Origin of the sequence: Streptococcus sp. 544, assembly GCF_013277385.1 — a bacterium.
GTDB classification, from domain to species: domain Bacteria; phylum Bacillota; class Bacilli; order Lactobacillales; family Streptococcaceae; genus Streptococcus; species Streptococcus mitis_BA.
Genome location: NZ_VMMU01000019.1, coordinates 1 through 57,671, shown reverse-complemented (window position 1 = coordinate 57,671; position 57,671 = coordinate 1). Strand labels below are relative to the sequence as shown.

58 protein-coding genes, 1 pseudogene and 1 riboswitch (1 of these 60 running past the window's edge) are annotated in these 57,671 nt (G+C 39.8%); of the genes and pseudogenes, 49 read left to right on the top strand and 10 right to left on the bottom strand.

The annotated features are described in order from the left end of the window. From tsaB to HT728_RS08120, 17 genes and pseudogenes are all read left to right on the top strand, one after another. Nucleotides 1-72 carry the 3' end of a tRNA (adenosine(37)-N6)-threonylcarbamoyltransferase complex dimerization subunit type 1 TsaB gene (gene tsaB / locus HT728_RS08200; protein WP_173219460.1) on the top strand. The gene continues 612 nt to the left of window position 1, outside the view, so only the last 72 of its 684 coding nucleotides appear in the window; its start codon lies off the left edge, out of view; the stop codon is at nt 70-72. Then, nucleotides 69-506 carry a ribosomal protein S18-alanine N-acetyltransferase gene (gene rimI / locus HT728_RS08195; RefSeq protein ID WP_112444512.1) on the top strand — a complete coding sequence of 146 codons (438 nt, stop codon included), beginning with the start codon at nt 69-71 and terminating at the stop codon, nt 504-506. Before tsaB ends, rimI begins: the two co-directional genes overlap by 4 nt. Further along, nucleotides 496-1,506 carry a tRNA (adenosine(37)-N6)-threonylcarbamoyltransferase complex transferase subunit TsaD gene (gene tsaD, locus HT728_RS08190; RefSeq protein WP_173219463.1) on the top strand — a complete coding sequence of 337 codons (1,011 nt, stop codon included), beginning with the start codon at nt 496-498 and terminating at the stop codon, nt 1,504-1,506. Before rimI ends, tsaD begins: the two co-directional genes overlap by 11 nt. Before the next feature lie 106 nt (nt 1,507-1,612). After that, nucleotides 1,613-2,476: an XRE/MutR family transcriptional regulator gene (locus HT728_RS08185; protein WP_050271615.1), complete on the top strand. Its 864-nt coding sequence runs from the start codon at nt 1,613-1,615 to the stop codon at nt 2,474-2,476. Between the two features lie 719 nt (nt 2,477-3,195). After that, nucleotides 3,196-4,158 (top strand): ThiF family adenylyltransferase, encoded by a 963-nt coding sequence (locus tag HT728_RS08180; protein ID WP_050271616.1) that lies wholly within the window; start codon nt 3,196-3,198, stop codon nt 4,156-4,158. Continuing rightward, complete coding sequence (locus HT728_RS08175) at nt 4,139-5,362, top strand: hypothetical protein (RefSeq protein WP_000603362.1); 1,224 nt, start codon at nt 4,139-4,141, stop codon at nt 5,360-5,362. The genes HT728_RS08180 and HT728_RS08175 overlap by 20 nt, the downstream gene beginning before the upstream one ends. Before the next feature lie 201 nt (nt 5,363-5,563). Further along, a complete protein-coding gene (locus tag HT728_RS08170) occupies nt 5,564-5,848 on the top strand; it encodes a hypothetical protein (protein WP_000415011.1) in 285 nt (94 codons plus the stop codon). Between the two features lie 226 nt (nt 5,849-6,074). Continuing rightward, the gene (locus HT728_RS08165) at nt 6,075-6,770 is read left to right on the top strand and encodes an AzlC family ABC transporter permease (RefSeq protein WP_000659737.1); all 696 of its coding nucleotides are present in this window, start codon (nt 6,075-6,077) and stop codon (nt 6,768-6,770) included. Continuing rightward, nucleotides 6,760-7,083, top strand: coding sequence for an AzlD domain-containing protein (locus tag HT728_RS08160; RefSeq protein WP_000253947.1), 324 nt, complete (start codon nt 6,760-6,762; stop codon nt 7,081-7,083). Before HT728_RS08165 ends, HT728_RS08160 begins: the two co-directional genes overlap by 11 nt. A 103-nt stretch (nt 7,084-7,186) precedes the next feature. Then, a complete protein-coding gene (locus tag HT728_RS08155) occupies nt 7,187-8,017 on the top strand; it encodes an amino acid ABC transporter substrate-binding protein (RefSeq protein ID WP_049513066.1) in 831 nt (276 codons plus the stop codon). A 153-nt stretch (nt 8,018-8,170) separates the two neighbouring features. Beyond that, a complete protein-coding gene (locus HT728_RS08150) occupies nt 8,171-9,025 on the top strand; it encodes a MetQ/NlpA family ABC transporter substrate-binding protein (RefSeq protein WP_173234732.1) in 855 nt (284 codons plus the stop codon). A 99-nt stretch (nt 9,026-9,124) separates the two neighbouring features. Further along, complete coding sequence (locus tag HT728_RS08145; RefSeq protein WP_172929902.1) at nt 9,125-10,498, top strand: M20/M25/M40 family metallo-hydrolase; 1,374 nt, start codon at nt 9,125-9,127, stop codon at nt 10,496-10,498. Then, nucleotides 10,491-11,552 (top strand): methionine ABC transporter ATP-binding protein, encoded by a 1,062-nt coding sequence (locus HT728_RS08140; RefSeq protein WP_000085666.1) that lies wholly within the window; start codon nt 10,491-10,493, stop codon nt 11,550-11,552. Before HT728_RS08145 ends, HT728_RS08140 begins: the two co-directional genes overlap by 8 nt. Nucleotide 11,553: 1 nt before the next feature. Next, complete coding sequence (locus tag HT728_RS08135; RefSeq protein WP_000444652.1) at nt 11,554-12,246, top strand: methionine ABC transporter permease; 693 nt, start codon at nt 11,554-11,556, stop codon at nt 12,244-12,246. Between the two features lie 130 nt (nt 12,247-12,376). Beyond that, nucleotides 12,377-13,246: an Rgg/GadR/MutR family transcriptional regulator gene (locus HT728_RS08130; protein ID WP_172929901.1), complete on the top strand. Its 870-nt coding sequence runs from the start codon at nt 12,377-12,379 to the stop codon at nt 13,244-13,246. Between the two features lie 185 nt (nt 13,247-13,431). Next, entirely contained in the window at nt 13,432-14,676 is a 1,245-nt protein-coding gene (locus HT728_RS08125; protein WP_173234730.1) for a transporter, read from the top strand. A 22-nt stretch (nt 14,677-14,698) separates the two neighbouring features. Beyond that, a pseudogene (locus tag HT728_RS08120) lies at nt 14,699-14,920 on the top strand (ABC transporter permease); the annotation flags it as partial. Nucleotides 14,921-15,020: 100 nt separating this feature from the next. On the opposite strand, the gene HT728_RS08115 reads toward HT728_RS08120, so the two are convergent. Beyond that, entirely contained in the window at nt 15,021-15,590 is a 570-nt protein-coding gene (locus tag HT728_RS08115) for an MptD family putative ECF transporter S component (protein WP_173234728.1), read from the bottom strand. A gap of 134 nt (nt 15,591-15,724) precedes the next feature. Here HT728_RS08115 and HT728_RS08110 point away from each other — a divergent pair, with 134 nt between their 5' ends. The 5 genes from HT728_RS08110 (at nt 15,725) to nrdI (ending at nt 20,427) form a co-directional block, all read left to right on the top strand. After that, a complete protein-coding gene (locus HT728_RS08110; protein ID WP_023932469.1) occupies nt 15,725-16,339 on the top strand; it encodes a YesL family protein in 615 nt (204 codons plus the stop codon). Further along, nucleotides 16,317-17,987, top strand: coding sequence for a sensor histidine kinase (locus HT728_RS08105; RefSeq protein ID WP_345890043.1), 1,671 nt, complete (start codon nt 16,317-16,319; stop codon nt 17,985-17,987). Before HT728_RS08110 ends, HT728_RS08105 begins: the two co-directional genes overlap by 23 nt. An 11-nt stretch (nt 17,988-17,998) precedes the next feature. Then, on the top strand, nt 17,999-19,285 hold the full coding sequence (locus tag HT728_RS08100) for a response regulator transcription factor (protein ID WP_173234725.1): 1,287 nt from the start codon (nt 17,999-18,001) through the stop codon (nt 19,283-19,285). 60 nt (nt 19,286-19,345) lie between these two features. Further along, on the top strand, nt 19,346-19,879 hold the full coding sequence (locus HT728_RS08095; RefSeq protein ID WP_023935558.1) for a hypothetical protein: 534 nt from the start codon (nt 19,346-19,348) through the stop codon (nt 19,877-19,879). A 77-nt stretch (nt 19,880-19,956) separates the two neighbouring features. Continuing rightward, entirely contained in the window at nt 19,957-20,427 is a 471-nt protein-coding gene (gene nrdI / locus HT728_RS08090) for a class Ib ribonucleoside-diphosphate reductase assembly flavoprotein NrdI (RefSeq protein ID WP_050209058.1), read from the top strand. Between the two features lie 292 nt (nt 20,428-20,719). Here the strand turns inward: nrdI and HT728_RS08085 are convergent, their stop codons facing one another. The 3 genes from HT728_RS08085 to HT728_RS08075 form a co-directional block, all read right to left on the bottom strand. After that, the gene (locus tag HT728_RS08085; RefSeq protein WP_000075789.1) at nt 20,720-21,982 is read right to left on the bottom strand and encodes an NRAMP family divalent metal transporter; all 1,263 of its coding nucleotides are present in this window, start codon (nt 21,980-21,982) and stop codon (nt 20,720-20,722) included. A gap of 309 nt (nt 21,983-22,291) precedes the next feature. Beyond that, nucleotides 22,292-22,750, bottom strand: coding sequence for a DUF3021 domain-containing protein (locus HT728_RS08080; RefSeq protein WP_023939708.1), 459 nt, complete (start codon nt 22,748-22,750; stop codon nt 22,292-22,294). Then, entirely contained in the window at nt 22,747-23,187 is a 441-nt protein-coding gene (locus tag HT728_RS08075) for a LytTR family DNA-binding domain-containing protein (RefSeq protein ID WP_000861956.1), read from the bottom strand. Before HT728_RS08075 ends, HT728_RS08080 begins: the two co-directional genes overlap by 4 nt. Before the next feature lie 185 nt (nt 23,188-23,372). Here HT728_RS08075 and mutL point away from each other — a divergent pair, with 185 nt between their 5' ends. Further along, nucleotides 23,373-25,322, top strand: a complete 1,950-nt coding sequence (gene mutL, locus HT728_RS08070) for a DNA mismatch repair endonuclease MutL (protein WP_173234723.1) — start codon at nt 23,373-23,375, stop codon at nt 25,320-25,322. 137 nt (nt 25,323-25,459) lie between these two features. Here the strand turns inward: mutL and HT728_RS08065 are convergent, their stop codons facing one another. Both HT728_RS08065 and HT728_RS08060 read right to left on the bottom strand, forming a co-directional pair. After that, nucleotides 25,460-26,575 (bottom strand): SPASM domain-containing protein, encoded by a 1,116-nt coding sequence (locus tag HT728_RS08065; protein WP_173234721.1) that lies wholly within the window; start codon nt 26,573-26,575, stop codon nt 25,460-25,462. Between the two features lie 20 nt (nt 26,576-26,595). Beyond that, nucleotides 26,596-27,366 carry a DeoR/GlpR family DNA-binding transcription regulator gene (locus HT728_RS08060; protein WP_049513092.1) on the bottom strand — a complete coding sequence of 257 codons (771 nt, stop codon included), beginning with the start codon at nt 27,364-27,366 and terminating at the stop codon, nt 26,596-26,598. Nucleotides 27,367-27,599: 233 nt separating this feature from the next. On the opposite strand from HT728_RS08060, the gene HT728_RS08055 reads away from it, so the two are divergent. The 9 genes from HT728_RS08055 (at nt 27,600) to HT728_RS08015 (ending at nt 34,882) form a co-directional block, all read left to right on the top strand. After that, on the top strand, nt 27,600-28,022 hold the full coding sequence (locus tag HT728_RS08055) for a PTS sugar transporter subunit IIA (RefSeq protein ID WP_050242633.1): 423 nt from the start codon (nt 27,600-27,602) through the stop codon (nt 28,020-28,022). A gap of 14 nt (nt 28,023-28,036) precedes the next feature. Beyond that, nucleotides 28,037-28,507 (top strand): PTS sugar transporter subunit IIB, encoded by a 471-nt coding sequence (locus HT728_RS08050; RefSeq protein ID WP_049513096.1) that lies wholly within the window; start codon nt 28,037-28,039, stop codon nt 28,505-28,507. Between the two features lie 56 nt (nt 28,508-28,563). Next, a complete protein-coding gene (locus tag HT728_RS08045; protein WP_049513099.1) occupies nt 28,564-29,361 on the top strand; it encodes a PTS sugar transporter subunit IIC in 798 nt (265 codons plus the stop codon). Next, nucleotides 29,358-30,173: a PTS system mannose/fructose/sorbose family transporter subunit IID gene (locus HT728_RS08040; protein WP_049513102.1), complete on the top strand. Its 816-nt coding sequence runs from the start codon at nt 29,358-29,360 to the stop codon at nt 30,171-30,173. Before HT728_RS08045 ends, HT728_RS08040 begins: the two co-directional genes overlap by 4 nt. 18 nt (nt 30,174-30,191) lie before the next feature. Next, nucleotides 30,192-31,679, top strand: coding sequence for a sulfatase (locus HT728_RS08035; RefSeq protein ID WP_173234720.1), 1,488 nt, complete (start codon nt 30,192-30,194; stop codon nt 31,677-31,679). 16 nt (nt 31,680-31,695) lie between these two features. After that, nucleotides 31,696-32,553, top strand: a complete 858-nt coding sequence (locus HT728_RS08030) for a formylglycine-generating enzyme family protein (RefSeq protein ID WP_050242631.1) — start codon at nt 31,696-31,698, stop codon at nt 32,551-32,553. Nucleotides 32,554-32,574: 21 nt separating this feature from the next. After that, on the top strand, nt 32,575-33,357 hold the full coding sequence (locus tag HT728_RS08025) for a sulfite exporter TauE/SafE family protein (protein ID WP_050242630.1): 783 nt from the start codon (nt 32,575-32,577) through the stop codon (nt 33,355-33,357). Between the two features lie 358 nt (nt 33,358-33,715). After that, complete coding sequence (gene ruvA / locus HT728_RS08020; protein WP_000273417.1) at nt 33,716-34,309, top strand: Holliday junction branch migration protein RuvA; 594 nt, start codon at nt 33,716-33,718, stop codon at nt 34,307-34,309. A 9-nt stretch (nt 34,310-34,318) separates the two neighbouring features. Continuing rightward, the gene (locus tag HT728_RS08015) at nt 34,319-34,882 is read left to right on the top strand and encodes a DNA-3-methyladenine glycosylase I (protein ID WP_173234719.1); all 564 of its coding nucleotides are present in this window, start codon (nt 34,319-34,321) and stop codon (nt 34,880-34,882) included. Between the two features lie 84 nt (nt 34,883-34,966). Here the strand turns inward: HT728_RS08015 and HT728_RS08010 are convergent, their stop codons facing one another. The 4 genes from HT728_RS08010 to HT728_RS07995 form a co-directional block, all read right to left on the bottom strand. Beyond that, nucleotides 34,967-35,230, bottom strand: coding sequence for a SemiSWEET family transporter (locus HT728_RS08010; RefSeq protein ID WP_000166114.1), 264 nt, complete (start codon nt 35,228-35,230; stop codon nt 34,967-34,969). 105 nt (nt 35,231-35,335) lie between these two features. Continuing rightward, a complete protein-coding gene (locus tag HT728_RS08005; protein WP_173234717.1) occupies nt 35,336-36,370 on the bottom strand; it encodes a S66 peptidase family protein in 1,035 nt (344 codons plus the stop codon). A gap of 250 nt (nt 36,371-36,620) precedes the next feature. Continuing rightward, nucleotides 36,621-37,298 carry a DUF1129 domain-containing protein gene (locus HT728_RS08000; protein WP_069289084.1) on the bottom strand — a complete coding sequence of 226 codons (678 nt, stop codon included), beginning with the start codon at nt 37,296-37,298 and terminating at the stop codon, nt 36,621-36,623. A gap of 11 nt (nt 37,299-37,309) precedes the next feature. Further along, nucleotides 37,310-38,254 carry a magnesium transporter CorA family protein gene (locus HT728_RS07995; RefSeq protein ID WP_000815623.1) on the bottom strand — a complete coding sequence of 315 codons (945 nt, stop codon included), beginning with the start codon at nt 38,252-38,254 and terminating at the stop codon, nt 37,310-37,312. A 131-nt stretch (nt 38,255-38,385) separates the two neighbouring features. On the opposite strand from HT728_RS07995, the gene uvrA reads away from it, so the two are divergent. The 17 genes from uvrA (at nt 38,386) to HT728_RS07910 (ending at nt 57,601) form a co-directional block, all read left to right on the top strand. Further along, a complete protein-coding gene (gene uvrA / locus HT728_RS07990; RefSeq protein WP_173234714.1) occupies nt 38,386-41,217 on the top strand; it encodes an excinuclease ABC subunit UvrA in 2,832 nt (943 codons plus the stop codon). Continuing rightward, complete coding sequence (locus HT728_RS07985) at nt 41,210-42,271, top strand: Xaa-Pro peptidase family protein (RefSeq protein WP_061758925.1); 1,062 nt, start codon at nt 41,210-41,212, stop codon at nt 42,269-42,271. Before uvrA ends, HT728_RS07985 begins: the two co-directional genes overlap by 8 nt. 57 nt (nt 42,272-42,328) lie before the next feature. Further along, a riboswitch (M-box (ykoK) riboswitch) is annotated at nt 42,329-42,479 on the top strand. A 194-nt stretch (nt 42,480-42,673) separates the two neighbouring features. After that, complete coding sequence (gene mgtA, locus HT728_RS07980; RefSeq protein WP_173234712.1) at nt 42,674-45,334, top strand: magnesium-translocating P-type ATPase; 2,661 nt, start codon at nt 42,674-42,676, stop codon at nt 45,332-45,334. Nucleotides 45,335-45,469: 135 nt separating this feature from the next. Next, complete coding sequence (gene spx, locus HT728_RS07975) at nt 45,470-45,868, top strand: transcriptional regulator Spx (RefSeq protein ID WP_000591165.1); 399 nt, start codon at nt 45,470-45,472, stop codon at nt 45,866-45,868. A 60-nt stretch (nt 45,869-45,928) separates the two neighbouring features. Further along, a complete protein-coding gene (locus tag HT728_RS07970) occupies nt 45,929-46,498 on the top strand; it encodes an SP0191 family lipoprotein (RefSeq protein ID WP_173234710.1) in 570 nt (189 codons plus the stop codon). 86 nt (nt 46,499-46,584) lie between these two features. Next, nucleotides 46,585-46,851 carry an IreB family regulatory phosphoprotein gene (locus tag HT728_RS07965; protein ID WP_000507059.1) on the top strand — a complete coding sequence of 89 codons (267 nt, stop codon included), beginning with the start codon at nt 46,585-46,587 and terminating at the stop codon, nt 46,849-46,851. A 3-nt stretch (nt 46,852-46,854) separates the two neighbouring features. Beyond that, complete coding sequence (gene ruvX / locus HT728_RS07960; RefSeq protein ID WP_004239076.1) at nt 46,855-47,274, top strand: Holliday junction resolvase RuvX; 420 nt, start codon at nt 46,855-46,857, stop codon at nt 47,272-47,274. Between the two features lie 15 nt (nt 47,275-47,289). Then, nucleotides 47,290-47,595, top strand: a complete 306-nt coding sequence (locus HT728_RS07955) for a DUF1292 domain-containing protein (protein WP_000017620.1) — start codon at nt 47,290-47,292, stop codon at nt 47,593-47,595. Nucleotides 47,596-47,902: 307 nt separating this feature from the next. Beyond that, on the top strand, nt 47,903-49,153 hold the full coding sequence (locus tag HT728_RS07950) for a folylpolyglutamate synthase/dihydrofolate synthase family protein (protein WP_173234708.1): 1,251 nt from the start codon (nt 47,903-47,905) through the stop codon (nt 49,151-49,153). 88 nt (nt 49,154-49,241) lie between these two features. Continuing rightward, nucleotides 49,242-49,712 (top strand): SP_0198 family lipoprotein, encoded by a 471-nt coding sequence (locus tag HT728_RS07945; RefSeq protein ID WP_240148985.1) that lies wholly within the window; start codon nt 49,242-49,244, stop codon nt 49,710-49,712. Between the two features lie 251 nt (nt 49,713-49,963). Beyond that, the gene (gene cls / locus HT728_RS07940; RefSeq protein WP_000877327.1) at nt 49,964-51,496 is read left to right on the top strand and encodes a cardiolipin synthase; all 1,533 of its coding nucleotides are present in this window, start codon (nt 49,964-49,966) and stop codon (nt 51,494-51,496) included. A gap of 256 nt (nt 51,497-51,752) precedes the next feature. Next, complete coding sequence (locus tag HT728_RS07935; protein ID WP_173234705.1) at nt 51,753-53,291, top strand: damage-inducible protein CinA; 1,539 nt, start codon at nt 51,753-51,755, stop codon at nt 53,289-53,291. A 119-nt stretch (nt 53,292-53,410) separates the two neighbouring features. Continuing rightward, nucleotides 53,411-55,618, top strand: a complete 2,208-nt coding sequence (gene nrdD, locus HT728_RS07930) for an anaerobic ribonucleoside-triphosphate reductase (RefSeq protein ID WP_173234704.1) — start codon at nt 53,411-53,413, stop codon at nt 55,616-55,618. A gap of 11 nt (nt 55,619-55,629) precedes the next feature. Next, nucleotides 55,630-55,770, top strand: coding sequence for a hypothetical protein (locus tag HT728_RS07925; RefSeq protein ID WP_000521615.1), 141 nt, complete (start codon nt 55,630-55,632; stop codon nt 55,768-55,770). 118 nt (nt 55,771-55,888) lie between these two features. Continuing rightward, on the top strand, nt 55,889-56,395 hold the full coding sequence (locus HT728_RS07920) for a GNAT family N-acetyltransferase (protein WP_173234703.1): 507 nt from the start codon (nt 55,889-55,891) through the stop codon (nt 56,393-56,395). Then, on the top strand, nt 56,388-56,978 hold the full coding sequence (gene nrdG, locus HT728_RS07915) for an anaerobic ribonucleoside-triphosphate reductase activating protein (protein WP_173234701.1): 591 nt from the start codon (nt 56,388-56,390) through the stop codon (nt 56,976-56,978). Before HT728_RS07920 ends, nrdG begins: the two co-directional genes overlap by 8 nt. Continuing rightward, nucleotides 56,975-57,601: a phosphoribulokinase gene (locus HT728_RS07910; protein ID WP_173234699.1), complete on the top strand. Its 627-nt coding sequence runs from the start codon at nt 56,975-56,977 to the stop codon at nt 57,599-57,601. The genes nrdG and HT728_RS07910 overlap by 4 nt, the downstream gene beginning before the upstream one ends. Nucleotides 57,602-57,671 lie beyond the last annotated feature (70 nt).

Below are 57,671 nucleotides of genomic sequence, written 5' to 3'. Positions count from 1 at the left end.
CGAGTCGAGGCTGAGGAAAACTGGCTCAAGAACCACACCGAGTCTGGCGAGTCTTACATTAAACGCCTATGATTGAAATCAGACGAATCCAACAGCAACCTGATCTGGCTCAAGCTATCTACGCTGTCATGGCAGTTGTTTACCCAGTCAGTCCTTGGACTCTGGAACAAATCCAAGCAGACCTGTCCCAAGATCAGACTTGGTATGCTCTGGCTTATGATGGGGCAGAAGTGATTGGCTTTCTAGCTGTTCAGGAAAATATCTTTGAGGCAGAAGTCTTGCAAATCGCTGTTAAAGGAGCCTATCAGGGTCAGGGAATTGCGTCAGCCTTGTTTGCTCAATTGCCGACAGACAAAGAGATTTTCCTCGAAGTCAGAAAGTCAAACCAACGAGCGCAAGCATTTTACAAGAAAGAAAAGATGGCGGTCATCGCTGAGAGAAAGGCCTACTACCATGATCCAGTCGAGGACGCCATCATCATGAAGAGAGAAATAGATGAAGGATAGATATATTTTAGCATTTGAGACATCCTGTGATGAGACCAGTGTCGCCGTCTTGAAAAACGACGATGAGCTCTTGTCCAATGTCATTGCTAGTCAAATTGAGAGTCACAAACGTTTCGGGGGCGTAGTGCCTGAAGTAGCCAGTCGTCACCATGTCGAGGTCATTACAGCCTGTATCGAGGAGGCTCTGGCAGAAGCAGGGATTACCGAAGAGGATGTGACAGCTGTTGCGGTTACCTACGGACCAGGCTTGGTCGGAGCCTTGCTAGTTGGTTTGTCAGCTGCTAAGGCCTTTGCTTGGGCACATGGACTTCCACTTATCCCTGTTAACCACATGGCTGGTCACCTCATGGCAGCTCAGAGCGTGGAGCCTTTGGAGTTTCCCTTGTTAGCACTTTTAGTAAGCGGTGGACACACAGAGTTGGTTTATGTTTCTGAGGCTGGTGACTACAAGATTGTTGGGGAAACGCGAGATGACGCGGTTGGTGAGGCCTATGATAAGGTTGGCCGTGTCATGGGATTGACCTATCCTGCCGGTCGTGAGATTGATGAGCTAGCTCATCAGGGGCAGGATATTTATGATTTTCCTCGTGCCATGATTAAGGAAGATAATCTGGAGTTTTCATTCTCTGGTTTGAAGTCTGCCTTTATCAATCTTCACCACAATGCCGATCAAAAGGGAGAAAGCTTGTCCACAGAGGATTTGTGTGCTTCCTTCCAAGCAGCTGTCTTGGATATTCTTATGGCAAAAACCAAGAAGGCTTTGGAGAAATACCCTGTTAAAACCCTTGTCGTGGCAGGTGGTGTGGCAGCCAATAAAGGTCTCAGAGAACGCCTAGCGGCCGAAATCACTGACGTCAATGTCATCATCCCACCTCTGCGCCTCTGCGGAGACAATGCAGGAATGATTGCCTATGCCAGCGTCAGTGAGTGGAACAAAGAAAACTTCTCAGGCTTGGACCTCAATGCCAAACCAAGTCTCGCTTTTGATACCATGGAATAAAATGGAGTCAGCTTAAGGCTGGCTTTTTCAATCACCAAAGTGTCAGAATATTTTGACAAAACTATAAAAATAATGATATAATATGCAAAAGCTAGGAGGTGGTAAGATGATCGAGAGAATGGAATTGGGAGAATTTTACAAGGAGTTGCGCTTGGCTAGAAAGCTCAAGCAGTCAGATGTGGCTTGTGCTGGACTAACAGCTTCTCAGCTGTCCAAGTTTGAACTAGGGCAGTCTATGCTATCTGCGGATAAGTTGATTCTAGCCATCCAAGGGATCAATATGAATTTTGATGAGTTTGGGCACAAACTCAACAACTATCAAGAATCTCCACATATGCAGATTGGTAGGAGGGTTGTGGATCGCTTTGCCCACCAAGATATAGCTGGCTTAGAGCAACTGTTGGAGGAAGTCGAGCAAGGACAGATGGCAGAGACCTATCGTTGTTTGAATGCCATTGTGATTAAAAATGCTATTCATTCCTTAAATAAGAGCTATCTGCTAACAGAGGAGGATAGGGAGTTTTTGACTACTTATCTCTATGCTATTGAGTCTTGGACCTGGTTTGAACTCTATCTTTTTTGCAATACCATGCCCTTCCTAAGCAATCAAGATCTGATTTTTTTATCAACCTCTTTGCTTGAAAAATCCAAAGAATTTAAAGAGTTAGTACACAATCGATTGTATATGAAGCAAGGACTATTAAATATCTTATCAGAGCTCATGGAGCGCAAGCTTTTCTCCTATATCCCAATCTTTGAAGCAGAGCTGGAGAGTATGCTCCGTCCATACGATGTTTTTGAGAAATTATCGTGGCAATTTTTAAAGAAAATGAGTATATTTCTTCAAACCAAAGGAAGTAATCAAAAAGAGATTGAACACTTTATCCAATCTCTGCAAGTATTAGAAAATTCACAATTAACAGCCCTCTTCGAATTGCGTTTTCAGCAATACAAAGAACTTATCGATTGATTAGAAACGGGAAGACGATAACCCACTCCGAAATAAGCAGGAGTATCAGTTGGATTTTTCTTTTCTTCATCATTATATCCCTCCTTGTTAGTAATAACTTTATTATACCAGTGAAATAATCAAATCCACTAAAATCGCAAATCAGAAATTTCTATAAGAAAAAATATCAAATATGCGATTTTCTCAAATACGCCAATTTTCGTGTTATAGTGTTCTTGTAAAGTACTTGAAGCAAATCCTAGGTCGCATAAGTGGTTTACAAAGAAAAATAATTGGAGGAGAAACAATGTCTGCTGTACCATATTCATTTCAAGGGCATCGTTTAGGTGGCCGTTAGTTAAATAATAGCAATCTATAGGATAGAAAAGATAAACTTTGGATTAGATATAGTGGATTGAAATCAAGATAAACATATACGACAAAAATTCTAATTAATATATATTTTGCTGCAAATGCAACGGATATTATACAAAAAATCTTAAATCTTAATAATTGTGAAGAATGATGATATTCATAATGTTTAAAAGTTAATATCTGCATGCTATTAAGATTTTAACTGAATTTTAGAAGTCGATAAGTTTTTTGTATTTTAATTTATTATATGGATAGAAATTATAAATGAGTTGTATTCGTATTTATAATTTTGGAGTTTAGGAAAATATTTTCCAAACTCCTATTTGTTGTTTATCTTTTAATAGTTTTTGATTAGGAGGATCTAAATGAGAATAAAGAGAACTCTTCAACCGTATATATTTAAAGATAAAATAAAATTTGGTTTTGGTAATGCTTCTCTTGTAAGGGAGATTGATTTTAATGAAGAGAACATCAATTTAATAAAAAAATTAGATAATGACATTGATATAAAATTGTTGTCTAATGGAGAAAAACAAGTTGTTGAGTCGATGATATCTATGGGATTAGTGACTAGTAATCAATATGATAATTCCAAATATTCCCGAAATATTAATTTCTTTGAGTGGGTTGATTTGTCAGAAAATTTAGACCCTAGTAAGTATCAGGATAGATTATTAAATTCAACAGTTTTAATTGTTGGTGTAGGGGGTATTGGATCAACAACAGTCGAAATTTTAGCTCGTCTAGGTATAGGTAATTTCATATTAGTAGATTTTGACATTGTGGAAGAGTCAAATCTTACTAGACAAACATCCTTTAAGAAATCTGATATTGGTAAGCTAAAAATAGACATAATAAAACAGCATATTCAAGAGATTTCTGATTCAAATGTGACAACTATTTATAGGAAGTTAGAGTGTCAGAATGACTTAGAAACTATTTTTAAAGATTATAATTTTGACATTGCTTTATGCTGTGCAGATACTCCTAGAATAGAGATAGACTACTGGTTTGATGATTTAGCTCATAAATATACGAGACCTATTATTGTTGGCTCATATGCATCTACGGTAATAAACTACCTACATATTATTCCGGGCAAAACTATTTCATTGAGGGAGTTTTATAGGGACTTTATGATAACAGATGATCATGTTTTGGATAGTAGAATACCGTATAGTGTTATTTCTCCAATATCATATATGGCTGCATCAATCATATCTTATAAAGTATTAGATACTTTAACAGGATTATTGAATTTAACGGATTATATTCAAATCGATTGCATGAATTTTGAGGTTTATAAGCATGATATTAAGAAAATTTAGCCAAAATTTTATAAATTTAATATTAGGTAGATCGTCTAGGAATATTGCAGATAGTTTTTACTTTATTGCTTTATCGATAGGGTTAGTAAGTGTATATCATATTGAGGCAGGACAGTTATCTCTATTTACTCTAATTGGTTTTATCCCAAATTTGCTTGCTGTTTTTTATGGAAGTTTTATAAATAAAATTCAGAGAGATAAAATTTGGCTAGTGATTTTCCAGATTCTCCAGTTTATTATAATTGTGATTACAATTCTGTGTTTAAGGTATCATTTTCGTGTTGTGTATATCTATGTATTGAATTTTTTGTTCGCATTATCAACTAATTTATTAAATACACTGCAGATGAAAATTGTTCCAGAAACTTTAAATAATGATGACATGCTAATAAAGAAATCGATAGATGTTCAATACTTGGCATCAAATGTGTTAGATATTATTAGTAATTTAACTGCATCTCTACTATTAGGGCTTCTATCTTATTTTGTTGTTTTTAATTTAAGTATTCCGTTTTTTGTGGCTGCTATTTATTTTATGATTAAAATCAGATTGCCCGGTTCCAAAAACAATACTAAAAGTGTTCGACCTGAAAAGGTAGATTTGGAAAGTAATTCTTCTTTCCAATTTTTGGAAACTGTTTCTGCTTTTCGAGAATCAAAATTTGCCTCTTTTATAGTAGTTACAGAGTCAATTTTAAGTGGGGGTACAGATCTACTTTTAACTTTAATGCCACTGTATCTTTTATCAGAAGGCATACCTATTCAATATTTGGGATTGGTACTAGGAGCTCAAAGATTTGCCGATTTGATAGGAGCAATTTTGGCTCCTAGAGTGGGAATTCCGTATAAAATGTTTTTCTTTATTGATTATACTGTATCTGGATTAGCACTCATGCTAGTATTTATTACTCCATTTCCGTTAATAAAGTTGTTGTTATTTTTTTTAGCATTTATTTTAATAGGTATATCAGGAAATATGTTTGAAAAAATGATTTACTCAGAGTATAGATACGACACTATGGGATTGATATATTCGACTAATTCAAGTTTATATGCTTTATTTGCCATTCTATTTTTGATTATTCCTCAATTTTATACAGATATAAAAATTTTGGGTATTTTAATAAATGGATTTACACTATCTATAGGAATTTATTTATTAGTTATTTGTAATTTTTTCAAAAAGAATGATACTAATTGTTAAAATTTATTTTATATGAATGTTGCATGATTATTTGAAAAGAACTTCTAAAAATTTTTAGAGGTGTCCATGAAAGAAACGAAATTTCACCTAGCAACTGGAAGTCTGTACAATATATTTCTAATTTGGAACACACTGTAAATGTTATGGTGGATGGTTGGGCTAAATATGGTCCTTGGCGTCCTAGATAAAATGAGGTAAACGATGGAAAAACAGAGTCAGTTACAAATTTTAATTCATTCCCTGTACAATAATAAAGAAATTAGCTTGACGGAAGAATTTAGGAAGCAATTGCTGGAAACAGCAAAACAGTTCTCTAGTACTAGTGAAGATTTGCTAGCTGTACGTCTCTCATTTGCCGTCTCTAAAGAATTATTGGGCTTTAAAGGTGAACCACCGACAGAGTTATTGGATTTGGCAAAATTTGTCCAAAAGAAAGAAGCTAAATATAAGCAGGGAGTAGTGTGGTCTGGTATTTTTAAAATATGATTCATTATAAAATACGGCATGAGCATCGCATAATGGATGAATCTGAATATGAGCAAGACTTGGATTTCAATGCCAAACCAAGTCTTGTTTTTGATACTATAGAATAAAATGGAGTCTGTCTGATTACAATCAGCAGACTTTTTTCTCTTTCCTGAATATGTTATAATAGTCCATGCTGTGGCTGGAGCCTTTTCAGCCCATTTATTAAGACAATATGAGGAGAAAGATGAAAGAAAAAGGATTTTGGGAGGGGGCGCAGGCAGCTATGCCAACGGCACTTGGTTATGTCAGTATCGGCCTGGCCTGTGGGATTATTGGTGCGCCCTATGTGACACCTGTGGAGATGGGCTTGATGAGCCTCTTTGTTTATGCTGGGAGTGCCCAGTTTGCCATGCTGGCACTGATTGCGGTTCAAGCACCTGTAGCAGCTATTGCGATGACGGTCTTTTTGATCAATTTGCGTCTCTTTTTGTTGAGTTTGCATGCGTCGACCTATTTTCGTCATACTAGTCTCTGGCACAATATCGGTATGTCTAGCATCTTGACAGATGAGACTTATGGCGTTTTGATGGGCGAGTTAGCCCATACAGACAAGGTCAATCCTATGTGGATGCACGGAAACAACCTCAATAGCTATGTGGCTTGGTTTGTGGGAACAGTGGTTGGAACGGCTCTGGGTGGTCTGCTGCCAAATCCAGAAATCTTTGGCTTGGATTTTGCCCTGGTTGGGATGTTCATTGGGATTTTTGCTTCGCAATTCCAGATTATGCAAAGACGGATTCCTGTCCGCAATCTGCTTATTATTCTAGCAGTTGTTGCGGTGTCCTTCTTTTTGCTCTTGACAGTGGTGTCTCAGTCACTAGCTGTTCTGTTTGCGACGCTACTTGGTTGTACAATGGGGGTGGTTTTAGATGGTCAGTAAGTATCTTTTATTAGCAGTTCTCTTCTCTGGCTTGGTGACCTGGATTCCCCGTATGATTCCCTTCATCTTGGTCAAGTATAAGGGTTTGCCTGCAATCGTTGAGCGTTTTTTGAAGTTCTTGCCCGTTTCTATTATCTTTGCCTTGATTCTTTCAAGCGTAGTGACAGGCAAGGTTGGGAACCTTCCTCAAATCAAATGGCTGGACTTCTTAGCAGTATTTCCGACGGCTTGGATAGCCTTTCGCTACCGTAATCTAGTCGGAACGGTTCTCTTCGGAGTAGTCTTGATTGCCATCTTGCGTTTGGTCTTTTAAATCAGCCATAAAGAAAACTTATCACAGAGATAGATATCATATAATGGCGTAAATAGTCTTTTTCTGTTAAGATTATAAGGTATTCTATTTTGGAGGAAATGACATGAAAAAAATCGTTAAATACTCATCTCTTGCTGCTCTAGGGCTTATTGCTGCAGGTGTGCTTGCGGCTTGCTCAGGTGGTGCTAAGAAAGAAGGAGAAGCAGCTAGCAAGAAAGAAATCATCGTTGCAACCAATGGTTCGCCAAAACCATTTATCTATGAAGAAAATGGCGAATTGACTGGTTACGAGATTGAAGTGGTTCGCGCTATCTTTAAAGACTCTGACAAGTATGATGTCAAGTTTGAAAAGACAGAATGGTCAGGTGTCTTTGCAGGTCTTGATGCTGATCGTTACAATATGGCTGTCAACAATCTTAGCTACACTAAAGAACGTGCGGAGAAATACCTCTATGCTGCACCAATTGCCCAAAACCCTAATGTCCTTGTAGTGAAGAAAGATGACTCTAGCATCAAGTCTCTCGCTGATATCGGTGGAAAATCGACGGAAGTCGTTCAAGCTACTACATCAGCTAAGCAGTTAGAAGCATACAACGCTGAACACCCAGACAACCCAACTATCCTTAACTATACTAAGGCAGACTTCCAACAAATCATGGTACGTTTGAGCGATGGCCAATTTGACTATAAGATTTTTGATAAAATCGGTGTTGAAACAGTTATCAAGAACCAAGGTTTGGATAACTTGAAAGTTATCGAACTTCCAAGCGACCAACAACCTTACGTTTACCCACTTCTTGCTCAAGGTCAAGATGAGTTGAAATCATTTGTAGACAAACGCATTAAAGAACTCTACAAAGATGGAACGCTTGAAAAATTGTCTAAACAATTCTTCGGAGACACTTACCTACCGGCAGAAGCTGATATTAAATAATTTCTTGAAGTCATCCATTCTGAATAAGATGGGTGATTTCTCAGTTTTTAGGGATATAGTTTTAAACTATATATCTGATTATCTAATAACAATTTGTGCAATTGAACAAAGTATGAGATACTAGTACGGTATTATTTTTAAGGAGAAAGAATCATGAAAATTAAAAAATGGCTTGGTGTAGCAGCCCTTGCTACAGTCGCAGGTTTGGCTCTTGCAGCTTGCGGAAACTCAGAAAAGAAAGCAGACAATGCAACAACTATTAAAATCGCAACTGTTAACCGTAGCGGTTCTGAAGAAGCGCGTTGGGATAAAGTTCAAGAATTGGTTAAAAAAGACGGAATCACTTTGGAATTTACAGAGTTCACAGACTACTCACAACCAAACAAGGCAACTGCTGATGGCGAAGTAGACTTGAACGCTTTCCAACACTACAACTTCTTGAACAACTGGAACAAAGAAAACGGAAAAGACCTTGTAGCGATTGCTGATACTTACATCTCTCCAATCCGCCTTTACTCAGGTTTGAATGGAAGTGAAAACAAGTACACTAAAGTAGAAGATATCCCAGCAAACGGAGAAATCGCTGTACCAAATGACGCTACAAACGAAAGCCGTGCGCTTTACTTGCTTCAATCAGCTGGCTTGATTAAATTGGACGTTTCAGGAACTGCTCTTGCAACTGTTGCTAACATCAAAGAAAATCCAAAGAACTTGAAAATCACTGAATTGGATGCTAGCCAAACAGCTCGTTCATTGTCATCAGTTGACGCTGCCGTTGTAAACAATACCTTCGTTACAGAAGCAAAATTGGACTACAAAAAAGCACTTTTCAAAGAACAAGCTGATGAAAACTCAAAACAATGGTACAACATCATCGTTGCGAAAAAAGATTGGGAAACATCACCAAAAGCTGATGCTATCAAGAAAGTGATCGCAGTTTACCACACAGATGACGTGAAAAAAGTTATCGAAGAAACATCAGACGGTTTGGATCAACCAGTTTGGTAATAAGAAACAGGGAGGTGGGAGAGAGAATTCCACCTCTTGCTTTTGTATAGAGCATGGATTGTAAAGAAGACTATAGTTTCATAGAAAGGTAGAGAGAATATGGTTTTTCCTAGCGAACAAGAACAGATTGAAAAATTTGAAAAGGATCATGTAGCCCAGCATTATTTTGAGGTTTTGCGTACCTTGATTTCTAAGAAGTCGGTCTTTGCCCAACAGGTGGGTCTCAAAGAAGTTGCCAACTATCTGGGTGAGATTTTCAAGCGTGTTGGGGCTGAAGTGAAGATTGATGAGACTTATACGGCGCCCTTTGTCATGGCGCATTTCAAGAGTTCGCGCCCAGATGCCAAGACTTTGATTTTCTATAACCACTATGACACTGTGCCAGCGGACGGAGATCAAGTGTGGACAGAGGATCCCTTTACGCTTTCGGTGCGCAATGGCTTCATGTATGGGCGTGGGGTTGACGATGATAAGGGGCATATCACAGCTCGTTTGAGTGCTTTGAGAAAATACATGCAGCACCACGATGACCTGCCTGTCAATATCAGCTTTATCATGGAGGGTGCGGAGGAATCGGCCTCGACAGACCTAGATAAGTATCTGGAAAAACATGCGGATAAACTCCGTGGTGCAGATTTGTTGGTCTGGGAACAAGGGACCAAAAATGCCTTGGAACAGCTGGAAATTTCTGGTGGAAATAAGGGGATTGTGACCTTTGATGCCAAGGTAAAAAGTGCGGATGTCGATATCCATTCTAGTTATGGTGGGGTTGTGGAATCAGCTCCCTGGTATCTCCTCCAAGCCCTACAGTCTCTTCGCGCTGCAGATGGCCGTATCTTAGTTGAAGGCTTGTACGAAGAAGTACAAGAGCCAAATGAACGAGAAATGGCCTTGCTAGAAACTTATGGTCAACGAAACCCAGAGGAAGTCAGTCGGATTTATGGATTGGAGTTGCCTCTCTTACAGGAGGAGCGGATGGCCTTTCTAAAACGTTTCTTTTTCGAGCCAGCGCTTAATATCGAAGGGATTCAGTCTGGTTATCAAGGTCAGGGTGTTAAGACTATTTTGCCTGCAGAAGCCAGTGCCAAGCTAGAGGTTCGTCTGGTTCCGGGCTTAGAACCGCATGATGTTCTGGAAAAAATTCGGAAACAGCTAGACAAAAATGGCTTTGATAGGGTAGAATTATACTATACCTTGGGAGAGATGAGCTATCGAAGCGATATGAGCGCACCAGCCATTCTCAATGTAATCGAGTTGGCCAAGAAATTCTATCCACAGGGCGTTTCAGTCTTGCCGACGACAGCGGGGACAGGGCCTATGCATACGGTCTTTGATGCCCTAGAGGTGCCAATGGTGGCCTTCGGTCTAGGAAATGCCAATAGCCGAGACCACGGTGGAGATGAAAATGTGCGAATCGCCGATTACTATACCCATATTGAATTAGTAGAGGAGCTGATTAGAAGCTATGAGTAGAGATATTATCAAGTTAGATCAGATCGATGTGACTTTTCACCAAAAGAAGAGAACCATCACAGCGGTCAAAGATGTGACCATTCACATCCAAGAAGGGGATATTTACGGAATTGTTGGATATTCTGGAGCAGGGAAATCAACCCTTGTACGGGTGATTAACCTCTTGCAAAAGCCATCTGCAGGGAAAATTACCATTGACGACGATGTGATTTTTGATGGCAAGGTGACCTTGACAGCCGAGCAGTTGCGTCGTAAACGTCAGGATATCGGGATGATTTTCCAGCATTTCAATCTGATGAGCCAAAAGACAGCAGAGGAGAATGTAGCCTTTGCCCTTAAACACTCTGGACTCAGCAAGGAAGAAAAGAAAGCTAAAGTTGCTAAGTTGTTGGACTTGGTCGGCTTGGCAGATCGTGCTGAAAACTACCCTTCACAACTATCTGGAGGGCAAAAACAGCGTGTGGCTATTGCACGTGCCTTGGCAAATGATCCAAAAATCTTAATTTCAGACGAGTCAACTTCTGCTCTTGATCCTAAGACAACCAAGCAGATTTTGGCCTTGTTGCAAGATTTGAACCAAAAATTAGGCTTGACGGTTGTCTTGATTACGCATGAAATGCAGATTGTCAAAGATATTGCCAATCGTGTGGCAGTTATGCAGGACGGACATTTGATTGAAGAGGGTAGTGTCCTTGAAATCTTCTCAGACCCTAAACAACCCTTGACCCAAGACTTTATCTCAACAGCTACAGGTATTGACGAAGCCATGGTCAAGATTGAGAAACAAGAAATCGTGGAACACTTGTCTGAAAACAGTCTATTGGTGCAGCTCAAGTACGCTGGAGCTTCAACAGACGAGCCACTTTTGAATGAATTGTACAAGCACTACCAAGTAACGGCTAATATTCTCTATGGAAATATCGAAATTCTCGATGGCACTCCTGTTGGAGAATTGGTTGTAGTCTTGTCAGGTGAAAAAGCAGCCTTGGCAGGTGCCCAAGAAGCCATTCGTCAAGCAGGTGTACAACTAAAAGTATTGAAGGGAGGACAGTAAGATGGAATCATTGATTCAAACCTATTTACCAAATGTCTATAAGATGGGCTGGGCTGGTCAAGCAGGCTGGGGAACAGCCATCTACCTAACCCTTTATATGACAGTTCTTTCCTTTATCATCGGAGGGCTCTTGGGACTGGTGGCAGGTCTTTTCCTTGTCTTGACAGCGCCGGGTGGTGTTTTGGAAAATAAAGTTGTTTTTTGGATTTTGGATAAGATTACCTCTATTTTCCGTGCGGTACCATTTATCATTCTCTTGGCAGTCTTGTCACCCTTCTCTCATCTAATCGTAGGAACAAGCATTGGTCCAAATGCGGCTATCGTACCGCTATCTTTTGCAGTCTTTGCCTTCTTTGCCCGTCAAGTGCAGGTTGTCTTGGCTGAGCTAGATGGTGGTGTCATTGAGGCGGCTCAAGCGAGCGGAGCGACTTTCTGGGACATCGTGGGTGTTTACCTATCAGAAGGTCTTCCAGATTTGATTCGCGTGACGACTGTGACCTTGATTTCCCTTGTTGGGGAAACAGCTATGGCTGGTGCGGTTGGAGCTGGTGGTATCGGTAACGTAGCCATCGCTTATGGATTTAACCGCTACAATCACGATGTGACCATCTTGGCAACAATCATTATCATTTTGATTATCTTTGCAATCCAATTCTTGGGAGACTTCTTGACCAAGAAATTGAGCCATAAATAAAAAAGAGCTAGGAAATCTGTACATCATTCATAGGAGTTGTCGTTATCGTCAAGACTTAAAATTCTCTGTACTGGTTGCTATCAACCGTTACTTTTATGAGTTAGAGAGTTAAGAATTGTGGGGAGTCAATATGCAAAATCTGGGAGAAGTTTTTAAAGAATTGAGAAAGAGTCGGAATGTATCTCTACAGGAGGCGACGGGAGGAGAGTTTACTTATTCCATGCTGAGCAAATTTGAGCGTGGAGAAGCAGACTTATCATCTATGAAATTGATTACTGCCTTAGATAACATCCACTCTGATTTGAATGAATTTATGTACTTGGTACGTGGTTTTTCTCAGAAAAAGGTTTTGGCTTTTCAAGAAAATCTTTGGGATTTATATGACAGAGAAGGGATTGATTCTCTCCACTCCTTGTATGAAGAGACGACTCAAAAGTATAGTTCAAGTGGTAAAAAGAGCTATCTCTTACAAATGATTCGTATCAAAAGCCTTCTCGTGTTTTTTGATTCAGAAATAAGGGCAACGGATGAAGAACTGACTTTTCTCTATGACTATTTTTTTACTATTGACATCTGGGGAAATTATGAATTGGAACTATTTTCAACGATTTCTACTTTGTTTCCTCTGCCCCTCTATTTTAAATATTCTAGGGAGATGTTACAAAAGACGGATTTATTAGGCTCTTTACCTAGTAACAAAGCTGGTATTGATACCATTTTGATGAATGGACTTTTTAAAGCGATAGAGGAAAAGGATAAATTAAAAGCAGATTATTTTATCTTTCAGATTGAAAAACGAGACTTGCCAGAATCTCAAGCTTATCTTAAAATCATTTATATGATTGCTAAAGGGTATTATGATACTATTTTTAATGTAAAAAATAAGGGTCTTGAAAAAATTCAGAGAGGCATTACAATCTTACAAGATTTAGAGTATGTAGATGGTGCAAGATATTATGAAAACTATTTTGCAAATCAGCTTTCAAATGAAGATTTGTAATATATTCTCGTTACATCTATTGATGAAAAATAAATAGGCTTGTAGATGGATTGATAATTAGCAGTTTCTAGGCGCTAGAGTTTCTATTTTCAAAAAAAAATATATTACAAAAAAGTGGGGAGTCCCGCTTTTTTTGTTAGACTGAATTCAATAGAATACTCTTTGAAATGTGAGAAAGGCCTGTTATGAAACTATTCTTAAGACATCATTTATTTAGAATACTGACCTTATCAAGGTTTTTAAGCTCAAGTGGAGCTTATATTTATAATCTGGTATTTATCGTTTATGCTGCGAGTCTACCCTTTAAAAATATAGCTGTATTTATGGCGAATATGATTACGATTTTACCTTTCCTATTTACTTTTTATGTTGGGATTAAGGCTGATCATACTCGAAATAAAGCAGGGACAATTATCTGGGTTGGTTGTGTGCAAAGCCTACTATTTCTTTTGATTGCTAGTGTGATTCATGACCAGAACTTCGTAACGTTTGCTTTTATCTGTATGGTTAATATCTGTTCAGATATTTTATCAGATTATACAGCAGGCCTTCGTATGCCGATTATCCAGCATAATATTTCGGAAGATAAGCTCTATGAAGCTTATTCCTTTACTCAGTTTGGCTCCTATTTATCAAATCTAGGAGGTCAAGCCTTAGGAGTGTGGTTACTCACAACAAGCAATCAAAATTTTTCTTTTGTTGCGATTGTGAATGCTGGTTTCTTTTTACTATCTTCTCTCATTTTGTTCAAAAATAGCAGAGAATTGACGCATTTGTCTGTAAGTGTAGAGAATGAGTCGATTAGTTTATTTCAACAAGTTAAGGTAATCTATGCGGACATGGATAATATATTTAGACAGAGAGAAAGTAAATCATTGCTTAAAATTATTCTTGTCATTTTGGTAATGAATACTTTGGGAGGAGCTGTTGGAGGTATTTATCACTTTTACTTATTAGAGCATACTATCTATCATCTCAGCTATGCTCAAGCCCTATTTTTAATTGAATGTGTTAGCTTGGGAGGAGCTATTCTTGGTAGCCTAACCCCAAATGATTATTTTGGGAAATTGTCGTTTTCAAGTTTGCTATCGCTCAATGCAATTCTGTTTGTCTTGCTTGCTACTGCTAATATTTTAGATTTTTCTCCTCTAGTAGGTGTTGCCTGCTTAGCTTTTGTCATGTATTTGATGTCGAAATCAATGCCTAAATTAGATACTCTGTTATTGTCTAATTTGAGTGCGGATGTATTAGCTAGAAGTAATAATCTCTTGAGTATGATTTTTTCCCTAACATTACCTTTGGGGATGTCTGTATTTTCCTTCTTAGCTTTGCAAGATATCAGCCTTTGTTGGTGGGTGTTTTTGGTAGTGAGTGTGATAGGGTTGATTTTATCACTAGAAAAAAGAAGTTTTTCAGGTAAAAAATGTTAACCTAGGAAAATCAGGCTTACTAGAAGGTCTTCCAGATTTGATCCGTGTGACGACTGTGACCTTGATTTCACTTGTTGGGGAAACAGCTATGGCTGGTGCGGTTGGAGCTGGTGGTATCGGTAACGTGGCCATCGCTTATGGATTTAACCGCTACAATCACGATGTGACCATCTTGGCAACCATCATTATCATTTTGATTATCTTTGCAATCCAATTCTTGGGAGACTTCTTGACTAAGTCTTGAGCCATAAATAAAATAGGCTCCATAATATCCATAGGGGATTTACCCACTACAAATATTATAGAGCCAAATAAAAAAGAGCCGCCTGGCTCTTTTTTAGTAATCAGATTTTCTGTGCAAATTTTTTACTCAAGGCTTGTCCAATCAAGGCACCCACTAGGGCTCCGATGACAATACTTGCGATAAAAAGAAGGATGGTTCCAGGATTTGGCGCAACCATGATACGGTCGATATATTCTTGGGATTTTCCTCTTGCCAGAAGGGTAGCCATATAGGCTTTGGGCGCAATCCACATAAGCAAGATTGGACCTGTTGAGCTAAAGGCAAAGAGAATGAAAGAAAGGAAGTTCTTTGTTTGGTCCTTGTATTTTCCGAGGTTAGCTACTCCATCTGCTAGGAGACCACAGATAATTCCAGGAAGGAATGCACCAGCACCGTGTTTAGTTCCCAAGAAAAAGAGGGCGATGACAAGGCCGATAGTGGTAATGGCTCCAAAGCGCGGAACTTTTGCGACTAGGATCATATAGACGCTACCGCCGACAAGGGCAGTAAAGGCAGGCGCATAAAACATGTTTCCAGTTTGGTCAAAGAGATTGCCCAAAAGGACACCAATCCCCATGCAGAGGAAGTAAAGAACTGCAAAAAGAAGTGTAGTTAAGATAGATTTTTTCATGAATTGTCTCCTGATCATTTTTTCACAATTCTCATTTTACCATGGTTTGGTGGGATTGTAAATGGATACTAGAAGTTTTTGAAAACGCTTGAAATATGATATAATGGTTTCATAGTTATTTTTAGGGGGATATCATGGGGAGATTTTTAGACTTTGTCTTTAATCGTTTCTTTTTAGGGATGATTGCGACAGCCTTCTTTTGGCTATTAACTTTAGCAGGAGGGATTATCCTTGGTCTAGCGCCGGCTAGTGCCACCTTGATGAGCTTGTATGCAGAACATGGTTATAGCTTTCGGGAATACAGTTTGAAGGAGGCGTGGTCTCTTTATAAGCAAAATTTTGTCTCAAGCAACCTGATTTTCTATAGCTTTTTAGGGTTGGATTTAGTTTTGGTCTATGGTTTGTATCTCTTGATTCAATTGCCTCATCAGACCATCGTTCATTTGATTGCGACCTTTTTGAATGTCCTAGTAGTTGCCCTGCTCTTTTTAGCCTATACAGTATCTTTGAAATTACAAGTTTATTTTGACTTGTCTTATCGAAATAGTCTCAAACTATCCTTGATTGGCATCTTTATGAGTCTAGCAGCTGTGGCCAAGGTTCTCCTTGGGACAGTGTTACTTGTGGCAATTGGTTACTATATGCCTGCTCTTCTTTTCTTTGTAGGAATTGGGATGTGGCATTTCTTTATCAGTGATATGTTGGAACCGGTCTATGAAAGTATCCATGAAAAATTGGCGACAAAGTAGGATGAAGCAGTTTTGGCTACATACGCTTCTGCGAACATACAGTTCAGTTATGATCATTATTATTGCGAGTTTTGCAATCTTACTCTCTTACGCTGACTGGGATTCACGGGAAAAGGAAGCCCAGAGAGTAGCCCAGCGTGTAACTGCTAGAACAGTGAGTGAAATTGAATATTACCATAGAGAGTCAACCCAGATAGCTCAGGCTTTAGTTGAAAATCAAGCTCGTATTGAGGGAATCTATAAATACTTTAGCCTTAGCATGCCAGACTATTTTTACTGGCAATTAGAGCGGAAAGCTTCGCCTTATGTATCAGTCTCTCTGCATGAAAATGTTGATGATCTCTATGTTCGAAATGATTTTGTAACTGGAGTGGCCATTGCTTTTCAAGATTACAAGGAAGTCTATGTTTCTACTAAAGACAAACGTAGTGGAGAAAAAATCAGGGCTGAGGATTTCAAACCAGCAGGAAATAGTTTTGCCATTCCAGTGTCAGACCCAGTGTCAGATCAAGATTTAGGAGTGATTTACATCTCCTTGGATCCTGCTGTTTTATACCATGCCATTGATAATACTAGAGGTCATACTCCGATGGCAGTAACAGTGACTTCACCTTTTGATACGGAGATTTTTCATATTGGTGAAACAGTTGATAAGGAGAGTGAAAATTGGCTAGTTGGCTTAACTTCTCATGGTTATCAGGTTCAGGTGGCAGTTCCCAAAAACTTTGTTTTACAAGGAACAGTGACTAGCTCTGCTTTGATTGTGAGCTTGAGCCTTCTCTTTATTGTCATTCTTTATCTGACTTTGAGGCAGACCTTTGCTAACTACCAAAAGCAGGTAGTGGATTTGGTGGATTCCATTCAGGCTATTGCCCAAGGGGAAGAAGGTCTTCGCATTGACACACTTGAAAAGGATCAGGAATTGCTCCTAATCGCAGAGACCACCAATGATATGTTGGATCGATTGGAAAAGAATATCCATGATATTTACCAGTTAGAGCTTAGTCAAAAAGATGCCAATATGCGAGCCCTGCAGGCGCAAATCAATCCTCATTTTATGTATAATACGCTGGAATTCTTGCGCATGTATGCAGTTATGCAGAGTCAAGATGAGTTGGCAGATATCATTTATGAATTCAGTAGTCTCTTGCGTAACAATATTTCTGACGAAAGAGAAACTCTTCTCAAACAGGAATTAGAATTTTGCCGTAAATATAGCTATCTCTGCATGGTTCGCTATCCCAAGTCCATTGCCTATGGTTTCAAGATAGACCCAGGGTTAGAGAATATGAAGATTCCTAAGTTTACCTTGCAACCGCTGGTAGAAAACTATTTCGCGCATGGTGTTGACCACAGGCGGACAGATAATGTGATTAGCATCAAGGCGCTTAAACAGGATGGTTTTGTGGAAATTTTAGTGGTAGATAATGGTAGAGGAATGTCGGTTGAAAAGCTGGCAAATATCCGAAAAAAATTAAGTCAGAGACATTTTGAACACCAAGACAGCTACAGTGATCAAAGGCAGTCTATCGGGATTGTCAATGTCCATGAGCGTTTTGTGCTCTATTTTGGAGACCGCTATGCCATTACTATAGAGTCTGCAGAGCAAGCAGGTGTTCAGTATCGTATTACAATTCAAGATGAGTAGAAAGGGAGAAAATGTATAAAGTATTATTAGTAGATGATGAGTACATGGTGACAGAAGGTCTGAAACGTTTGATTCCCTTTGATAAGTGGGATATGGAGGTCGTCGCAACAGCCAGTCATGCCGATGAAGCCCTAGAATATGTTCAGGAAAATCCTGTAGATGTGGTCATTTCCGATGTCAATATGCCCGACAAAACAGGGCTTGATATGATTCGGGAGATGAAAGAAATCTTACCAGATGCTGCCTATATCTTGCTCTCAGGTTATCAGGAGTTTGATTATGTAAAAAGAGCCATGAACCTTAGTGTAGTGGACTATTTGGTCAAGCCTGTTGATAAGGTAGAGTTAGGAAATCTGCTGGAGAAGATTGCAGGTCAGCTTGGAGAGAGAAGAAAGAAAAGTCAGACCCTCAGTCAAGATTTAGATGAGGCTGGATTTGTCAGTTATTTAGGAGGTAAGGAGAATTGGTGGATAGGTCTATCCAAGGAAAAGCAAGGTTCCTTCACCATTCCCTACTATGTATTGGGTCAAGACTGGCAGATTTTCATTTCTGACCAACCCCTAGATGGTTTAGTCGTTACTCCCTTTGAAGCTCCCTATCAAGAACACTTTGAAGGCTGGAAGCTGAATGCTGAGAAAGCCCTCTTTTACGGCTCTGTAAATCTACAACAGTCTCAGAGTCTCTTTGCCTATTACGAACCGATTTATAGGGTTATCATTCAGGGGAATCTCAATCAAATCGTGGAAGAGTTAAACCTCTTGGAGAAAGTGGTTCTTGAAAATACACCGCGTGTTCCGATTACCAAACAGCTTTTTATCCAGTTTGTCATGGATGTCTTTCACTTGTTTGAACATCTCAAAGCTGATGATATGACGGACATTGTCAAAACCATTCATGCTATTCAAGCCTTCGATGAATTGGTTTCTTATATCAAGGAAACTCTGACCAGCTTTTTCGGTCAATACCGTATGAATGAAAATGTGGTCAGTGTGCTGGAAGTCATTGGTCGTGATTACCAAAAAGAGCTTTCCCTCAAGGATATCAGTAAGGCTCTCTTTATCAATCCTGTCTATCTAGGGCAGTTGATTAAGCGAGAAACCGATTCGACCTTTGCAGAGTTACTAAACAAACAACGTATTAAGGCTGCCCAGCAGCTCTTGCTTTCAACCAGTGACAGTATCGAAGATATTTGTTATGCTGTTGGTTACAGTAACCTTGGATATTTCTATAAAGTGTTCCGAAAATTGTGCGGAAAATCGCCAAAAGCTTACCGAAAACAGGTAGAAACGATACTATAAGATTTGTATTCCTTTGCAAAAAGTGCTATAATATGAATAATATTATCAGGAGGTTCTATTATGAAAAAGAAACCAATTTATCTATGGGTCTTGCTAATCTTGTCTGCCCTTATTTCAGCTATGTCTCTGTTTGGAATGTTGAGTCCCTTACCTAGCAAAGAAGCCCTTCGTGCCGCTCAGAAACAAGTTGCAGGGGTCAGTGCTCAGCAATTAGAAGACAACATCAATTACAGCTATAGAGTAGCAGAATCAACTCATTCTATTTTTAATATGGCCTTGATTGTGCTATCTGCTATTTTAGTGGTTGTAGCGATTGTCTTCCTTATTCGTAAGAATTTGCAATATGCAAACTATACTTATGTCGGCTATGTTTTGCTAGCCATTATTGGTTCGATTTATGGCTATGTTGGTTTACAGGATGCTGTGCAGTTAGTTCACGATGAAACCATGCGTTTAGGGATAAGTGTTATTTCACAAGCCGTTAGCATTCTCTCTATCGTCATCAATGTTCTTTTCCTAGCCCTTGTCTTCTACAAGATATGGCGTCAGCAGAAAGCCTTGGCAGAAGAAGAGGAAGCAGAAAATCTTGCTTAAGTATTGACAAAAAAGAGCTATCAAGTTACAATCTTGGTAGTTCTTTTTCGATTAAAAATAAAATCATGGAGGAAAATATGAAGACAATTTCTTTAGTTTATATTAGTTTGAGTGGCAATACTGAGAGTTTTGTGACGCGCTTGAAAGACTATCTCTTGTCCCAGTACGAGGGGATTGAGGTCCAAAAGATTCATATCAAAGATTTGGTCAAGGAAGGCCAAGATTTCTATGAAATGGACCATCCCTATGTCGCTTTTTTGCCAACCTACCTAGAAGGTGGGAATGGCGTGGATAACGGAGATGTCGAGATATTGACGACACCAGTGGGGGATTTTATCGCCTATGGTGACAATGCTAGTAAGTGTTTTGGCGTGGTTGGCTCAGGAAATCGTAACTTTAATAACCAATACTGCCTGACAGCTAAGCAATACAGTCAACGTTTTGGTTTCCCTGTCTTGGCTGACTTTGAAATGAGAGGCATGCTGGAAGATATCAAACGTGTTGCAGCGATTATCGCAGATTTGTATGAGTTGGAAAAGGAGAATTAATACTCAATGAAAATCAAAGAGCAAACTAGGAAGCTAGTCGCAGGTTGCTCAAAGCACAGCTTTGAGGTTGCAGATAGAGCTGACGTGGTTTGAAGAGATTCTCGAATAGTATAAAGTTCTTATAAGAGGTGGTTGAAGTTGTTCAACTGTTTTTTGAGTATAAACAGTCTTTAAGAACGTAAAAAAGCATAAGTTCAGGTCTTCAAAACCTTGTTCTTATGCTTTTTATCATAGAAATATTTGCTGAATTTTCTCTTGAAATGAAACCTTATCTTCATCTCGCGCTTGTCCCTTACCCTGCTTTTCCGATTGCGAGTGCGTAGATAAAGAAGATGGCGAAGCCAAAGAGGAAAATCAATCCTGCAATGGCAAGGTGTTTGAGCCAAGAAGGAAGATTTTTGTTTTCACGCGTTACCAAGGCATAATTCAAAAGAGCGAAGAATGGTGTTGTCAGGAAAGAGCCAATCATGGCAAAGCGGAGCATGGTTGATACCTGACCAGCGAAGAACTTGATAATGACGATACCGATGATAGCAGTGATGGTCATCCAGATGTTCAAAGATTTACGATTGTCCTCTTTTTGACTGATTAGCAGTCGGAGAGATTCCTGATTGACGCGAGAATAGCCATCGATAACAGTGATAACTGTTCCAAAGATACATAAGAAGGCAATAAAGGTAATCAAGTAACGGGACCATTCGCCAAGAACAGAGGCATACATGCCCACGAATTGAGAGATGTATTTGGCTGAAGCGGCTTCAACCGCCTGCCCTGTAGGATACTGAATCAGTGCTCCCAGTGCCACAAAGAAGACGGCTAGGATAGCTGTTCCAATATAACCAGTGTTAAAGTCAAACAGAGCGTCTTCTGTGTTAAAGTTGACGGTCTTTCTCTTTTCAGCTGACCAAAGTGAATTGATAGCTGAAATTTCAATAGGAGCCGGCATCCATCCTAGGAGGGAGACGATGAAGGGCAGAGCTGCCATTTGCCAAGGTGTTTTCTCAACAAAATCAGAGCTGTATTCGGGATGCTTGACCGCCGCAATGATAACTGCAAGAACAGTCGCAATGGTCAAAGCAGACATAATCCATTTGACCATGCCGTCTAAAAGTTTGTAGCCTCCAAAGAGTAACATAGCCCAAATGATGGCAACGAGAATGAGGGACCACTGAGTGATGCTAAGACCAATCATTGGGAAGGCGCTGGCGATGATAGCTGAGCACAGAATGGCAACACCAGCCGTGTTGACCATAGCCGAAAAGACATTGAGGATAAAGAAAATCCAGAGATAGAGTTTTCCTTTTTCGGCATAACCTTCAACCAAAGTCTTTCCAGTATCAGCGGTGTATTCAGCACCAAAACGGAAAAATGGATATTTAAAGACATTAGCTAAGATGACCAAGAGAAGTAGAGACCAACCGTAAGAACCGCCAGCTTGAGTGGAAGATACAATGTGAGAACCGCCAACAGCGGCAGTTGCCATTAGGATTCCAGGTCCCATTGCTTTTAGCTTGCTTGCCCAGGTTGATTGATTTAAGGAAATAGCTTGCGACATGATAAATACTCCTTTTTGAATTTTCAGAATAATCTGGATATGTAATCTATATTCTACAAAAAATTTTGGAAAAATGCAAGAGTATTTTGAAAAAAGATAGAAAATTTACAAAGAAGATCTGAAATAACTGTTATGATATAGCGGATTGAAACTAGAATAGTACACCTCTGCTTCTAAAACATTGTTAGAAATCGATTTGACTGTCCTGATCGATTTATCCTGTTCTTATTTCATTTCACTATAGTAAGGTGCAGCAGGATAAAGAAAAACCGAGAAGTTTCTTTCTCGGATTTGCTTATTATGAGGTGCCTATTTTCTATGCTCCAAGAGTTGATTGATGTGATCTACTTTTTTAGCCTCTCTTTTATAGAGAATAGCCCAGATGATGAGATAGACAATCGCAAACTCGATAATGAGCTGGAGGTAGAAAATCCAGTGGAAAGGGAACCAACTAGCAAGAGTTGCTAGTGGGACGAAGCCAGCCAGCATAAGGAAGAAATGAGTCAGAGTGGCACGAAGCATGCTCCAGTCACGGCTGAATAAGCGGTTGCCAAAGTTGAAGAGCATACCAATGGCTGCCCAGATAAGTGTGCAGTAGAGCAAGACCAAGGCACCGTGAACCTGATGCTGATCCATCACTTGACCGATGAGAGAGTAGGGATTTAGTGGTGCGTAGGTATTTGGTGCATAAATGAGTGAAAAGAGGATAGAGAGGATGAGGCCGATAAGAACACCGGCAGCTGCATCGTGAAATACTTGTTTTTTCATAGTTCTAATTTCTCCTTGATGGTTTTTAGATAACGGCGTGAAGAGTAGGTGAAGCTTTCGTTTTTCAAGAAAATTTCTACCAGACCGTTTGGCGTGAGCTTGAGGTGAGAGATGGAATCGATATTGATGATTTCTGATTGGGAAATTTGGATAAAATTGGTTGGCAAGAGTTTAAGAACCTGATAGAGTCGCAAATCAATGCTGTAGGTCTGACTCGCGGTTTCTGCTAGAACCTTCCGATTCTCGATATAGAAGCGCTGAATCTTGCCAATCTCAACTAGATAGACCTGATCATCGATTTTTCCTTTGATTTTTTCTCTTTGGTCCAGATTTTCTGCGAACTCGATGACTTTCTGGACTTTTTCGGTTTCTTGAGGTGCTTGGACAATCAGCTTTTCCTCCTCGTAAGTCTCACTAATCTGTAGTTCTACTTTCATAGTTTTCTCTCCTTTTCAGTTATACAAGGTTGTGATCACTTCCTGTATATCCTTATTAAACACTATTTTATAGCCCATGGCAAGGAACCTTGTCTATGTGGCGCTTGCTTTTCTGTCCTATCTGAAATATGGTATAATAGCACTAATCAATTTCTAGGAAAACAGGTACAGAAAGGGGCTGAAAAATGTCTCATATTATTGAATTGCCAGAGGTGCTGGCAAACCAAATCGCGGCTGGAGAGGTCATTGAACGTCCTGCCAGTGTGGTCAAAGAGTTGGTAGAAAATGCTATTGACGCGGGTTCTAGTCAGATTATCATTGAGATTGAAGAGTCTGGTCTCAAGAAGATTCAAATCACAGATAATGGTCATGGAATTGCCCACGATGAGGTAGAGCTGGCTCTGCGTCGTCATGCGACCAGTAAGATAAAAAATCAGGCAGATCTCTTTCGGATTCGGACGCTTGGTTTTCGTGGTGAAGCCTTGCCTTCTATCGCTTCTGTTAGTGTTTTGACCCTTTTGACGGCGGTGGATGGTGCTAGTCATGGAACCAAGTTAGTCGCGCGTGGGGGTGAAGTTGAGGAAGTCATCCCAGCGACGAGTCCTGTGGGAACCAAGGTTTGTGTGGAGGACCTCTTTTTCAACACGCCTGCTCGCCTCAAGTATATGAAGAGCCAGCAAGCAGAGTTGTCTCATATCATTGATATTGTCAACCGTCTGGGCTTGGCCCATCCTGAGATTTCTTTCAGCTTGATTAGTGATGGCAAGGAAATGACGCGGACAGCTGGGACTGGTCAACTGCGACAAGCAATCGCAGGAATTTATGGTTTGGTCAGTGCCAAGAAGATGATTGAAATTGAGAATTCTGACCTTGATTTCGAAATTTCTGGTTTTGTGTCCTTGCCTGAGTTGACTCGGGCTAACCGCAATTATATCAGCCTCTTCATCAATGGCCGTTATATCAAAAATTTCCTGCTTAATCGTGCTATTCTTGACGGCTATGGCAGTAAGCTCATGGTGGGGCGTTTTCCACTGGCTATCATTCATATCCATATCGACCCCTATCTAGCAGATGTCAATGTGCATCCGACCAAGCAAGAGGTGCGGATTTCCAAGGAAAAAGAATTGATGGCCTTGGTTTCAGAAGCTATTTCTAATAGTCTCAAGGAGCAAACCTTGATACCTGATGCCTTGGAAAATCTTGCCAAATCGACTGTGCGAAATCGTGAGAAGGTGGAACAAACTATTCTCCCACTCAAAGAAAATATGCTCTACTATGAGAAAACTGAGTCGACAAGACCTAGTCAAGCTGAAGTAGCTGATTATCAGGTGGAATTGACTGATGCAGGACAAGACTTGACCTTGTTTGCCAAGGAAACCTTGGATCAGCTGACCAAGCCTGCAAAACTGCATTTTGCAGAGAGAAAGCCTGCTAACTACGACCAACTAGACCATCCAGAGTTAGATCTTGCTAGCATCGATAAGGCTTATGACAAGCTGGAGAGAGAAGAATCATCCAGCTTCCCAGAGTTGGAATTTTTCGGTCAAATGCATGGAACCTATCTCTTTGCCCAGGGGAGAGATGGGCTTTACATCATAGATCAACACGCAGCTCAGGAACGGGTTAAGTACGAGGAGTACCGTGAAAGCATTGGCAATGTTGACCAGAGCCAGCAGCAACTCCTAGTGCCCTATATCTTTGAATTTCCTGCGGATGATGCCCTGCGTCTCAAGGAAAGAATGGCACTTTTGGAGGAAGTGGGCGTCTTTCTAGCAGAGTACGGGGAAAATCAATTTATCCTGCGTGAACATCCTATTTGGATGGCAGAGGAGGAGATTGAGTCAGGCATCTATGAAATGTGCGACATGCTCCTTTTAACCAAGGAAGTTTCTATCAAGAAATATCGAGCAGAGCTAGCTATCATGATGTCCTGCAAGAGATCTATCAAGGCCAATCATCGTATCGATGACCACTCAGCCAGACAGCTCCTTTATCAGCTCTCTCAGTGTGACAATCCCTATAACTGTCCTCATGGACGTCCTGTTTTGGTGCATTTTACTAAGTCGGATATGGAAAAGATGTTCCGACGCATTCAGGAAAATCACACCAGTCTCCGTGAGTTGGGGAAATATTAAATGATGTTTGAAGTGAGATAATAGAAGATTTGCTGAGATTATTAGATATACAAAAATTGGATTTTAATTTAGCATGAAAATGAGTGACTGAAATAATCTGTTCTCCAGAATATTTCAGTCACTCATTTTTGCATAGATTAATAATTATTTATCAAATCCATTATGTTAGTTATTTTAGGTATAAATTCATTTAAAAAGGATTGATAGCCACAGAACTCATTTTTTTCATCAACGTACATTGAATTTTTCATTCGCTTACATCCACCACGACATATGTTTAGAAAAGGGCAGGATGTACATTTGGAAGGAATTTTCGATAGTGGACGAGAATATAAAAATTGTTTAGCAATTTTGCTAGAAAAGAGTTCTTTCAATCCCATTTCTTGGATGAAGCCCATTCTGTATTCATCCAAAGCGAAAAAATCGCAAGGATAGACACTTCCGTCTCCTTCTATGACATATTGAATACTGCAATTTCCGACAAGCCCGCAAGCGTTTACTTCTTTTCTTACAATTAAATTAAAAACATCATCAAATAATTTAATGGATATATAGTGTCCACTAGCTAATTCAGCTAGCCAAAGAGGTAGAATATCATGGTAGAATTGAAAGAATTTCTGAGGAGTAAGTGCATAAGAACTTTTTTCGCTTGGATTTAGTTCATCTAAGCAAGGGATAAATTGGACATAGTGGATATTTTCTTGTTTTAAAAAAATAAAGATATCTTTTGCGTGTTGAGCTAATTCTTGTGTTAAAACACAAAGCACATTATAATCGATTGAATAATCATCAAAAAGACGTTTTGTCTGTATTACTTTTTGGAATGTTCCTCTACCTCTTGGGTCAAGTCGACTCATATCATGTAGAATTGGTGTTCCATCTATTGATAAACCGACTAAAAAGTTATTCTCTTTGAGAAATTCACACCATTTTTTGTTGATAAGAATTCCGTTTGTTTGTATTGAATAATGTACAGAAACTTTTTTTGTCTGTTTTTGTACGCAAGTGATAAGATGCTTAAAATAAGATAATCCTGCTAAGGTAGGCTCCCCTCCTTGGAAGCCTATGGACAACTCATCTCCATCAGCTAAATCTATAAATAAATGTTCAATCATTTTTTCAGTAGTCTCGGGTTTCATTTTTCCATAGGAACGAACTTCTCGTAATGAAGTTACATCAGCATAAAAACAATATTTACACCGAATATTACAAAGAGATGAAGATGGTTTGATTAGTACGGATATCTTTTTCATGTCTATTTCCTACTTTAAATTTACAAAGGAGAATCTATTGTTTTAGATGATAAAATTTTAACAAATTGAGAGTATTTCGCAATTGTTTTCTCTTCTATATTGTGGTCAGTAATCAAATAGTTAATATCTTCTAAATTGTAAAATTGATAGAAATCGATTTTATTAAACTTTGAATGATCTACTAGTAAAAACTTTTCTTGTGCTTTATTTAAGGCTGCGGTTTGTATATCCCCAGCACTTTCAGTGAATGTTGAGATGTTTGTACCATATATAGCATTACAGCTGATGAAAGCTTTAGTAAAATTCATTGATTCTAAACAATTAAATGCTGTTTTTCCGACAAATGCACCTGTTCGTTCACGATATGTTCCGCCTACTAATACTAATTCCTTAAAATTTTTTTGATTTAGTATGACGAAAACAGGCCAGCTGTTAGTAACAACTCGTATATCTTCTTCAGTGATTTTATATGCTAATTGTTCTAATGTTGTTCCAGAACCGATAAAGATAGTTTCACCAGGTTTGATAAAGTGAGAAGCGATATCTGCGATTTCTTTTTTCTCGTTCATGTATAAGGATTGTTTTTCAAATTGTGATTTTTCGTTTCGAACTAATTTACTTTCTGCTCCGCCATGAACCTTTATTAATTCATCTTTTTCTTCTAGTTCAGTTAAATAGCGTCGGATTGTCATAGTTGATACATTGAGATGTTGAGCAAGTTCTTGGATTGAGACATAGCCTTTAACGTTTACTGTATCTAGGATAAATTTTATTCGCTCATTTTTTTTCATAGTAGATTCCTTCTGGTTCTCTTTTGAATTTATAATATCATTAAAATGTCATTTTTTCAATCAAAAAGCACAAAAGGACATGAAATAACACTATAAAATAACAAAAAATAACACAATATAACATTGTTAACAAAAAAATAACAAAAATAGAACAAAAAGTGTTGACAAATGATTAAAAAAGATTATAATTAATATTGTAAGCGATGTCATAAATATAATTTAGGAGGGAAAAGATGAGATATCTTGTTATAAGTCATGGACCGATGTCAAAAGCTGCGGTAGAAAGTGCAGAAATGATTTTAGGTTCTCAAAATCGTGTTAATACGTTATCAGTGACAATGGATTCGACGATAGAATCAATGTATGAAGAAATTGTGACAGTTACGTCTGTATATCCAGATGAGGAATGGATTATTCTGACAGATATTATTGGTGGAACTCCGTTTAATGCATCTTATCGTTTTTTAGAAACTAATGGAAATGTATTGATCGTAACAGGCTTTAATTTACCCTTGTTAATTGAGTTGTTTATGCACTCGGAGTTACGCTTGTTAGAGGCAACAGAAGTAATAAAAAATATATTACCAAATACAATGTCAATTGTTGATAAGGCAATAACTTCCGAACCTATTGAGGAAGATTCATTTGATTTATAGAAGGAGACATAGAAATGGCAGTAGAACTTGTTAGAATTGATGACCGCTTGATTCATGGTCAAGTGGCAACTACTTGGACTCGTAATTATGAAATTGAACAAATCTTAATTATTAATGATGAAGCTAAAAATGATCCAGTTCAGCACAGTGTTGCAAATTTTGCCGTTCCCCCTGGTGTTAAGGTTGTTATTTTTGGAGTTCGTCAATTTGCTGAGGTTATGAAGAAAAGTGAAATCAAAAAGAGAACGATGTTATTATTTACAAATCCCATAGATATTAAATTTTTAGTAGATGAAGGATTGAAAATTAAAGAAGTTAATGCAGGAGGGATGAGATTTAAAGAAGGACGTAAAAGATTAGAGAAAGCAATCTCTGTAACAGACGAGGAACATCAAGCCTTTGTTGATTTGATGAATGAAGGAATTCATATCAATGTACAAATGGTTCCTAAAGATCCTAGGGTGGATTATAAAACGTTAGTTTAAGACCTTTATTGATTAAATTAAATTCAAAAGAAAAATAAAAGAAAGGAGAAAATCTTATGATTTTCAAAGCGCTTATTGTGGCGATTTGGGCGGGGCTATGTGCCCTTGACCAGTTCGGACCACACCTTGGCTTTCGAAAACCATTATTAGCAGGTGTAGTAGTAGGATTCTTGCTGGGAGACCCAGGGCAGGGATTGATTATCGCTGGTACTCTTGAGCTATTGTGGTTAGGAACAAATAATGTAGGAGCCTATCAACCACCTGATGTTATTTCAGGAGCTGTTGTTGGTGTCGCTATCGGTATTTTATCAGGTGGTGGTGAGGCTGCAGGTGTTGCAGTTGCAGTACCTGTTGCGCTTCTAGTTCAACAACTAAGTATGATTATAATGACTACTAATGTATCATTAGTACATACGGCAGATAAAATTGTTCAATCGGGTGAATTTGGAAAAATTGATAAGTTGCAGTATTTGGGCGGTTTATTCTTCTTTTTAAGTCGAGCTGTGCCAGTGTTTATCTCAGTATGGTTAGGTGCTCCAGCAGTAGAAGCTGCACTAGGTGTTATTCCAGCTTTTGCCTTAACTGGATTGACAGTTGCTTCTAAACTTATTCCAGCAGTTGGTCTTGCTATGCTACTTTCAATGATGTTGAAAAAGAATATGTGGATTTTTCTTACACTAGGTTTTGCATTAGCAACATTTTTACAAATACCAACTGTTGGCATTGCAATTTTTGCTCTTGCAGCAGCTGCCTTGTATGATATTTTAATGAATCGTGGTGGAATAGAAAAAAACGGAGATTCTGAGGAATCGAGTGTAGTTGTTGCAGATGGGGAAGGAGAGTTTGATTTATGACCAACGAAAATAAAATAACAAAAAAAGATTTGAATAAAATGTTTTGGCGTTGTCAGATGATTCAATTCTCTCACAATTATGAGCGATTACAAAGTCTAAGTACTCTATTTGCATTGACACCAGTTTTGTCTAAATTATACAAAGGTAAAAGTAAAGAAGAATGTGTCAATGCTCAAAGACGCCATTTAGAATTTTTTAATAGCCATCCAGTACTTATTCCGTTCATATTAGGTGTTACAACTGCATTAGAAGAAACCACTACTGAAGATGAAAAAGAATCTGTTATTGCTGTAAAAACAAGTTTGATGGGGCCTTTGGCTGGTTTGGGTGATAGCTTATTGAACTTTACATGGTTTCCGATTGCAGGAAGTATAGGGGCTTCATTTGCAGTTCAAGGAAATTGGATGGGGCCAATATTGATGTTCTTGCTGATAAATGGTTTATATTTCCCTTTGAAATATTACAGTATTCACATAGGATATAGTAAAGGGAAAGAATTATTAACATCGGCAAATGGGAAAAAGATTTTAGATAGAATTTCAACATCGGCGAATGTTCTTGGTGTAATGGTAGCGGGTGCGTTAATTACATCTACAGTTAAGTTAAAATTAGGGTTACAATTTGGTGAAGGCGATGGGGCTATAGTGCTTCAAGATACTCTTGATAAAGTATTACCAAATATGTTGCCTTTAATTCTTACATTAGTTTGTTTGTATTTAATGAAAAAATGGAATGGTAAATACGTTGTGTCAATGATTTTTGTGATTATTGGAGTTTCTATCTTCTTATCATATTTTGGAATCATTGTTTAGATTAAAACGAGGTAGGAAATGAAGGTTGTTCTAGTATTAATGGATACGCTACGAAAGGATTTTTTGAAAACATATAATACAAATTCTTTTGTAGCGACACCTAATTTAGATGCATTTGCTCAAGATTCGGCTGTTTTTGATAATCATTATATTGGCTCAACTCCCTGTATGCCTGCACGACGTGATATTATGACTGGTCGTTTAAATTTTTTAGAGAGATCATGGGGACCAATTGAACCATTTGACATCACTGTATCAAAGGTGCTTCAAGAGCATGGAGTATATTCACACTTAACGACAGATCATACACATTATTTTAGACTTGGTGGAGAAGGCTATATTAACCAATTTACAACTTGGGATTTTCATCGCGGTCAAGAAGGCGATCCATGGATTTCACGAATAAAAGATCCAGAGTGGATGCCAGAACAATATTATGGTAAGCTAAGACGTCAATATCAAGCGAATCGTGAATATTGGTATGAAGATGAGGATAAATATCCTACTCCTAGGACATTTAAATCGGCATGCGAATGGTTAGAATTAAATAAAGATGAGGATGATTTCTTTATTCAAGTAGAAGTTTTTGATCCTCATGAACCGTTTGATGTACCTAAAAAATACATGGAGTTGTATGATAAAGTATATACTGGTCCATATTTTGAAACTCCAAATTATGGGGAAGTAGATGTCCCAGAAGAGGCGGTAGACTATATTCGAAAACGGTATGCTGCACTTATGACTATGACAGATGTACATTTTGGTCGCCTAATTAATAAAATGAAGGAATTAGGAATATACGATGATACTTTAATCATTGTGACATCTGACCATGGATATTTCTTGGGAGAAAGAGAGCTGTTCGGAAAAAATTATATGCATAATTTTAATGAATTAGCAGCAATTCCTTTGTTTGTCAAGGACCCAGTTCATCGTAAACAAGGCGAAAGAATAAAAACAGTATCACAGAATATTGATATCATGCCAACCATATTGGATTATTTTGATATCCCAACTCCAGATGAAGTACAGGGAAAATCCTGGTTACCGCTATTAGATGGGAAAGAAAATGAAAAAGAGTATGCTGTTTATGGTGCTCATGGCATCACAGTGAATATTACAGATGGACGGTATACCTATTTCAGAGCTCCAAAACCAGACAATTCTCCTTTAAATGAGTATGCTGGAATCCCAACAACTATTCGTCATTATTTAGGAGAGCAGAATCCTTCAGAAATTGAAATGGGACAGTTTCTTGAACGAACTCCTTTTCCAGTTTATAAGATTCCTATAAAAAAACCAGCTATTTTAGATGGTTTAGGGGATATGTCAGGGTATACAAAGGATAGTTTACTTTTTGATTTGGAAATTGATGAAGGTCAAACTTCTCCACTTAAGGATGATGAATTAGAAGACCGTATGAAGCATTTGCTGGTAGAAGAAATGAAGAAACTCGAAGCTCCAGAGGAACAGTTTGAAAGATTAGATTTATTGGATATCTTATAAAAGAAGGGACATGTTTATGATTTATATTCCTGGTGGTAATTATTGTATCGGAACAAATGAAAGGATAGGGTTTGAGTATGATTATGAAGGTCCCCGTACTGAAATATCTATTGCTCCTTTCTACATTGATGAGACAACAGTAACAAATCAAGAATTTTCAGAGTTTGTGAAACAAACTGGATATATTACTGACGCTGAAAAGATTGGTTGGTCTTATGTGTTCAAATATTTTATAGAGGATATAAATCAAATTTCTATAGAGATGCAGAAGACACCTTGGTGGTTAGCAATAGCAGGAGCATCATGGTGCCATCCGGAAGGACCACTGACAGATATCCGTACTCGTATGGATCATCCTGTAGTACATGTTACTCGGAACGATGCACTAGCCTATTGCCAATGGGCTGGAAAAAGATTACCTACAGAAGCAGAATGGGAAATAGCAGCTCAAGGTGGAACCGAGTATGAGCATTATTATTGGGGTGATAATCTTATCTTTAGTGATAAGCATATGTGCAATACATGGCAAGGGCAGTTCCCTACTCTTAATTCATTAGATGATGGATATGCGGGGACTGCTCCTGTTAAGACATATGAACCGAACCCTTATGGGCTTTATCAAATGATAGGGAATGTTTGGGAGTGGTGTGTAAATCCAGGGAAAATAGAACTGCAATCTTTTCAGATTGTGTCTGGTAAAGATTTTTGGAGAGAACATCAAATCTGTGATGATGAACAGTATGCTATAAAAGGAGGCTCCTTTTTATGCCATTATAGTTATTGTAATCGCTATAGAATGTCTGCTAGAAATTCTACAACAGCTATGACAAGTAGTCAAAATATGGGTTTTCGTTGTGTAAAGGACATCAGCTAATAAAGGAAGTGAGATGTATATATGGAACAAAAAATATTATATTTCCTTGTCATCATAGTAGCTAATGCAATAGGGGCGGTATCCGGTATGGGAGGAGGCGTTATTATAAAACCGGTACTTGATTTTATTGCATGGGATAATGTGGCAACTATTTCTTTCTATTCCTCTGTTGCTGTATTTGTTATGTCAATTTCATCAACAGTCAGACAGATTCAGTCTGGTCAAAAGTTAAAAGTTATGGAACTAAGTTATCTTGCTATAGGTTCTATTTTTGGAGGATATATAGGTAGTCTACTATTTGACTGCCTTTTAGTTTTATCTGGGTCAAGAATAGCACAATTTGTTCAAGTAATTATCACAGTACTTATGTTGCTATTTGCTTTATTGGCTTCAAAAAAGTTTTTTAAACAATATAATTTTATTCACAAGACATGGTATTTTTTCTGTGGTTTTTTATTGGGAGCTATATCTAGTTTTTTAGGGATTGGTGGTGGTCCAATCAATGTATCTTTTTTTATAATTTTATTTGGATTACCTATAAAAAAAGCGACAGTTTATTCTATTGCCACTATTTTCTTCTCTCAACTTTCTAAAATTATTTCGTTAGTGTTGATTTCTAAATTTAATCAGTATGATAGCCGTATGCTTATGGTGATTATCATTGCTGCTATTTTTGGAGGAATTTTTGGAGCTAAATTCAGTAAAATTCTATCAGAAGATAAAATTGCGATAGTTTTTCAACTGGTTGTTGTCGCTGTTTTAGCATTAAATATTTATAATTTATTTGCAGTGGTTTTAGAGTAGATTTTGCGCGCTAATATAAAAATGAAAATTTAAAATGATATATATTAAAAATTGAAAGGGAAGTCATGAATCGATTTATAAAAAAATTATTTTTGAAAAATGATCACAACTCCGAAAACAGAAGTTAAAAAACGAACGAAAAGTATTCTAAGCTTTTTAAGAATGCAATTCGTTCGTTTAATTTTGTTCTTAAATTTTGTCGCTAATTATTTTGATTATGTCAAAATAATACTTTTTTGAAATATTCTTTTTCGGACTATTACTCTATAAAAGGAACTTTCTTATGATATTGAAGGTTAGGGTCTAAAGTATGGTATACTATAAAGTAGATTAAATAGTAGACGAGAAAAGGAAAACTATGTACGAATATTTAAAAGGAATCATTACCAAAATCACTGCTAAATACATTGTTCTTGAAACCAACGGTATCGGTTATATCCTGCATGTGGCCAATCCCTATGCTTACTCGGGACAGGTCAATCAGGAGGCTCAGATTTATGTGCATCAAGTCGTGCGTGAGGACGCTCATCTGCTTTATGGATTTCGCTCAGAAGACGAGAAAAAACTCTTTCTCAGTCTGATTTCGGTCTCTGGGATTGGTCCTGTATCAGCTCTTGCTATTATCGCTGCTGATGACAATGCTGGCTTGGTTCAAGCCATCGAAACCAAGAACATCACCTACTTGACCAAGTTTCCTAAAATTGGCAAGAAAACAGCCCAGCAGATGGTGCTGGACTTGGAAGGCAAGGTAGTAGTTGCAGGAGATGACCTTCCTGCCAAGGTGGCAGTGCAAGCAAGCGCTGAAAACCAAGAACTGGAAGAAGCTATGGAGGCCATGTTGGCACTGGGCTACAAGGCAACCGAACTTAAGAAAATCAAGAAATTCTTTGAAGGAACGACAGATACAGCTGAAAACTATATCAAGTCGGCTCTTAAAATGTTGGTTAAATAGGAGCAGAGCATGACAAAACGTTGTTCGTGGGTCAAGATGACCAATCCTCTCTATATCACCTATCATGATGAGGAGTGGGGGCAGCCCCTCCATGATGACCAAGCATTGTTTGAGTTGTTGTGTATGGAAACTTATCAGGCAGGCCTGTCTTGGGAAACGGTGCTCAACAAACGTCAAGCTTTCCGAGAAGCATTTTATGGCTATCAAATTCAAGCGGTCGCAGAAATGACCGATACTGAATTGGAAGACTTGCTGGATAATCCAGCCATCATCCGAAATAGAGCCAAGATTTTTGCTACACGCGCTAACGCCCAAGCCTTTCTACGATTACAGGCAGAATATGGCTCTTTTGATGCCTATCTTTGGTCTTTTGTTGAGGGGAAAACTGTCGTTAATGATATTCCTGATTATCGCCAATCCCCAGCTAAAACCGCTTTGTCTGAGAAATTAGCCAAAGATCTCAAAAAACGAGGCTTCAAGTTCACAGGCCCAGTCGCCGTCTTGTCTTTTCTACAGGCTGCAGGGCTAGTTGATGACCACGAGAATGATTGTGAGTGGAAAAGCAGCAATTAGTGAGTATAGGTAATTAGAATATCTGAGAATATAGAAAAAAGCTGAGAAATTTTTCCCAGCTTTTTATATATACTATTAGATTTGTTAGAGTGAAGTCAAAAAAGTGATTCCACCTAAAATAACACCAGCTGAATTTGGAATGATTAGTATCCAATCCTTCTTAGGTTCCTTTGTCCATCCATAAATAACCCAGATTAAGCAAGATATAGCAGCTGATAAAGGTTGAAATGGTTGAGCTTTATTTCCCTGTAAATTAGCGATAATTTGAGGTATGTAGGCAATAAATACTATAATTCCAATAAAGGCACCAATAGAACCTACGATTCGATTAATTTTTTGTTTTGTCATATACACCTCCTTCAAAAGGATAACATAGAAATTAGCGAAATGCAATAAATTCAGATACAAATTGTAACGAAAACGAATACAAAAGCACAAAAATAGAGAAACTATTTATTTTTTGTTATAGTCAAAGCGAATGATTTGCTCCTTTGCATCTACATAGGCGTGAACTCCGAAGGGGACAATTGCTCTTGGAGTTGCGTGGCCGACATTCAAATTATAGACAATCGGGATATTGCTATCAATGATATCCAATAGTGCCTCTTTATAGTCGTCATAGAAAGTTTCATCCATAGGTTTTCCGACCAAGAGTCCACTGATTACCTCGAATATACCATTGTCCTTTAAAGTCCGTAACATCTTTTTGAAGTCTTCCGGCTCAGGCTTTTCTTCGCTTGTTTCTAGCAAGAGGATTTTTCCTTCCCAGTCTGACAAGTCAGGGAAAAGTTTATATTTTTGGCAGAGCTCCGTGCTATCTGTGTATCGAGAGTTGTCAAAGATATCGTAGAGGGATTCGAGGCAACCACCGAGGATTTTTCCCTCGAACTGGGCATTTCCTTGCAATAATTCAAAACCGGTATTTTCATGACTGACACGAGGTGTCCCCAGAGCCTTGGGACTGAAGTCAGTTCGTTCCTCATACCAAACGTCACTAGGGCGGATTTCTGAGATTCTTCCCGTCTCAATCAATTCTTTGAAGTAGTGAAGGCTATAGGGCAACATCTCCTTGTCCAATTCACAAATGTCTGCTAAGAAGGATTGACCGTAAAAAGTCTTGATTCCTAGTTTATGCAACATGAGATGGTTCATGGTTGTATCCGAGAAGCCAAGAAAAATTTTTTGTTTGATAACCTTTTGGAGTTGGTCATTTTTAAAAAGATAAGGTAGCAAGCGATAGGTATCGTCCCCACCGATGGCGCATAGGATTATGTCGATGCTATCATCAGAAAAGGCATGAATCAAGTCCTCTGCACGCGCTTCAGGATGGTCCTTGATAAAGTCTAATCCATTTAGCGAATGGGGTAAAAAGATAGGATTGAGTCCCAGCTCCTTGAGACGTTGGACACCCAAGTCCACTTCGTGTTTGACAAAGTCTTCTCCGATAATGCCACTAGACAAACTAACAATACCAATAGTAGAAATCATATCTCATCCTCCTAGAAATAGATTGATACTCTTCGAAAATCTCTTCAAACCACGTCAGCTTTGCCTTGCCGTACTCAAGTACAGCCTGCGGCTAGCTTCCTAGTTTGCTCTTTGATTTTCATTGAGTATGAGCCTATTTTATCACAAAAGATTAGATAGAGCTATGTGGATGTCAGAAGAATACTTTAAAATCAAAAAAGTAAGTGAAAAAGCAACCGCACCTGCAGTTGCTTTTATCGTTTTCTTATTCTTAATAACGTGTTGGTCCTGCACTTGCGCTGCGGATATTCAAGCGTTTCTTGAGATAGAAGCGAAGGGCTAGGAGGGCTGCTCCGATAATAGCGAGTGGCAATGGAGCAAGTACTGGGTTAAGGCTAGCTGGTAGGAAGCTTGTTGCAAAGAAGACAAGCAACCAAAGGAACATAGAAGCTAGGATAACCAGTACAGATTTCCAGAAAGGTGGACGTTGACTGCGATCCATATCTGGTCCATAGTATTGGTAAACAAAGTAGTACATCAAGTAGAAGGCAAATCCACCAACCAGTCCAACTAATAGGAGGGTAATCAAACCATAGCCGAGAGCTTGGTCTGCCGCAAAGAAGGTTGTGAGAGCGCTGACGAGGGCAAAGAGGCTAGTGATGAAAAGAGCTGAGTCCATAATCATGAGTTTTGGATCATCATTTTCTTTTGGATGCTCTTTTTCATATTGTTCCTTGACAGTGAAGCTGTGTGCCCAGTGGGTCGGTGCGCCATAGAGGGAACGAGCAGTCGTACCCTTGGCTTGCTCTTCAAGGATTTGGGGAATAACTTCCTCAAAAATAGCCTTGATTTCAGCATCTGTTTTTCCATCTTTGATGAATTGTTGGGTAGCGATGTGGACAAATTCTTGGTTTTTCTTAGTTAATTTTTGTAGATCAATCTGAGACATAGGAACTCCTCTTAGAACCATTTTTTATGGATGAGATAGAGAGTGAGCGAGACACTCATAGCAAAGGCGATAAAGACGATTAACCAGAAGGCATTTGGCTCTCCGTTTAGGGGGATTTCATTATCCTTAAAGTTCATACCGTAGGCAGAAAAGACCATGGTTGGGATGGACATGACGATGGTCACCAGGGCCAAGGTTTTCATGATGTTGTTCTGGTTGTTAGAAATGATAGAGGCGAAGGTCTCTGTCATAGAATGCAAGACGTTTCCATAAATGTCTGCCATCTCGATGGCCTGTTGGGTTTCAATCAGGGTATCTTCAAGCAGGTCTTCGTCTTCAAGGTATTTCTTGATATTGCTGGTTGAGCTGGTCAATTTTTTAATCACACGCTCATTTGTTTTGAGGGAAGCCTTGAAATAGACGATGGTTTTTTCCAATTCCATGAGCTCAATCAATTCTTCATTACGAGTTGATTGATGCAGTTGACTTTCGATTTGCTCACTCTTACGGTCAATCGAACGAAGGGCTGTTAGGTAAAGCTCTGCATTGCGATAGAGAATTTGGAAGATAAAACGCGAACGCATGAAGGTGTAGAAATTACGCAAGCGACGGTTGATAAAGACATCGAGGACAGGTAATGGTTCCAAACACGTAGTGATAATGGTTTCCTCGGTGATGATAATACCAAGCGGGATGGTGACGTAGTAGGTGCGGTTATTTCTTTCTTCTGTGACCGGCACGTCTACGATAATCAGGGTGTACTCGTCTTCAATGGTAATACGAGACATTTCTTCCGCATCGAGCGGTGCTCGAAGGTCGGCGATATCAATATCGAAGGCGTTGGCGATTTCGAGTGATTCATTTTGAGTTGGATTAACGAGATTGATCCAAGTACCCGGTTCAAGCGTATCGATCTCTTTAAATTCAGTTGTTGTAGAGAGAAAAACTTGTTTCATATCCCTTATCCTTTCTCATTTTTCAGATTTTTTCACACCGTACTATTATACTACAAAATCGGCCTTTTGGGTAATAGAATCTCACTTTTTTTGGTATAATGGTAAGCAATAATGGACTAGAAAGAACAAAGATGCAAGATAAAATTGTCATTCATGGGGCGCGTGCCCATAATTTAAAAAATATTGATGTGGAGATTCCGCGAGACAAGCTGGTTGTAGTGACTGGCTTGTCAGGTTCAGGGAAATCCAGTCTGGCCTTTGATACCCTCTATGCGGAGGGACAACGTCGCTATGTAGAGAGTTTGTCAGCCTACGCTCGTCAATTCTTAGGAAATATGGAGAAGCCGGATGTAGATGCTATTGATGGTCTCAGCCCAGCTATTTCCATTGACCAAAAAACGACTAGTAAAAATCCTCGCTCGACGGTGGGAACAACGACTGAAATCAATGACTATCTGCGTCTCCTCTACGCACGTGTGGGGACGCCTTACTGTATCAACGGGCATGGAGCTATCAAGGCCTCTTCTGTGGAGCAAATCGTGGATAAGGTTTTAGAATTGCCTGAACGCCAGCGCTTGCAGATTTTGGCCCCTGTCATCCGCAAGAAAAAAGGCCAACATAAGAGTGTTATCGAGAAGGTTCAGAAAGATGGGTATGTTCGTGTCCGTGTGGATGGGGAAGTCTATGATGTGACCGAAGTGCCAGAGTTATCTAAGAGCAAGCAACACAATATTGATGTCGTGGTTGACCGTATTGTTATCAAGGAGGGTATCCGTAGTCGTCTCTTTGATTCCATTGAGGCTGCCCTTCGTATTGCAGAAGGTTATGTCATTATCGACACTATGGACGACTCTGAGTTGCTGTTCTCTGAGCATTATGCCTGTCCAGTTTGTGGTTTTACCGTACCAGAGTTAGAGCCTCGTCTCTTCTCCTTCAATGCTCCTTTTGGTTCTTGTAGTGAGTGTGACGGCTTGGGCATCAAGCTGGAGGTGGATACTGATTTGGTAGTACCAGATGCCAGCAAAACCTTACATGAGGGAGCCTTGGCTCCTTGGAATCCTATCTCATCCAACTACTATCCAAACATGCTAGAGCAGGCTATGACAGCTTTTGGAGTGGATATGGATAAGCCTTTTGAGGACTTGTCAGAAGAGGATAAGAACTTGATTCTCTATGGGTCAGATGGCAAGGAATTCCATTTCCACTATGAGAATGAATTTGGTGGCGTGCGTGATATCGACATTCCTTTTGAGGGAGTTGTCAATAATATCAAGCGTCGCTACCATGAGACCAATAGTGACTACACGCGCACCCAAATGCGCCTCTACATGAATGAGCTGACCTGCGGAACTTGTCACGGCTATCGTCTCAATGATCAGGCCTTGTCTGTCCGTGTGGGTGGCGAGCAAGGGCCACATATCGGAGAAATCTCAGATCTGTCTATCGCAGATCACTTGAACTTGGTAAGCCAGTTGACTCTATCTGAAAATGAAGCCATCATTGCTCGCCCTATTCTCAAGGAAATCAAGGATCGTTTGACCTTCCTTAATAACGTGGGTCTTAACTATCTAACCCTGTCACGTTCAGCAGGAACCCTTTCAGGTGGGGAAAGTCAGCGTATTCGATTGGCAACACAGATTGGTTCTAACCTATCAGGCGTCCTCTATATCCTAGATGAGCCGTCAATCGGTCTTCATCAGAGGGATAATGATCGCCTGATTGCCAGTCTCAAAAAGATGCGTGATTTGGGCAATACTCTCATTGTGGTGGAACACGACGAAGATACCATGCGTGAGGCGGATTATCTGATTGACGTTGGTCCCGGTGCCGGTGTTTTTGGTGGGGAGATTGTTGCTGCAGGTACTCCCAAGCAAGTGGCTCGCAACAGCAAGTCTATCACAGGTCAGTACTTGTCAGGCAAACGTGCCATTCCAGTGCCAGACGAGCGCCGTACCGGAAATGGTCGTTTTATCGAAGTGACAGGAGCGCGTGAGAACAACCTGCAAAATGTCACAGCTCGCTTCCCACTAGGAAAATTCATCGCGGTGACAGGTGTGTCAGGTTCAGGGAAATCGACCCTAATCAATAGCATTCTCAAAAAAGCTATTGCCCAGAAGCTCAACCGTAATTCAGACAAGCCTGGTAAATTCAAGACCATCACAGGGATTGAGCATGTAGACCGCTTGATTGACATTGACCAGAGTCCAATTGGACGGACGCCGAGGTCCAACCCAGCTACCTATACAGGAGTTTTTGACGATATACGTGACCTCTTTGCCCAGACAAATGAAGCTAAGATTCGAGGCTACAAGAAGGGTCGTTTCAGTTTCAACGTCAAGGGTGGTCGCTGTGAAGCCTGCTCAGGTGACGGGATTATCAAGATTGAGATGCACTTCTTGCCAGATGTTTATGTAGCTTGTGAAGTCTGCCACGGAACCCGCTACAACAGTGAAACCCTAGAAGTCCACTACAAGGAAAAAAATATCTCGCAGGTCTTGGACATGACTGTTAACGACGCGGTAGAGTTCTTCCAACACATTCCGAAAATTCAACGCAAACTCCAGACCATCAAGGATGTGGGGCTAGGCTATGTGACGCTAGGGCAACCTGCTACCACCCTTTCTGGGGGGGAAGCCCAGCGTATGAAACTGGCTAGTGAACTTCACAAACGATCGACAGGAAAATCTTTCTACATTCTGGACGAGCCGACGACAGGGCTTCATACCGAGGATATCGCTCGTTTGCTTAAAGTCTTAGCTCGCTTTGTAGACGATGGCAATACAGTCCTCGTCATTGAACACAATTTAGACGTTATCAAGACAGCAGACCATATCATCGACTTGGGACCTGAGGGCGGTGTCGGTGGTGGAACCATCATCGCAACAGGAACTCCAGAAGAAGTAGCGGCCAATGAAGCCAGCTACACAGGACATTATTTGAAAGGAAAGTTACATCATGAATAAACGTGTACAAGCATTTCTAGCTAAAATGCAAGAAAAAGAACTAGATGGTATCATCATCAATAACCTTAAAAACGTCTATTACCTGACTGGTTTTTGGGGCTCAAACGGAACAGTCTTTATCAGCCGTGACCGTCAGGTCTTGGTGACAGACTCTCGCTATATCATTGCAGCCAAGCAAGAAACCAGTGGTTTTGAGATTGTGGCTGACCGTGATGAATTGGCTGTCATTGCAGGCATTGTTAAGGATATGGGCTTGTCTCGAATCGGTTTTGAGGACGAGATTTCAGTCTCTTATTATCACCGTATGCAGGCAGCCTTTGAAGGAATTGACTTGCTTCCACAAACTCAGTTTGTAGAAGGTCTCCGAATGATTAAGGATGAAGCGGAGATTGCAGCTATTCGCAAGGCTTGTTCTATCTCAGACCAAGCTTTCCGCGATGCGCTTGACTTTATTAAGCCAGGAAAGACTGAAATTGAGATTGCCAACTTCCTTGACTTCCGCATGCGTGAGTTGGGAGCTTCAGGCCTATCATTTGATACTATTTTAGCAAGTGGCATCAACTCTTCGAAACCTCATGCCCATCCTATGCATAAACCAGTTGAGCTAGGAGAAGCCATTACTATGGACTTCGGTTGCCTTTATGACCACTATGTCAGTGATATGACACGGACTATCTATCTAGGGCATGTTAGCGACGAGCAAGCAGAGATTTACAATACGGTTTTGAAAGCCAACCAAGCCTTGATTGACCAGGCTAAGGCAGGATTAGGTTTCCGTGACTTTGACAAAATCCCTCGTGATATTATCATCGAGGCAGGCTATGGCGACTACTTTACCCACGGTATTGGACACGGTATTGGACTGGATATCCATGAGGAACCATACTTTAGCCAGACTTCTACAGAAACTATTAAGGCAGGTATGGCCTTGACAGATGAGCCAGGTATCTATATCGAAGGCAAATATGGCGTTCGTATCGAGGATGATATCCTGATTACAGAGACAGGTTGTGAATTATTGACCCTTGCTCCAAAAGAGTTGATAGTTATTTAAGAGTTAAACAACTCAAATGATTGACTTTTAAATTTTAAAGGTTTATACTGAAAGACGAAAACGGTAGGTGAGGCTACCATAGGGATACGGATGACTACCGCAAAGCAGTGGAGACACTACTCGTTGGTCAACAGTCCTGGTCGCGAAGGCCAAGACTAAGCTCATTACATTGCCCTATGGAGTTAAAGCTTGAACGAAAAACAGATAATTAGTTTTTTAATCCTGCCATTTTATGGTGGGATTTTCTACTGTTTAAATCAAAGAAAGGAGATAAACGATGCAAATTGACGATCATCCGGAACCGCACATACACAGCCAATCGCTGATTTGTGTCGTTCTGCCCTTATAAAGTGATTGGTCTCTGTGTATGAAACACATCATTCATACAGATAGGAGAAACCAATGAAAACTACAAAAGAAAGATTAGCAACAGCTATTCATACATCTTTAAACGAAACTCTATCTTTTTATAAGACAAGTCTAACAGGCTTGACTGAGGAGCAGGTGGAGAAAAATCGTGACCTATATGGCGAAAATACCATCACAAAGGGTCAAGAAGACAGTATCCTCAAAAAGATTTACGAATCCATTATCAATCCTTTTACGATCATCTTACTGGTCATCGCCGTGATTTCCTTGGTGACCAATGTCTGGTTGGCAAAACCAGGTCAAGAGGATCCGACGACTTCTATTATCATCGTTGTCCTAGTCCTCATTTCTGGTGGCATACGCTTTGTCCAAGAACTCCGTAGTGATAAGGCTGCGACCAATCTATCAAAAATGATTGTCAACACAGCGACTGTCATTCGTCAAGGAGAAATCCAAGAAGTACCTATCGATGATTTGGTAGTGGGTGACGTGGTTAAATTAAGCGCTGGAGATATGATTCCAGCAGATCTTCTTTTATTTGAGTCGCGCGATTTCTTTGTACAACAGTCAGGCTTGACAGGTGAAAGTGAATCGGTTGAAAAATTGGCCTTGACCAAGGCAACAGTTCAACAATCTGATAGTCTGCTAGAAGCAGAAGCGCTCGCCTTTATGGGAACCAATGTCTTGTCTGGTAGTGCCAAGGCCGTGGTTTTAGCAGTTGGTGATGATACCATGATGGGGGCCATTGAGCAGACTTTGAACACCTATGACGAGCCTACTTCGTTTGAGCGGGAAATGAATAGTATTTCGTGGCTCTTGATTCGTTTGATGCTGGTCATGGTGCCCATCGTTTTCTTGTCCAATGGTTTAACAGATGGCGACTGGTTGGAAGCTGGCGTATTTGCTTTGAGTGTTGGTGTTGGGCTTACACCTGAGATGCTTCCTATGATCATCACGGCCAGTCTAGCAAAAGGCTCCATCATTATGGCCAAGGAAAAAGTGGTTATCAAGAAACTCAATGCCATACAGGACTTAGGGGCGATTGATATTTTGTGTACAGATAAGACAGGGACTCTAACCCAAGACGAAATTGTCCTTGAATATCCCTTGGACATCCACGGACGCTTGGATTTGACCGTCTTGAGACGAGCTTATCTCAATTCTTATTTTCAAACGGGCTTGAAAAATTTGATGGACAGAGCCATCATCAAACGGACTGAAAAGGAAGCAAAAGAACACGCCCTCTTGCAAAATCTGGCTCGAACTTTTCAAAAAATAGATGAGCTTCCCTTTGATTTTGAACGTAGACGTATGAGTGTTATCGTTAAGGATGAACACGAAGTTGTTAGTTTGGTAACCAAGGGTGCCCTAGAGGAAATGCTGACGATTTCCAGTTATGCGGAATACCAAGGAGTGATTACTCCCTTGACAGATGTTATTAGAGAAGAAATTTTAGCAGAAGTCAGACAACTAAATCAACAAGGTTTGCGTGTCTTGGGAGTGGCCTATAAGTCAGGTTTGAGGGAAGGTCATGCCTATACAGTTGATGACGAAGGGGACATGATTCTAACTGGTTATTTAGCCTTTCTAGATCCACCAAAACCATCTGCTGCACCAGCAATTAAGGCTCTGTTAGAACATGGAGTTCAAACAAAAATTTTGACGGGAGACAACGAAAAAGTTACCCAAGCAGTTTGTGAAAAGGTTGGTTTGGATATCAATCAGATGCTGTTGGGGTCCGAAATTGATCAGATGAGTGATCAAGAATTGGCTCAAGCCGTGGAGGAGGTAACAGTCTTTGCCAAACTTTCTCCTGACCAAAAAGCAAGGATTATTTTGCAATTTAAGACTAATGGTCATGCTGTAGGCTATATGGGGGATGGAATCAATGACGCTCCTTCTATGAAAGTTGCAGATGTGGGAATTTCTGTTGATACAGCAGTAGATATTGCTAAAGAAACAGCTGATGTTATCCTGCTTGATAAGGATCTCATGGTGCTTGAAAAAGGACTTGTTGAAGGGCGTAAGGTCTATGCCAATATGACCAAATATATCAAAATGACAGTGAGTTCTAATTTTGGAAATATCTTATCCCTATTGGTATCTGGAATCTTTTTGCCATTTTTACCAATGGCACCAGTCCATTTGATTATCCTAAATCTAGTCTATGATTTGTCTTGTATTGCCTTGCCTTTTGACAAGGTGGATAAAGATTTTTTGAGAAATCCGCATACTTGGGAAGCCAAGTCTATCACACGTTTCATGGTTTGGATGGGGCCTATCTCTTCTGCCTTTGATATTTTGACCTTTATTTTGCTCTATTTTATCATTGTACCCATGACGACAGGTCAAGCCTATGTTCATGGAGCGGAGTCTGCCGTAGGATTTATTGTCTTGTTTCAGACAGGTTGGTTTATCGAGTCCATGTGGTCACAGACCATGGTTATCCATATGCTGCGTTCAGCCAAAATTCCCTTTTTACAAAGTCGTCCAGCTTGGCTAGTTCTTGTGACAACCTTATTGGCTGCAGCCTTTGTGACCTTCCTTCCCTACAGTCCACTCGCAATCCTACTTCATCTAACCCCTTTAAAATCGATTTATTTCATCTTTTTACTTTTCATCATTATTTTGTATATGATTAGCGTGACAATTGTGAAAAAAATCTATATCAAGAAATATAAAGAATGGCTGTAAATTTCATTTTGTCAAGAAAAAAGTACGAAAATGACGAAAAAAGTCAAAAAAATTTAAAAATAGGTCGCAAGTCGGATGTTTTTTATGGTATAATAGACTAAACTGATAGTAACATGTAGCGAAAGGGGTAGGTACATGATTAAAATTTATACAGTCTCAAGTTGTACTAGCTGTAAAAAAGCAAAAACCTGGCTCAATGCCCACCAGTTAAGTTATAAAGAACAAAATCTTGGTAAAGAAGGAATTACGCGAGAAGAATTACTGGATATTCTAACCAAAACAGATAACGGAATAGCCAGCATCGTTTCATCTAAAAATCGCTATGCCAAAGCCCTTGGAGTGGATATCGAAGATTTGAGTGTCAATGAAGTCCTCAATCTGATTATGGAAACACCGAGAATTTTAAAGAGCCCAATCCTTGTAGATGAAAAACGCCTGCAAGTTGGCTACAAGGAAGACGATATTCGTGCCTTCCTACCACGCTCTGTCCGTAATGTAGAAAATGCAGAAGCACGTTTACGTGCAGCTCTATAAACATCAAGGCTGGGAGCAACTCCCAGTCTTATTTTAATTTCAAAAAGAAAGAAGAAAGAAATGAAAAAAATTGTTCTTGTTAGTCTAGCTTTCCTTTTTGTCCTGGTTGGTTGTGGACAGAAAAAAGAAACTGGACCAGCTACAAAAACAGAAAAGGATACGCTTCAGTCGGCATTGCCAGTTATTGAAAATGCTGAGAAGAATACAGTTGTAACCAAGATTTTGGTTTTGCCGAAATCAGATGATGGTAGCCAGCAAACCCAAACCATTACTTACAAAGACAAGACTTTTTTGAACCTAACCATCCAACAAAAACGTCCAGTCTCAGATGAGTTGAAGACTTATATTGACCAACATGGAGTGGAAGAAACTCAGAAAGCTCTTCTTGAGGCGGAGGAGAAGGATGAGGCTATCATAGCAGCTCGTAAATTAGCAGGCTTTAAGCTTGAAACAAAACTATTGAGTGCAACGGAACTTCAAACAACGACTAGTTTTGATTTTCAAGTTCTGGATGTCAAGAAGGCTTCTCAGTTAGAATATTTGAAGAACATTGGCTTGGAAAATCTTTTGAAAAATGAACCAAGCAAATATATTTCAGACAGATTGGCAAATGGTGCGACAGAACAATAGAAAATCCAAATAAATAGACTGCCTGAATTGTAGAACGTAAGGAATTATGCTATAATGGTACTATTCTAAGGAAAGAGGGTGTTAGAATGGGATTTACTGAAGAAACAGTACGTTTTAAATTGGACGATTCCAATAAAAAAGAAATTAGCGAAACTTTGACTGATGTCTATGCTTCGTTGAACGATAAGGGCTACAACCCAATCAACCAAATCGTAGGTTACGTATTGAGTGGAGACCCTGCCTACGTTCCTCGTTATAATAATGCACGAAATCAAATCCGTAAGTATGAGCGTGATGAAATCGTTGAGGAATTGGTCCGCTACTACCTTAAAGGACAAGGAGTCGATCTATAACCTATGAGAATTATGGGATTGGATGTCGGTTCAAAAACGGTAGGGGTGGCCATCAGTGATCCGCTCGGTTTTACAGCTCAAGGACTTGAAATTATCCAAATCAATGAGGAGCAAGGGCAATTTGGTTTTGACCGCGTTAAGGAGTTGGTTGATACGTACAAGGTGGAACGATTTGTAGTGGGCTTGCCTAAAAACATGAACAATACAAGCGGACCGCGCGTGGAAGCTAGTCAAGCCTACGGAGCGAAGTTAGAAGAACTTTTTGGTTTACCAGTAGACTATCAGGATGAACGCTTGACAACAGTGGCTGCTGAGCGCATGTTGATTGAACAAGCAGATATCAGCCGTAACAAGCGCAAGAAAGTCATTGATAAGTTAGCAGCTCAGCTGATTTTACAAAATTATTTAGATAGAAAATTTTAATATAAAGGAGAGGCTATGTCACACGATCATAACCACGACCACGAAGAACGTGAACTCATCACACTAGTAGATGAGCAAGGGAATGAAACCTTGTTTGAAATCCTTTTGACGATTGATGGAAAAGAAGAATTTGGTAAAAACTATGTTCTGCTAGTACCAGTTAACGCAGAAGAAGATGAAGACGGACAAGTTGAAATCCAAGCTTACTCATTCATCGAAAACGAAGATGGAACAGAAGGCGAATTGCAACCAATCCCAGAAGACTCAGAAGACGAATGGAACATGATTGAAGAAGTCTTTAACAGCTTTATGGAGGAGTAAACACGTCCAGTGGATGTGTTTAGCCCTGCGCTAGAAATTAGAAACGCAGGCACATCCAGTGAACATTTTTACCCCAGTTCCTTTAAATAAGAGAGAACTGGTAAATCTGGGAGACTGTATCAGCCCAACTCCCAGAAATTGGGAAGAGTTGGAATGTCCTGTGGACGTTTTTAGCCCAAGTTAATATTCATAGTTGCTAGTGATTAGCTAACCAGGTAAGAGGTCGGGACGAAAATCCTGACCTCATTTTTTGTTATCTACGGAATTTTGCTAGATAATTGATTAGACTTTTGTCAAGGAGATGTATATGTTTGAAGTAGAAGAATGGCTCCATAGTCGGATTGGTTTGAATTTTCGATCAGGTTTGGGCCGAATGCAAGAAGCGGTGGATTTGTTAGGAAATCCTGAGCAGTCTTACCCTATTATCCACGTAACAGGGACTAATGGGAAAGGATCTACCATTGCTTTTATGAGGGAGTTATTTATGGGGCATGGCAAAAAAGTTGCGACCTTTACCTCCCCTCATATCGTCTCTATCAATGATCGAATCTGCATTAATGGGCAACCTATAGCAGACACAGACTTCATCCGTTTGGCCGAGCAGGTCAAGGAGATGGAGAAAACGCTTCTGCAAACCCATGATCAGTTGTCCTTTTTTGAATTGCTGACCTTGATTGCTTTTCTCTATTTTAGGGAGCAAGAGGTGGACTTGGTTTTATTAGAAGTGGGAATTGGCGGCTTACTTGACACGACCAATGTGGTAACTGGAGAGATTGCTGTCATCACCTCCATGGGGCTTGACCATCAGGAGACCTTGGGCGATAGTCTAAAAGCAATCGCAGAGCAGAAAGCTGGTATTTTCAAGGCTGGGAAGAAGGCAGTGATTGCGAAATTGCCTCCAGAAGCTAGGCTTGTCTGTCAGAAAAAAGCCGAATCTTTAGCTGTTGACCTTTATCAGGCGGGCCAAGATTTTTCAATGCTGAATGGGGATTTTTCAAGTTCTTTGGGAACTTTTTCACAGTTGAAAATAGGTTTAGAAGGAGCTTATCAGCAGGAAAATGCGGCCTTGGCGTTGCAAACTTTTCTTATCTTTATGAGGGAAGAAAAGGAAGCTGTTGATGAGCAAGCTGTAAGACAGGCATTGGAGAAGACCTGTTGGGCTGGCCGTTTGGAGCGTATTCGTCCTCGGATATACTTGGACGGTGCCCATAACCTCCCTGCCTTGACTCGCTTGGTTGAATTTATCAAAGAAAAAGAGCAGGAAGGTTATCGTCCCCAAATCCTCTTTGGGGCCTTGAAACGCAAGGATTATCAGGGAATGTTGAGTTATCTGACTGAAAATTTACCTCAGGTGGAACTCAAGGTGACTGGTTTTGACTATCAAGGTTCTCTGGACGAGACAGATGTAACAGGTTACGATGTAATTCCCTCTTACCGAGAATTTATTAGCAGTTTTGAAGAAAGAGCAGATGCTCAGGATTTGTTATTCATTACAGGATCTCTCTATTTTATCTCAGAAGTACGGGGCTACCTGCTGGATCGTGAGCAGATAAATTGACCTCTTCTTTTGTCTTTGTTATACTAGATGAATTGCTGGCTAAGGAAAAATCTATTTCTTTAGCATGGCAAGAGAAAGGACATTTATTATGACATTCAAAACAGCAGCACTTTCTATTATTTCTTTAGCGAGTGTATCTTTGCTAGTTGCTTGTTCCCAAAGAACACAACCAGTTCAACAGCCTGTGGCTCAGCAGCAGGTCCAACAACCTGCTCAACAACCTGCTCAACAGAATACCAATACTGCAAATGCAGGGACTAATCAAAATCAAGCGGCTCCAGTACAGAACCAACCTGTTGCTCAACCGACTGATATTGATGGGACTTATACAGGCCAAGATGATGGAGACCGTATCACTTTAGTGGTCACTGGAACGACTGGTACGTGGACTGAGCTCGAATCTGACGGGGATCAGAAAGTCAAACAGGTTACATTTGATGCAGCAAATCAACGCATGATTATTGGCGATGATGTCAAAATTTACACTGTAAACGGTAATCAAATCATCGTAGATGATATGGATAGAGACCCATCGGACCAAATCGTTTTAACTAAATAAGACTATGCAAGTAGGAAGGGCTGGATTTTTCAGCCTTTTTACTTTTACCTAGAAAATAATCATAAATACTTGCCTTCTGTCGAATACCTGAGTTATACTAGTATCAATTACTTGTTTTTAGCATTCATACTCTTCGAAAATCAAATTCAAACCGCGTCAACGTCGCCTTGCCGTACTCAAGTACAGCCTGCGGCTAGTTTCCTAGTTTGCTCTTTGATTTTCATTGAGTATCAAAATATCAAGGAGGGGATATGAAATATAGAAAATTTCAATTATTGATGTCCAAGTATGGCTTTAGTCTTTCGATTATGCTACTTGAACTTTGTCTGGTTTTTGGTCTCTTTCTTTATTTAGGACGCATGGCTCCCATTTTATGGATTACTGTCCTCATTCTACTGAGTATCATCACAATCATTTCGATAGTCAACCGTAATACGACTCCTGAGAATAAGGTAACCTGGTTATTAGTAGCCTTTGTACCAGTATTTGGCCCCCTGCTCTATCTGATGTTCGGGGAAAGGCGATTGTCCAAAAAAGAAATCAAACAACTGAAGAAGCTAGGCTCCATGCATTTCCAAGAAGCAAATAGCCAGCTACTAAAAGAGGAATTAAAAGAAAGTGACAAGGCAGCTTATGGCGTCATCAAGTCCTTGTTGAGTATGGATACCAATGCTGATGTCTATGATCAAACTGCCTCTACATTTTTTCCTAACGGAGAAGCTATGTGGAAAAAGATGGTAGAAGATCTTAAAAAGGCTGAGAAATTTATCTTCTTGGAATATTACATTATAGAAGAAGGTTTGATGTGGAATCGTATCCTAGAAATCTTGGAGCAAAAGGTCGCTCAAGGCATTGAAGTTAAACTGCTCTATGATGATATTGGCTGTATGGCTACTTTAACAGGAGATTATGCACATCGACTTCGTCAGCTGGGCATCGAGGCCCATAAATTCAATAAAGTTATTCCTCGTTTGACAGTAGCCTATAATAACAGAGATCATAGAAAAATATTGATTGTTGATGGTCAGATAGCCTATACTGGTGGGGTCAATCTGGCAGATGAGTATATTAACCACGTCGAGAGATTTGGTTATTGGAAGGATAGTGGAATTCGCTTAGACGGACTAGCGGTAAAAGCCCTGACACGCTTATTTTTAACCACTTGGTACATCAATCGAGGAGAGATTAGTGATTTTGATCAATATCATTTAGAAAATCATTCTATCCCAAGTGACGGTTTAACCATTCCATACGGAAGTGGACCCAAGCCAATTTTTCGAACGCAGGTAGGGAAAAAGGTTTATCAGAGTTTGATCAATCAAGCAACGGAATCGGTCTATATTACGACACCTTATTTGATCATAGACTATGATTTAACGGAGACAATCAAAAATGCTGCTATGAGAGGGGTCGATGTTCGGATTGTTACCCCTTACATACCAGATAAGAAGTTCATTCAGTTAGTCACAAGAGGCGCTTATCCAGACCTTCTTTCTGCTGGTGTTCGAATTTATGAGTATAGTCCAGGTTTTATTCATAGTAAGCAGATGTTGGTAGACGAAGATTTTGCGGTGGTGGGGACAATCAATCTCGACTACCGAAGCTTGGTACACCATTATGAAAATGCAGTCTTACTCTATAAAACTCCCTCTATAATGGAAATCGCCCGAGATTTTCAAAATATATTTGCAGATTCTCAGGAAGTTTATCCCCATTCTATCAAAACGAGCTGGTATCAAAAACTTGTAAAAGAAATCGCCCAGTTATTCGCCCCAATCTTATAAGAAATCTAGGACTTAGGAAATGACCGAGTCCTCTTTTTCTTGCTTTTTACGAATAGAAAGATATAGGGGAGGGACGATGCTGACTCAGAAAGAATTGGATTATATCATAACATTTAAACAGACACATTTACACCGTTTTCGGGAAATTGAAACCTTTGTGAAACTATGCAAAAAATCACTCAAACAGCCATCGCAAGCTGACAATCCTAGGACTTTTTGATATACTAAGACAGATAAATTGAATAGGAGAAACGATATGAGTGTGTATGGTAGAGTAGAAGAAGTTCATCAGGAGAATCGTGAACCTCTAGAATACCAAATCAAACAAGAATCGCATCATCGTGAATCAAGTCGTCTTCCTTTGGTGAAAATTTTACTATGGAGTACGCTTGTAACGGGGATAACTCTAGGAGTACCGCTATTACTCGATTTAATGAGTGCACAGGAAGTGCAGGATTTTTATACAGGTTGGGCCCTTCATCAGGCAGGGAAGATTTACAGCGATTATTATGGAAGTCAAGGTTTGCTTTATTATTTGCTGACTTACGTGACTCAGGGCGGATTTTTCTTTGCCATCTTTGAGTGGTTAGCCTTGGTAGCAGGAGGATTTTTCCTCTTTAGATCAGCGGATACCTTGACAGAGCAAGGAGAGCAAGCTGGACAAGTGGTGACTATTTTTTACATGCTAGTTACAGGTCTTGCTTTTGGTGGAGGCTATGCGACTCTTTTAGCGCTTCCTTTCTTATTCGCGGCCTTTAGTTTAGTTGCGGCTTATCTAAGCAATCCAAGCCATGATAAGGGATTTATACGGATTGGGCTGGCTTTGGCGGGAGGATTTTTCTTTGCCCCCTTGTCATCGCTCCTGTTTATTGCTGTAGTGAGTTTAGGCTTGTTGGTCTTTAACCTTGGGCATAGACGCTTTGCGCATGGGTTTTATCAGTTTCTTGCAGTGGCTTTAGGTTTTTCACTTATCTTTTATCCAACTGCCTACTATAGTGTTGCAACAGGAAGTTTTGGGGATGCCATTAGTGGTATTCGTTATCCTATTGACAGTATTAGCTTTGATTTCACTTCTAAAATTTTAGAGAATATGGCTTTTTATGGCTTGTTGTCCCTTGGTTTGGGATTTGTGGTTTGTATCTTTTTAGGTCTCTTTCAATCCAAGCCCTCTAAACTATACGTCATTTCGGTTCCTGCAAGTCTTGTGACAATTTTAGGTTTGATTTTGCTTTTCTTTTCACAAGAGCCTCTGCACGCTTCTTATTTGATGGTCGTCTTCCCTGTTTTCCTACTTTTATTGGTAACCAATATTAAGAGTCAACAGAGGGGGCGTAGTGTTAGAAGAAGACGAAGAGAAACGCCAGTTAGCCTATGGAGTCGTTTTTTTAAAGGAAATCTATATCTGCCAGTTTTAGGGCTTGTCTATCTTTTGACTGTTCCTTTTTTGATGAAGTTTGTCCTTTATCCGGTACCTTATCAAGAACGTAATCGTCTTGCTGATTTGGTAAAAGAGGAGACAAATACGGAAGATGCTATCTATGCATGGGATGATACTGCGACTCTTTATCGTAAGAGTGAGCGCTTGTCGCCATCGGCGATTTTGTCTCCCGTGCACTATACAGCAACTGAGGAAAACCGGAATAAGCTACTCAATGACTTGAAAGAAAAACAACCTAAGGTGATTGTGGTGAATGACAAGGTGCCAGTCTGGTCTGAAGTGGAAACACTCTTAAAAGAAAATTACCAACCAGTAAAGACGGATTACTCAGAGTTTAAAGTCTATAAAATTAAATAACCAAATCAATATCTTGTGTATTTTTAAAAATTTTAGGATTTTTAACACAAGATATTGATTTTTCTTTTTAGAGTGGTATAATACTTTTTAGAAAGAACATTTTAGAAAAGAGAATGCATATGATTGCACTAGAAGAAAAAATTACAATTTTGCCAACTCTCTTCGTCGAGAAACGAGATGGGAGACGTGTTGTATTTGATGTGGACAAGATTGACAAGGCTCTCCACAAGGCGGCAGACAAGGTTATGGATGTGACACCCTTGGTCGAAAAACGCCTCAATGCTCTGACCGAGCGAATTGTCACAGAAATTCATAGTCGCTTTCCACAGGGGGTTAAGATTTACGAAATTCAAAATATTGTAGAACATGAACTCCTTGAAGCCAAAGAATATGCGCTGGCTGAGGAGTATATTACTTATCGGACGCAGAGGGATTTTGAGCGCTCAAAAGCGACAGATATTAACTTTAGTATCCATAAACTACTCAACAAAGACCAAGCAGTTGTCAATGAAAATGCTAATAAAGACAGCGATGTCTTTAATACCCAGCGTGATTTGACAGCAGGGATTGTTGGGAAATCAATCGGACTGCAAATGCTGCCTAAGCACGTAGCCAATGCCCACCAAAAGGGAGATATCCACTATCACGATTTGGACTACAGCCCCTATACCCCTATGACCAACTGCTGTTTGATTGACTTTAAAGGTATGTTGGAAAATGGTTTTAAGATTGGAAATGCAGAGGTAGAAAGTCCCAAGTCTATCCAGACTGCGACAGCTCAGATTTCCCAAATTATCGCCAACGTTGCTTCTAGCCAGTACGGTGGCTGTTCAGCTGACCGTATCGATGAAGTTTTGGCGCCTTATGCAGAGAAGAACTATCAAAAACATCTCAAAGATGCAGAAGAGTGGGTATTGCCTGAAAAACGAGAAGATTATGCCTGGAAGAAAACCCAAAAAGACATCTATGATGCCATGCAATCTCTTGAGTATGAAATCAATACTCTCTTCACTTCAAATGGACAAACACCTTTTACTTCGCTAGGTTTTGGTATGGGAACCAGTCGTTTTGAACGAGAAATTCAAAAAGCTATTTTAAACATTCGCATCAAGGGGCTTGGTTCGGAGCATCGTACAGCCATCTTCCCTAAGCTCATCTTTACGCTGAAAAGAGGCCTTAACTTGGAAGAAGGGACTCCCAACTACGACATTAAGCAGTTGGCTCTTGAGTGTGCAACCAAGCGGATGTACCCAGATGTTTTGTCCTATGATAAGATTATCGAGTTGACAGGTTCTTTCAAAGTTCCTATGGGATGTCGTTCGTTCCTTCAAGGATGGAAGGATGAAAATGGTGTAGAAGTCAATTCAGGTCGGATGAATCTAGGCGTTGTGACGGTTAACCTGCCTCGTATTGCCCTCGAGTCTGAGGGCGACATGAATAAGTTCTGGGAAATCTTCAACGAGCGTATGAATATCGCTGAGGATGCTCTGGTTTACCGTGTCGAACGAACCAAGGAAGCGACACCGGCAAATGCTCCTATTCTTTATCAGTACGGTGCTTTTGGCCATCGTCTAGGTAAAGAAGAGAGTGTTGACCAGCTCTTTAAGAATCGTCGTGCAACCGTTTCGCTGGGCTATATCGGCTTGTATGAAGTAGCGACAGTTTTCTTTGGAAATAGCTGGGAACACAATCCAGAAGCCAAGGAATTCACGCTAGACATCATTCGAGATATGAAACGCCGTGTAGAAGAGTGGTCAGACCAATATGGTTATCATTTCTCTATCTACTCAACACCGTCCGAAAGCTTGACAGACCGTTTCTGTCGATTAGATACAGACAAGTTTGGCTCTATTCCTGATATCACAGACAAGGAATACTACACCAACTCTTTCCACTACGATGTTCGTAAAAATCCAACACCGTTTGAAAAATTGGACTTTGAGAAAGTCTATCCAGAAGCAGGTGCGTCAGGTGGTTTCATCCATTATTGTGAGTATCCAGTTCTTCAACAAAATCCTAAGGCCCTGGAAGCTGTCTGGGACTATGCCTATGACCGTGTGGGATATTTGGGGACCAATACACCAATAGACCGTTGCTACAAGTGTGACTTTGAAGGGGATTTTGAACCAACTGAGAGGGGCTTTGCTTGTCCAAACTGTGGCAATAGCGATCCTAAAACAGTAGACGTTGTTAAACGGACTTGTGGCTATTTAGGTAATCCTCAAGCGAGACCTATGGTCAATGGGCGTCACAAGGAAATCGCAGCGCGTGTCAAACATATGAATGGTTCAACGATTAAAATAGCTGGGCATCAAGTAACAAATTAGAAAGAAATGAAATGGGAAAATATCAATTAGACGATAAGGGGCGTGCACAAGTGACCCGTTATCACGAGAAACACTCTAAAGGTGGAGCTGGTAAAAAAGAACGCTTGCTCAACCTCAAAGAACAATTTTTAAACAAGAATAAGAAAAAATAAAAGTGATACTCAATGAAAATCAAAGAGCAAACTAGGAAGCTAGCCGCAGGTTGCTCAANNAGAGATTTTCGAAGAGTATGAGAGTCAGCTCTCACTTTTCTAATAGTGGGAGGTAAGGATGGAACTACGAAGACCAAGATTAGCAGATAAAGAAACAGTTTTAGAGATGATGGCAGAGTTTGAAAAGAGCCAATCAGCCCATGATGGAGGATTTTGGGATACAGAGAACTTTGTGTATGAAGAGTGGTTGGAAACAAATATGCAAAAAGAGATGGGAATAAACTTGCCTGAAAATCGTGTTCCTTCTATTCAATTTGTATCATTTGATGATGTAGGTCGTGCTCTAGGATTTTTGAATCTGCGATTGAGACTGAATGAGGGGTTACTGAATTATGCTGGCCACATTGGCTACTCCATTCGTCCATCAGAAAGAGGCAAGGGTTATGCTAAGGAAACTCTCCGTCAGGGCTTGCAAGTTGCTAAGGGAAAGAACATCAAGAGAACTCTTGTGACCTGTAGCGTAAATAATCCTGCTAGCAGAGCAGTCATTCTAGCAAATGGTGGGCTCATTGAGGATGTTCGTAATGGTGTGGAGCGTTATTGGATAGAGGTAGCGAATGAATAATCCAAAACCACAAGAATGGAAAAGCGAGGAACTCAGTCAAGGGCGTATCATTGACTACAAGGCCTTTAACTTTGTGGATGGAGAAGGTGTGCGGAACTCCCTCTATGTATCAGGCTGCATGTTTCACTGCGAGGGGTGCTATAATGTAGCTACCTGGTCCTTCAATGCTGGCATTCCCTATACAGCAGAATTAGAAGAACAAATCATGGCAGACCTTGCCCAGCCCTATGTTCAAGGATTGACCTTGCTGGGAGGGGAGCCCTTTCTTAATACGGGGATTCTCTTGCCACTCGTTAAGCGGATTCGGAAGGAATTACCAGATAAAGATATCTGGTCTTGGACGGGCTATACATGGGAAGAAATGATGTTGGAGACACAAGATAAACTGGAACTCTTGTCACTGATTGACATTCTTGTCGATGGACGATATGATCGAACTAAGAGGAATCTCATGCTCCAATTTCGAGGTTCTTTCAATCAACGAATTATCGATGTTCAAAAATCCCTCAAAAGTGGGCAAGTAGTGATTTGGGACAAACTTAATGACGGAAAAGAAAGCTATGAACAGGTGAAGAGAGAATGAAGAAAAAAGACCTGATAAAACAACTGGTTTCAGAGATAGAAGCTGGAAAAGTTAGGACACTGGGGATATACGGTCATGGGGCTTCGGGTAAATCAACCTTTGCCCAGGAATTGTACCAATCTTTAGATTCTACTACAGTGAATTTGCTAGAAACAGATCCTTATATCACTTCAGAACGTCATCTGGTAGTACCAAAGCAAGCACCAGATCAAAAGGTGACAGCTTGTCTGCCAGTGGCGCATGAATTGGCGAGTTTGCGGAGAGATATCCTTGCCTTGCAGGCAGGTATGGATATCTTAACAATTGAAGAACCTTGGAAGGCTAGTGAGGTCTTGTCTGGAGCAAAGCCAATTCTGATTGTCGAAGGGATGTCTGTTGGCTTTTTACCCAAAGAACTCTTTGACAAAACCATCTGTTTCTACACGGATGAGGAGACCGAATTAAAAAGGCGTCTAGATCGAGATACGACAGTGAGAAATCGCGATGCATCCTTTATATTGGCTAGCCATCAGATGAGACGGGAGCAGTATCTGCGATACTATAAAGAAACTGAGTCAAGGGCGGACATTCTAGTGGACCAATCAGAAGATAAATTTGATGCCAAGAGGAGTCAGTTTATATAGAAGAAAATCCCTAATTTTAAAAAGAAAAAATAGGAAAACAGTTTCATTGTAAAAAAAGGTAAATTCCCAA

Coding starts and splice junctions, on each gene's coding strand:
- rimI (WP_112444512.1), top strand. CDS start 69: ATGATTGAAATCAGACGAATCCAACAGCAACCTGATCTGGCTCAAGCT.
- tsaD (WP_173219463.1), top strand. CDS start 496: ATGAAGGATAGATATATTTTAGCATTTGAGACATCCTGTGATGAGACC.
- HT728_RS08185 (WP_050271615.1), top strand. CDS start 1,613: ATGATCGAGAGAATGGAATTGGGAGAATTTTACAAGGAGTTGCGCTTG.
- HT728_RS08180 (WP_050271616.1), top strand. CDS start 3,196: ATGAGAATAAAGAGAACTCTTCAACCGTATATATTTAAAGATAAAATA.
- HT728_RS08175 (WP_000603362.1), top strand. CDS start 4,139: ATGATATTAAGAAAATTTAGCCAAAATTTTATAAATTTAATATTAGGT.
- HT728_RS08170 (WP_000415011.1), top strand. CDS start 5,564: ATGGAAAAACAGAGTCAGTTACAAATTTTAATTCATTCCCTGTACAAT.
- HT728_RS08165 (WP_000659737.1), top strand. CDS start 6,075: ATGAAAGAAAAAGGATTTTGGGAGGGGGCGCAGGCAGCTATGCCAACG.
- HT728_RS08160 (WP_000253947.1), top strand. CDS start 6,760: ATGGTCAGTAAGTATCTTTTATTAGCAGTTCTCTTCTCTGGCTTGGTG.
- HT728_RS08155 (WP_049513066.1), top strand. CDS start 7,187: ATGAAAAAAATCGTTAAATACTCATCTCTTGCTGCTCTAGGGCTTATT.
- HT728_RS08150 (WP_173234732.1), top strand. CDS start 8,171: ATGAAAATTAAAAAATGGCTTGGTGTAGCAGCCCTTGCTACAGTCGCA.
- HT728_RS08145 (WP_172929902.1), top strand. CDS start 9,125: ATGGTTTTTCCTAGCGAACAAGAACAGATTGAAAAATTTGAAAAGGAT.
- HT728_RS08140 (WP_000085666.1), top strand. CDS start 10,491: ATGAGTAGAGATATTATCAAGTTAGATCAGATCGATGTGACTTTTCAC.
- HT728_RS08135 (WP_000444652.1), top strand. CDS start 11,554: ATGGAATCATTGATTCAAACCTATTTACCAAATGTCTATAAGATGGGC.
- HT728_RS08130 (WP_172929901.1), top strand. CDS start 12,377: ATGCAAAATCTGGGAGAAGTTTTTAAAGAATTGAGAAAGAGTCGGAAT.
- HT728_RS08125 (WP_173234730.1), top strand. CDS start 13,432: ATGAAACTATTCTTAAGACATCATTTATTTAGAATACTGACCTTATCA.
- HT728_RS08115 (WP_173234728.1), bottom strand. CDS start 15,590: ATGAAAAAATCTATCTTAACTACACTTCTTTTTGCAGTTCTTTACTTC.
- HT728_RS08110 (WP_023932469.1), top strand. CDS start 15,725: ATGGGGAGATTTTTAGACTTTGTCTTTAATCGTTTCTTTTTAGGGATG.
- HT728_RS08105 (WP_345890043.1), top strand. CDS start 16,317: ATGAAAAATTGGCGACAAAGTAGGATGAAGCAGTTTTGGCTACATACG.
- HT728_RS08100 (WP_173234725.1), top strand. CDS start 17,999: ATGTATAAAGTATTATTAGTAGATGATGAGTACATGGTGACAGAAGGT.
- HT728_RS08095 (WP_023935558.1), top strand. CDS start 19,346: ATGAAAAAGAAACCAATTTATCTATGGGTCTTGCTAATCTTGTCTGCC.
- nrdI (WP_050209058.1), top strand. CDS start 19,957: ATGAAGACAATTTCTTTAGTTTATATTAGTTTGAGTGGCAATACTGAG.
- HT728_RS08085 (WP_000075789.1), bottom strand. CDS start 21,982: ATGTCGCAAGCTATTTCCTTAAATCAATCAACCTGGGCAAGCAAGCTA.
- HT728_RS08080 (WP_023939708.1), bottom strand. CDS start 22,750: ATGAAAAAACAAGTATTTCACGATGCAGCTGCCGGTGTTCTTATCGGC.
- HT728_RS08075 (WP_000861956.1), bottom strand. CDS start 23,187: ATGAAAGTAGAACTACAGATTAGTGAGACTTACGAGGAGGAAAAGCTG.
- mutL (WP_173234723.1), top strand. CDS start 23,373: ATGTCTCATATTATTGAATTGCCAGAGGTGCTGGCAAACCAAATCGCG.
- HT728_RS08065 (WP_173234721.1), bottom strand. CDS start 26,575: ATGAAAAAGATATCCGTACTAATCAAACCATCTTCATCTCTTTGTAAT.
- HT728_RS08060 (WP_049513092.1), bottom strand. CDS start 27,366: ATGAAAAAAAATGAGCGAATAAAATTTATCCTAGATACAGTAAACGTT.
- HT728_RS08055 (WP_050242633.1), top strand. CDS start 27,600: ATGAGATATCTTGTTATAAGTCATGGACCGATGTCAAAAGCTGCGGTA.
- HT728_RS08050 (WP_049513096.1), top strand. CDS start 28,037: ATGGCAGTAGAACTTGTTAGAATTGATGACCGCTTGATTCATGGTCAA.
- HT728_RS08045 (WP_049513099.1), top strand. CDS start 28,564: ATGATTTTCAAAGCGCTTATTGTGGCGATTTGGGCGGGGCTATGTGCC.
- HT728_RS08040 (WP_049513102.1), top strand. CDS start 29,358: ATGACCAACGAAAATAAAATAACAAAAAAAGATTTGAATAAAATGTTT.
- HT728_RS08035 (WP_173234720.1), top strand. CDS start 30,192: ATGAAGGTTGTTCTAGTATTAATGGATACGCTACGAAAGGATTTTTTG.
- HT728_RS08030 (WP_050242631.1), top strand. CDS start 31,696: ATGATTTATATTCCTGGTGGTAATTATTGTATCGGAACAAATGAAAGG.
- HT728_RS08025 (WP_050242630.1), top strand. CDS start 32,575: ATGGAACAAAAAATATTATATTTCCTTGTCATCATAGTAGCTAATGCA.
- ruvA (WP_000273417.1), top strand. CDS start 33,716: ATGTACGAATATTTAAAAGGAATCATTACCAAAATCACTGCTAAATAC.
- HT728_RS08015 (WP_173234719.1), top strand. CDS start 34,319: ATGACAAAACGTTGTTCGTGGGTCAAGATGACCAATCCTCTCTATATC.
- HT728_RS08010 (WP_000166114.1), bottom strand. CDS start 35,230: ATGACAAAACAAAAAATTAATCGAATCGTAGGTTCTATTGGTGCCTTT.
- HT728_RS08005 (WP_173234717.1), bottom strand. CDS start 36,370: ATGATTTCTACTATTGGTATTGTTAGTTTGTCTAGTGGCATTATCGGA.
- HT728_RS08000 (WP_069289084.1), bottom strand. CDS start 37,298: ATGTCTCAGATTGATCTACAAAAATTAACTAAGAAAAACCAAGAATTT.
- HT728_RS07995 (WP_000815623.1), bottom strand. CDS start 38,254: ATGAAACAAGTTTTTCTCTCTACAACAACTGAATTTAAAGAGATCGAT.
- uvrA (WP_173234714.1), top strand. CDS start 38,386: ATGCAAGATAAAATTGTCATTCATGGGGCGCGTGCCCATAATTTAAAA.
- HT728_RS07985 (WP_061758925.1), top strand. CDS start 41,210: ATGAATAAACGTGTACAAGCATTTCTAGCTAAAATGCAAGAAAAAGAA.
- mgtA (WP_173234712.1), top strand. CDS start 42,674: ATGAAAACTACAAAAGAAAGATTAGCAACAGCTATTCATACATCTTTA.
- spx (WP_000591165.1), top strand. CDS start 45,470: ATGATTAAAATTTATACAGTCTCAAGTTGTACTAGCTGTAAAAAAGCA.
- HT728_RS07970 (WP_173234710.1), top strand. CDS start 45,929: ATGAAAAAAATTGTTCTTGTTAGTCTAGCTTTCCTTTTTGTCCTGGTT.
- HT728_RS07965 (WP_000507059.1), top strand. CDS start 46,585: ATGGGATTTACTGAAGAAACAGTACGTTTTAAATTGGACGATTCCAAT.
- ruvX (WP_004239076.1), top strand. CDS start 46,855: ATGAGAATTATGGGATTGGATGTCGGTTCAAAAACGGTAGGGGTGGCC.
- HT728_RS07955 (WP_000017620.1), top strand. CDS start 47,290: ATGTCACACGATCATAACCACGACCACGAAGAACGTGAACTCATCACA.
- HT728_RS07950 (WP_173234708.1), top strand. CDS start 47,903: ATGTTTGAAGTAGAAGAATGGCTCCATAGTCGGATTGGTTTGAATTTT.
- HT728_RS07945 (WP_240148985.1), top strand. CDS start 49,242: ATGACATTCAAAACAGCAGCACTTTCTATTATTTCTTTAGCGAGTGTA.
- cls (WP_000877327.1), top strand. CDS start 49,964: ATGAAATATAGAAAATTTCAATTATTGATGTCCAAGTATGGCTTTAGT.
- HT728_RS07935 (WP_173234705.1), top strand. CDS start 51,753: ATGAGTGTGTATGGTAGAGTAGAAGAAGTTCATCAGGAGAATCGTGAA.
- nrdD (WP_173234704.1), top strand. CDS start 53,411: ATGATTGCACTAGAAGAAAAAATTACAATTTTGCCAACTCTCTTCGTC.
- HT728_RS07925 (WP_000521615.1), top strand. CDS start 55,630: ATGGGAAAATATCAATTAGACGATAAGGGGCGTGCACAAGTGACCCGT.
- HT728_RS07920 (WP_173234703.1), top strand. CDS start 55,889: ATGGAACTACGAAGACCAAGATTAGCAGATAAAGAAACAGTTTTAGAG.
- nrdG (WP_173234701.1), top strand. CDS start 56,388: ATGAATAATCCAAAACCACAAGAATGGAAAAGCGAGGAACTCAGTCAA.
- HT728_RS07910 (WP_173234699.1), top strand. CDS start 56,975: ATGAAGAAAAAAGACCTGATAAAACAACTGGTTTCAGAGATAGAAGCT.